Consider the following 57,671-nt stretch of genomic DNA (forward strand, 5'->3'; position numbering starts at 1 on the left):
TCTACATATGGAAAGTTTGAAGAGGGGTATGATGTATTTGATGATGGCTCATTATTTGCTGTTGACTTAACAGGACATGCAATTGGTCAATTTGGTATATTCGTCCATTTGCAGAGTAATAAAATTGTTTTTCTTTGTGCAGACGCAGTGTGGCTAAGTAAAACGTATCAAAACCTTGTATTTCCTAGTAAGATTGCCAACCTTTTAACGAGCGATCCAAAATCTTACCGAAAGAATATTGAGAAGTTACACCATTTATCACAAACATCACCTGAGATTGAAATTGTACCAACTCATTGTGAACATACATGGGATAAAATTAAAGCAGGGGTGTACTATGAATAAACTACGAATTCTCAAGCAATACTTGAAAACAAAATATGGCTCGAGATTTTCAAATCGTAAACAGTTGGAACAGTTTCATAAACAACAAATAGAAAAACATCTTTTGTTTACGATAGAGGCGTCTCCTTTTTATCGCCAATTATATACGCCGTTTTCAAATGAAATTCAAAAGGGGAATTTGGCTGCGCTTCCTATTATTGATAAAGAAGTAATGATGGAACATTTTGATATATTAAATACAGCCCATATTTCAAAGGAAGAAGCGTTTCATGTAGCATTTGAAGCAGAAAAGACCCGGAATTTCTCACCAACCATTCGTAATATAACTGTCGGTTTATCATCAGGTACTAGTGGAAATCGTGGGGTTTTTCTCGTTTCTGAGGAAGAACAAACGTTGTGGGCTGGCTCGATTATTGGAAAGGTGCTTCCTTCTAGCATTCTACATAAACACACGATTGCTTTTTTCTTACGTGCAAATAGCAATTTATACGAAGCGACAAAAAATAAGCGAATCTCATTTCATTTTTTTGATTTACTAGATTCGTTTCAGCAGCATATCACGCGATTAAATGAAATACAGCCCTCTATTTTAATTGCACCCCCGTCTATGTTACGGAACATTGCTGACTGGCAGCAAGAAGGACTCATTACGATTTGTCCTAAGAAAATTATCTCTGTAGCAGAAGTGCTTGAAGATATTGATAGAGAGTTTATTTGTGCAACTTTTAAGCAAACAGTACACCAAGTTTACCAATGTACAGAAGGTTTTCTTGCTACCACCTGCAAGCAGGGGACGTTACACATTAATGAAGATCTCGTTCATATTGAAAAAGAATACTTAGATCAAGAGAAAGGGATATTCGTTCCCATTATTACTGATTTCATGAGGAAAACACAGCCGATTATACGCTATCGTCTCAATGACATATTAATTGAGAAGAAAACGCCGTGCAGCTGTGGTTCACCTTTTTTAGCGCTAGAACGAATTGATGGTCGATGTGACGATATATTTATTGGAATAAGTGAATTGGATAATAAAGAAATATCTATTTTTCCAGATTTCATTAGAAGAGCAATTTTGTTTGCATCTAGTGACATTCAAGAATTTAAAGTAATACAGCATAGCGTAGACAAAATTGAAATTAAACTTAAAGCACTACCTGAAAATCTGGAATTATGTAAATCAAATGTAATGAAAGAGTTACATACACTATGGTCTACTAAAAAGTGTGCGATACCACATTTTTTCTTTTCCCATTACGATATTCAAGTATATGATAAAAAATTAAAAAGAATAGAAAGTCTTGTAAGGCGTGGTGAACATAAATGATTCAGTTACACGATGTTCATTCCTTGCATAGCATTGATTGGGAATCAAAAAAAGATGGGGCATATGTGCGAGATAGTTTCCTGCCTCTTTTTCAAAAGGGCGTTACAGCATGTATTGAAAATGTTAACACGGAGCTCTTTCTATTAGAAATCGATGATCTCATCTTGCCAGTTACCCTTAATAACGCAGAGTTCGAAAATTCATATGTATGTTCTCCTTATACACATTACGTATCTTATGCGTTAGAAGAGCTATGGGAGTTGAAAAAACCGTGGCTAGAGAAGCTATTAACCTATCCGATTCATCTTATGGGAAGTTGGCTACGACAAACGAATATTAATAAAGTAATTGTCGTAAATAATTGGATGCTTTCAACAAACCTTTATCACTCTATCAACGAACGACAAATCGAACAAATTACAAATCTATTTGTTGAGAAATTTCCAGAGCATACAATTTTATTTCGCTCTTTAAATAATGCATTATATCCTGTAACGACAGAAGCACTATCTACAGTAGGTTACAAGAAAATTATGTCTCGTTCTATATACTTATTTGATCCGAAACACTATAAAAAAATGAATCGAAAAAAACGAAAAGACTTATTAAACGATAAAAGCTTATTAGAGAAAAGCAATTATGAAATCATTACGAATGAAGAATTAACAAAGGAGGATATTTTACAAATTTCCCATTTATACAACCAACTATATATCGAAAAATATTCCGCCCATAACCCAATGTTTACACCCGCTTATTTATGGAATGCTCTTCAGCATCGTTTATTTGAGATAAAGGCCATAAAAAAAGGGGATACAATTGATGGTGTTATTGCTTATTTTATTCGGGATGGAGTTATGACAACGCCGATCCTTGGCTATAATACAAACTCTGACCAGCAACAAGGTTTATACCGTATACTTTCCCTCCTTATTACAATGGATTCTATCGAAAAAGATTTAATTTGCCATTGTAGTGCTGGGGCTGGAGAGTTCAAACGAAATCGTGGTGCAACACAGGAGATTGAATACAGTTATGTATATAACGATCATCTACCACCTAGCCAACAAAAGGTATGGAAAGTATTAATGTGGATATTAAATATATATATAGAACCGATGGCAAAAAAACATCGCTTTTAAACAAAAAGACTTTTAGGATTGCTTGTTACCTGGAACTCTTTATTTAAGTGTAGCTGCACTACCTATGTTATGGGGTTTATATAGTATATTTTTAATAATTTATTTTATATGTATCGTTTGGATGAAAGAGAGAAGTGCTTAAAAGAGTAGTTCTCTTTTTTCAGTTTTTGAAACGGAAATGAAAGGGTGAGAGGTGTAGTGAAGCAGAGATTATCGAAATTAGCAGATGTACTAGTCAATCATTCTACAAAAGTACAGCCTGGTGATCAAGTGTTGATCCAAAGTGTTACAGAAATAGATCCCGCAGTCGTTCGTGAAATTATTAAGTCCGTAGAAAAAGCAGGTGGATATGCGCATGTATCAATGCGCGATGTGTCTGTAACGAGGCAATTAATTTTGTCAGGATCTGAAGAACAATTTAAGTTGTTAGCAGATTGGGAGTGTTACCGATTAAGTAAGATGCAAGTGTATATTAATCTCCGAAGCCCTAGAAATGCATATGAATTAGCAGATGTACCAGCAGAAAAAATGAAGTTATATCAAAAGATATTTGGAAAAGCTCATAGTGAAGCTGTGTATAAAACGAGATGGGTGACAACTCGCATTCCAAATGCGGCTTCTGCGCAAGAAGCAAATCTGAGCACGGAGGCTTATGAAAAATTCTACTATGATGTATGTACGCTAGATTACAACAATATGTCAAAAGAAATGGAGCCATTAAAAGAATTAATGGAAAGGACAAAACGAGTGAGGATTATTGGAGAAGGAACAGATTTGGAGTTTTCCATTGAAGGAATAGGCGTTTTAAAGGGAGATGGTACGGATAATATCCCTGATGGCGAAATATATACAGCACCTGTCAAAGATTCTGTAAATGGAGTAATAACATGTAACACAGTATCCGTTCAACAAGGTTATGCGTTTCAAAATATAAAGTTACATGTGAAACAAGGGAAAATAATAGAGGCATATGCAAATGATACAGAGCGAATAAATCAAATTTTGGATACGGATGAGGGAGCAAGATATATAGGGGAATTTGCACTAGCGTTTAATCCCTACATATTACACCCGATGAATAATACGTTATTTGATGAAAAAATAAATGGTAGTTATCATATAGCAATTGGAGATTCGTTACAAGGCGCAGATAACGGGAATACATCAGCGATACATTGGGATTTAGTAAACATTCAAAGGCCAGAGTATGGCGGTGGTGAAATTTGGTTTGATGATGTATTGATAAGAAAAGATGGGCGTTTTATTTTACAAGAGTTATTTGGATTAAATGAAGAAAATTTGAAAAGGTAAAAACTACGTTTATGTAAGTAGGTTACATAAAATAATCAATCTTTTTCATGGGAATTTAAGGAAGACGAAAGAACCTCACACATTTTAATCAAAATGTGTGAGGTTCTTTTTTTATAAAATAAACATTTGTAGTGTGGAATATATCTAATTAACCAAACTAGTATTTTAGGGACATTAACTGAAACTATAAATATAACTGCATGTCTATCTTTTTTATGAATCTCATTGCCCGCGGATAAAGGACAATAATAGTAGAACTTTGATTTTCATTACAATTTTGTAAGGTTAAGTAATAAAAATCGATAGAATGCGATATTAGAATAGGATACTCTGATTGATGGGTAGAATATTCTGAAAAAGGGGTAGAGCAAATGAAGAATAGACAAAAAGCATCGATAATATGCAAAAGTATTTTATGTTTCATCATTTGTATATTTATTACGAATGAAGCATGGTTTACAAATGTGGTGAGGGCAGAATCGAGTACGTTGACTGATAGGAGTATAGAGGATTTCAAAAAAAAGCTGGATGAACATGTGCCAAAATGGCAGGGGAATTATGAGGTGCCAGGGGTTGCAATAGGGATTGTACATGAGGGGCGTATTACTTATACACTAAACTACGGTTATGTAGATAAAAAGACAAAAAAAGCGGTGAATGAGGATACATTATTTCAAGCTGGTTCCATATCTAAAAGCCTTACAGCGTGGGGAATCTTGCATCTTGTAGATGAAGGACGTTTATCACTAGATGATCCCGCTGAAAAATATCTGACCAAATGGAAATTATCTAATTCAGAGTTTCATAATAATGAAGTCACAATAAGAAGATTGTTAAGTCATACAGCAGGGGTGTCTGCACATAAAGGATACCTCGGGGTTGCACCAGGGAAACATCTTGACTCTATCGAGGAGTCTTTGTCTGGAAAAGGATGGCTTAATGAACCAGTGGAAGTTACCAATAAACCAGGTTCAGAAGCAATATACTCTGGTGTAGGATATACAATTTTACAACTTGTAATTGAAGAGGTTACCGGAATACCGTTTGATCATTATATGGAAGAACAAATTATGAAACCTTTAGGAATGAAATCTAGTTTATTCTTACAACGTCCTGAAAACCAAAACCTTTCGAAAGCTTATGGATATTTTGGAGAGGAGCTCCCTAGTTACCAATTTACCGAACAGGCTGCTGCAGGCCTCAAGACAAATGTTACGGATATGATGACATTGATACTTGCAAGCGTGGATGCACATAATAAAGGGAATGGTGTCATCAAAAGTGAACGTGTTGAAGAAATGCAAAAGCCGGTATTAGGGGAGAATGGTTTAGGTATATTTGAAAAAAAACTATCTAATCAATGGAAATTACTTTATCATTCTGGTGACAATCGAGGCTGGCATTCTTTTTATGGTTTCATTCCTAATACAAAGGATGGATTGGTAATCCTTACAAATGGTGAAGGTGGTATAGACTTACGACAGGATATTTACCATGCATGGATTGAACATGAAACTGGAAAATTACCCGAAAGTTACTTCTCTCTAGCTGAGCAGAGAAAAAACAACTCTATTACATCAATTGTTATTGGAGCCACACTTGGTTTATATTTGCTGCTATTTGTAATTAGATTGTACAAAGGTAGAAGAACTTTCATTTTTAAGCAAGAGAAGAGATCCTACATCGGATTAGTAGTTAGGACATTTTTACTTATTATTACTGCTATCCTCGTTTTTTGTGCTGCCTATTTGTGGAGAGTTTTCAGCTTAAATTCCGGTAATACAATAAATTTTATTCTAATAATGGTATGGATTATAACATTATTAATTAGTGGATTTTTCCCGAAAATTAGAAGTAATAAAAAACAATGTATGAAACGAAAAGATTTAACATCAAAATTTACATTTATGTAATGTTAAAAGCTAGAAAGCTAGATTGGCGTAAATCGCTAATTGTGGTTTGCAAAAAACGACAAAATCTCTTAAAAAACACTTAACTTTTAACGTCATCTATCTTTACAATCCCTCCCTATAATGTGAATTGGACAAGCACCTAAGAGCAAGTAGAACATGTCAGTTTATACATTCTATTATTAGGGGGAGAATTTGTATGAAAAAGGCAGTTGCTTCGTTAGCTGTTATGGCGGCATTATTACCGACATTTTCAGTACATGCGGAAGGGAAAGAGCAAACCCGAAAATCAGCTACAACTTTTAACGTTATTAGTGATATTCAAGGGGATTTAGGAGACTTTGATCATGTGTTAAAAGATATGAACAAAGTGACGCCACTTTCTAGAGCGCTTATTATGAATGGGGATATAACGCCAACGGGACAACAATCACAATACGATGATGTGAAGCGTGTGTTAAACAAAAATAAGCACCCAGAAAATGTATGGTCAACTGTTGGGAATCATGAGTTTTACGCTGGTAAATGGACAGCTGATGGAAAGCTCTCTCAAAATACATGGCCAAATGGTGTAACGGAAGAAACGCTATTTAACCGCTACTTACAATTTAGCGGGCAAGAAAAGGTATATCATAAAAAAGAATTAGACGGTTATCCGCTTTTATTTTTAGGAACTGAAAAATATATGAAATACCACGATTCAAAAATGTGGGATGAAGTATTTATGAGTGATGAGCAATTAGGTTGGTTAAAACAAAATTTAGAAGAGTACAGTCAAAAAGATAAAAATAAGCCAATCTTCATTTTCTCTCATCACGTTTTACCTGATACAGTATCTGGATCGAGACAATCACCGTATTTAAATGACTATTTAAACGTGGATAAATTGTACGATATATTAAAAGACTATCCGCAAGTTGTTTTCTTCACGAGTCATACGCATTGGGATTTAAACTTACCAGACTGGGCTGGTAAAAAGAAAATTGCAGGCGGAGATGAAAAAGGATTTACAGTTGTAAATACGGGTGGGATTGAAACAGGCTGGATGTCAGCTGGACCAAATGGCGGAGAGAAGACTGCTCCAGATGGATATTCATTTAAACAAGGATTACAAGTGAAAGCATATGGTAACGATGTAATGGTAACAGCTTACGATTATAAACGTGATAAGGATATAAAGAAGCTATTAATTAGTGATGCGAAAGTCGCACAAATGGCACCAAATGTAACAGCTGACGATAGTAAAAATGTAATTGTCGGTGCAACGGAATATATGGAGTACTCTGTAGAAGGAACGAGTGAGTGGAATACGTATAATCCAGGAAACCCACCAAAATTTGATGGGAACAAGACTGTATACGTACGCCATAAAGGTGAAATGAATTTAGAGCCAGGATTAACACAGCTTCTTCGGTTTTCGGCAAATAAGTGATTAGTAAGGGCCTACTTTTTAATAAGTGGGCTCTTTTGTGTTGTCGTTTTTTATCGGTAAGTCGATATATTTCAAGTTATGGACGATATATTTGAAAAAATCGTTCATATAAACTTCATGTACCGAAATAAAGTGAAAGTTATTAATGTAATTTCACGTACCGTATTGAGGTTAAAATTATTAATACAATTCCATTCACAAAAACCAAATCCCAACACATTTTTCACTCAGAAAGATGACTTCAACATTTTTACATGTAATAATAGTATCGTTACATACATTGTGAAAGAAGTACAAAAGGAGCGTTATTAATGAATTTAGCTAAATTTCCGAGGAAAAAATATACAGAGTCATATACTCCGATTGAAAAATTAAACAATTTTTCTGAAGCACTTGGTGGGCCGACTATTTATTTTAAACGAGATGATTTACTTGGTTTAACAGCTGGTGGTAATAAGACGAGAAAGTTAGAGTTTCTAGTTGCAGATGCACAGGCAAAAGGTGCAGATACGTTAATTACAGCTGGTGGTATTCAGTCAAATCATTGCCGTCTAACACTGGCAGCTGCGGTAAAAGAAAAAATGAAATGTATCCTTGTATTAGAAGAAGGGCTTGAGCCAGAAGAGAAGCCAGACTTTAACGGAAACTATTTCTTATATCATTTACTAGGTGCTGAAAATGTAATTGTTGTACCAAACGGAGCAGATCTTATGGAAGAGATGCATAAAGTAGCGAAAGAAGTAAGTGAAAAAGGTAATACACCATATGTCATACCAGTTGGTGGATCAAATCCTACTGGTGCAATGGGATACGTTGCTTGTGCGCAAGAAATTATGGCACAATCATTTGACCAAGGAATTGATTTCAGTACAGTTGTTTGTGTAAGTGGTAGTGCTGGTATGCACGCTGGTTTAATTACTGGTTTTGCTGGAACACAAAGTCACATTCCTGTAATCGGAATCAACGTAAGTAGAGGAAAAGCAGAACAAGAAGAGAAAGTAGCAAAACTTGTAGAGGAAACGTCAGCTCACGTTGGTATTCCGAACTTTATCCCGCGCGAAGCTGTTACATGCTTTGATGAATATGTAGGACCAGGTTACGCGTTACCAACACCAGAAATGGTGGAAGCAGTTCAATTACTTGCGAAAACTGAAGGTATTTTACTCGATCCAGTATATACAGGTAAAGCAGTAGCGGGACTAATCGACTTAATTAAAAAAGGTACATTTAATAAAGAAGACAACATTTTATTCGTACATTCAGGTGGTTCACCAGCGTTATATGCGAATACATCTTTATTTGCGTAAGTGTAAAAAAGCATTGGGTATCCAATGCTTTTTTGTTATATACTGGAATTATTATGAAATGAGAAGGGAGATTATATGAGTTCAAATGTAAAATGGATCATATATACGGTACTTAGCATTTCTATTCTGTTAATTTTATTTGTGGCTTATGGAATTTATTTATATTTCACTTAAGCGAAATGGTAACCAAACCAAAGGAAAAATAAAATAATTGTTGTGTTAAATAGAGTAAAACATAAACCGATAATGGCTAAAATTTTCTTCTCAGCTCGGCTACAAAAAGAGATGATTGCTAAAAGGATTGCTATAACAGCGGAAGCTAATATGAAGTAGGCGAAAGGCACGACATATTCTACTCCAACTCTGTCTAAAATAGGTGCGAAGAGAAAGAGATTAATAGTAACGAATATACTTACAATGAGAAACATATAACTTTTCCAAGTGTATGTTTGTAACTGCATAGAACGACACTCCTTTCTCTTTATTATTTATATTTTTAAGTTTAAATTAATTACCTTTATTTTACAAATCGAAATATTTTGTATTGAAAAGAGGGTATGAATATGAAAATTAGAAATTGGTCTCTAGTCTTTATTGCGATCTGTATACTCATAATAACCGGCTGTTCAAATATAGTAGGAAATGAAGATCAAAGAATTCAAGTGCAAAAACATATTGGTGATAATGAATATAAAGATTTTAAGATGGCGACAGATAATAACGAAGTATTGCAAGTAAAGAAAATATTAAATGATATTACTTTTGAAAATAAAAAAGTGGAAATGTCTCGTCCAGCTGATTATCACTTTATTTTTCAATTTAAAAATCCGAAAATAGAGGCGAAAGCTGTGTCGTATCAAATTTGGGTAAGCCCTAATAAGGATAAAATAGAAATCAAGACGGGGGATAATCGGTACGCTCAATTAGAAGGGAAACATGCAGCCGCTTTGTTTCAGATTGTTACAGGGGAGAAACTAGTTGAATAAACGTATATAGGGTTATAGGAACTCAGCTCGTATTTTTCATTTTGGAGATAATTAGTATTCAACAAAAATAGCTATCTTTTTATATTGGAATAAATATTGAGAATCGGATAAAATGGAAATTGGACATTGACTTGATGAGCATGAGGTTCTCCGCTTATAAGCAGGTTAATGAACATTAAGGTGTCCATTAATCCGCCATTGAATAATAATGCTAGGAAATATATTGTTTTTACAAAGATTCGATGTTATGTTTAATTTTCTCAATATAATATTTTCCTTATATAGGAGTGGCTATTTGAAGAAGTTAATATTATTAGTTTTATTAGCTACATGTTGTCTCACCATTGCAGGATGTTCTAATAATAGGATTACACCAAAGAATGATTCTAAAACTTCAACACCTGAAAAGGTTAATCGTATCAATAAAGCGTGGTACAAACATATATAATAGTTTTAAAGAAACTTGAAATTGTTGATGATAAAGGTCATAAGGTGAAATTCGTTAGGCCGATAGTAGGGGCTGTGAAACCGGGTAAAAAGCGGGAAGCATAGCTCGCATTTAAATTAATAAAATATTCGAAATTAAAATATTCACAAAAAAGAGTCTACATGTAGGCCATTTTTTGTGGATATTTTTCATAGATAAAAGACATTCTAATGTGCCTGCCTCTAACTTTAACCTTCTAAAAATTATTTTACTAGGTTAAAATGTTTATAGAGAGTATCGCCCTTCAAAATTCAGTGAATGTGAAGGGCTCATAATAACTCGATTGGTGTGGTCCTTTTTCACTTTATCTACCATCTTTATATATCTTTCTATTAAAAAATCTAACTTTAATCGATTAAATGAAATGAAATCTGTTAAAAATAATGAAATTTCAGGAAAAATAAGGTACACTATTCAATGGTTTTGGTTTAAAATCGATTGACGTTAATGTATACGGGGGAAAGATTGATGAACAACAATACAGTAAATGAATCTGTTGAAGAAGTTGGGAAAAAACGGGTAAGATCAAAAAAACGCTTTACAAATTGGAAGCTAATCGCAGCGGGTGGCGGTTTCATTGCACTTCTTATTGGAGGAATGAGCTATTATCAAGCAACTCACTTCAATTCGAATGTTACGATTAACGATACAAAAGTCGGTGGTTTGAGCGCTGATCAGGCAATACAGGAATTAAAAACATCTGGACTAGCAAACAAAGTCTATATTGATCAACAACAAATTTTAGATGAACAAGATACAAAAACGGAACTGACGGAAAAAGACTTGCCACAAGTTAAGAAGCTATTAAAAAGTCAGTGGACATTTTTCCCTTCCACAAAGGAAAAAGATTATTCATTGCTACCGAAAGAAGCGGATCAGTATCGTAGTGAAACGATGAAAAAACTTGTAGAAGAAAAGCTTGTCTCTATGAATGAAAAATTAAAAGCGCCTCAAGATGCTATGGCTAAGCTCGAACAAGGAAAAGTTGTTATTGCGAAGAGCGTTGATGGAAAACAGTATGACGTTACGAATCTACTAAAAGATTACGACAAGCAGAAGCATAAAAGCGAAATTCATCTAAAGTCTGCATACATACAGCCTATTAAAGAAGACGATCCGATTATTAAAAAAGAAGAGAAAGCATTACAAAATCTTCTTACGCAGTCTGTTGATTATAAAGTGCAGGATGAAGTGTATTCATTAAAAGCGAAAGATTTAATTCAAAATGCTACTATGTCAAAGGATATGAAAGTAACAATCGATGCGAGCGAAATTAAGAATAAGGTTGCTGAAATTAATAAGGCTAAATCTACATTACATAAAGACTTCGCTTTTAAAACACATTCTGGTTCGGTTATATCAGTAAAAGGACAAGGATACGGCTGGGCACTAGATGTGGAAAAAGAAACAAAACAAGTTCAACAAGCCTTTGAGAAAGGCGAGAAATCGCTTTCTGCTTCTAATATTCACGGGAATGGTTGGGAGAAGGAAGGGATCGGCTATAAAACAACATCGAATAATGGCATTGGAGACACATATGCAGAAGTTTCTATTGCAGATCAACAAATTTGGATTTATAAAGATGGGAAATTAGTTGTCACAACTAATGTAGTAACAGGTAAACATAGCACGAGTGAAGATACATCACCAGGTGTGTGGTACGTTCTATATAAACGAACACCATACACGCTTAAAGGAAGCGCAGTAGGTAAAGCTGATTATGCAGTGAAAGTAGATTACTGGGTTCCATTCACAAATAGCGGTCAAGGATTCCATGATGCAGGCTGGCGAAAAGACTGGGGAAATAATGCTTATTTAACAGGAGGATCAGGCGGGTGTGTAAACCTTCTTCCTAACGTTGCAAAAACTGTATATGATAGTTTGAACACGTATGATCCAGTTATTGTTTACTAATAGCTATGTATTAAGACCATAAACGAATAAACAAAGCAAGAAATCTTACTTGATGTATATGAAAAAAAACCTCTTGAATTCGCATGCAAATTCAAGAGGTTTTTTTGTTTGAAAACAAGAGTTCGTTGCTTATAAGAAACAAAGTAGAAAGAGATTGAGATGAAGAAACAGGTATTCAAATAGTCAATAAAATTGACATTGAATATCATTTTCACTTATTATAGAATCATTGCATTTAATTAGACATGACTTTTTTATTAATATAATAGATTTTTAATAAGGTGTGCCATTAAAGAATTTAAACGTAGGAAAGGGTAATATAAAAATGAACTGGAAAAAAGGCGGATTATGGATCATTATTTTTTTCATTGTAAAAGGTACGATTTCTACACTGTTAATCGTTACAGGTGCTAAATATTTTAATTTATCATTTATGCAACTTTTCGCACTAGTACTGATCTTATTACTGATTTCTCTCATAAGCCGAAAATTGCTGTATAAACATAAACAAAACAAAAAGCAAAAAGAGCTAAATATATAATGAAACCCCAGAGACCTTTGGATTTCTGGGGTTTTATTTCGATAGTTTTTTCTACATGTATATCAACTTAACAGAAAAGGTTGTCCAAAATGATAAAATCGATGTTGTTTAAAATGCGTCGGTTACTTTTATATAAGGATTGAAGAATCTTTATTCTGGGGCTACAAACATTTATAAATTATGCTCGTTTTTCAATTGGTAGTTTAAATGTAAACGTACTGCCTTCTCCTAATTTACTTTCAACCGTAATTTCTCCTCCGTGTAGTTCGACAATCCATTTTACCATCGACAATCCTAAACCTGTGTTTCCGGTGCTTGAAGATGTTCGTGCTGCGTCAACTCGATAGAAGCGGTCCCATATTTTCGTAATATGTTGCTCACTGATGCCTATGCCATTATCGGAGACTTTACCTATTATGTTGGTTCCATCGCGGAACAATTGCATATTCACGGTGCCGTTCGCTTTGCTATAAGCAATCGCATTCGTTAGTAAATTCATTAATAAACGCATCATCAATGTTTGATCTGCTTTCATAAACAGGTCTTCCTCTATATGAGTTATTATATCAATCGAAGATTCTTGAACCATTAATGAAAGCTCTTCTACAACGATTTCCGTTAATTCACTCATATTGATACATTCAAATTGGAAAGTGTTATGGTTTTCTTGGTCAGCTCTTGCTAATAATAAGAGTTGTGAGATTAGCGCGGACATTTTACGTGATTGCTTTAAAATTACTTCTAACGATTCTTCCATTTCTTTCGGATTATTCCTCAGCGATAAAGCGTATTCGCATTGTGAAATAATAACAGATGTTGGTGTTCTTAATTCATGAGATGCGTCAGATGTAAATTGTTTTTCACTTTCAAATGATGTTTCCAATCGCTCAAACATTTTGTCAAAGGTTTGTGCCAAATGATACATTTCGTCTTTCGGTGAACCTTGTAAATGAATTCTCTTGGAAAGGTCTTTACCATCACCAATTTTACTAGCTGAATCACTCATTTGTTGCACAGGTCGAAACGCTCTTTGCGTAATAAAATATCCTCCCACTGCGGCAATGAGAATAAGTAATGGAAATGAGATGAGTGTTACCACGATAAGCGTATTCATCGTTGATGATAATTGGTTCATGGTCATAATTCCGCGAACCCAGACTTGCTCATCGCCGCCTGCATTATGGAGAAAATCATATACAATCCATTCTTTATTACCGTCTTTAATGGTTTGTATTTCATCGGATTTAAGCGATATCTTTTTATTAAAGCTTGTTGGACTATTTCCTGCCAGCAGCTCACCTTGTTTATTATAAATAATGATATTTACTCCATCTTCTAAGGGTTCAAAATCATCGTCCATCTTTAATTGTCCATGCTTATATTCAATATCTTCCATGCTTTCTTTTACTGTGCTCTTCAATTGATCTTTCATATTAAAAAGCAAAACTTTATCTGAAGAAGTTAAAATAAAAGCTAACACGAGTGCCATAATAATTACAATTAGCCCTGTATACCACAGGGTTACTTTCATTTTGATTGATAGTCTTTTCATGATTCTACTCGCAATACGTAACCAGTTCCTCGTATTGTATGAATTAACTTCGTTTCAAACTGGCTATCAATTTTTTTACGAAGATAGCGGACGTAAACATCAATAATATTCGAGCCACCTTCATAGTCGTAATTCCACACATGTTGCTCAATTTTATCTCGTGTCAACACAACGTCTTTATTACGAATCATATATTCTAAAATAGCAAATTCTTTACTGGAAAGAGTGATAACTTGGCCTCCTCTTGTTACTTTATGCATATTGCAGTCTACCACTAGGTCAGCGATTTCAAACACATTAGATGTGCTTCCTGTTTTTCTTCGCATTAACACTCGAATTCTTGCTAGCAGTTCGTCAAAAGCAAACGGCTTTACTAAATAATCGTCCGCACCTAAGTCGAGTCCTGTTACGCGATCATCAATTGTATCTTTAGCTGTAAGAAGCAAGACAGGAGTTGTATTATTATCCGCGCGTAACCTTTGTAATACTTGTAAACCATCTATTACAGGAATCATAATGTCAAGCACAATCAAATCGTAGGTAGCCATGTTTATATAATCTAAGGCATCTTCGCCATTCCCACATGCATCGACACTATAATGTTCTGCATTTAATCGTTTTACTAATATATTTTGTAAGTCTTGTTCATCTTCGACAATAAGAACTCGCATTAACATTCTCCTTTTCTTCTTATTAATATGTATCACTATAATTCCAAAACATTAAAGAAAGATTAGAAACTATTTAATTATATCATTTTATTTTTTTGTACATTAATCTTCCTTTAATGTTTATTCAGTAATATAAAGGCAAGGATAAGGTGCACATGTAAAGGGAGGAAAACAGAATGAGAAAGTGGATGTTGATTGGAGCAATGTCTTGTTTATTCTTAACAGCTTGTTCTACTCAAGCTGATAACAATACAGAAGTACAACAACTGAAAGTGGAAAATGATAAATTGCAAAAAGAAAGTTCTCAACTACAACAAGAACTACACAAAACAGGGCCTGCTGTGAATGATACGAAGCAAATACAAGATTTTAAAAACGAAGTCACATCTATCGTTGAAAAGGCAAATAACACGAAACCAGTTGGAGCTAAAGAAGAAAACTTAAATACGTACTTAACAGCAAAAAAAGAAATTGATCAATTAGATGACAATATAGATCTATCTGATAATCAGCTTGAAGCAGATTATCGTGCTGGAACGATAACTGTTGAACAATATGAAACGCAAGAAAGAGAACACGATATACTAGAAGATCAATTAGAGCAAGCAGAAAATGCACTTGAAGCAAGATTCGGAATAGATGATTAATCATGAAGGAGTGGATGAAAATGTTAAAACATAAAAAGAAAATAATGATAAGTGTAATTGCTATTTTAGTAAGTGGTATTGCTATTGTTGGTGGATATTATGGCATGGGTTACAATTATGCCAAAAAGAACGAAAACTATACAGAGAAACAAGTTCGTGAAATTGCTTTAGCTCATACAAATGGAGAAATTATTAATGTGAAAAAAGAATTCGAATTAGAAGATGACAAATTAGCGCAATCTACATTTGAATATGAAGTGGAAATCAAAACACCTGATAATCTGTTAAATAGTTTAAAAGTTAGTGCTAGAACAGGTACAATAGAAATCGATAATGAGGATTAAAAAAATATCGCATATTTGAAAAAACTCCTAACAAAATTTGTTAGGAGTTTTTTCATGTTTATACACTACTATTTTAAAAGGGGGACCGCTACAACACAAGCTAATATTTTGATGTCCCCAAAAACAAAAATTTAATCTTTTCACAGTTAGTTGTCTATGAGAATTGAGTTCATTTTATTGTGTTTGGATATTCGCTTTTCTTAGCATGATGGCAATGTGGTTCTACCCCTTATAAATGTTACAAAAATCTTTTAAATAGCTCTAACTTGCACAATGCTTCCCGTTAATATAATACGCTGATTCTGTGAAAACCGTAAATACAACCTCTACTTCTGGAAGTCCAAAATCCATTACATATGTAGTAATGGCCTTGGCAAATCGATCACGAATTTCCTGTCCGCGCTCGAACCATTTCACTTCAATAAGAGGAAACGCTTCTATTTCTTCTCCATTGAATACAAACGTAGAACTTGGTAGTTCCAACGTAAAATTATCCGTACCACACTCACAAATCTCTGCGAGTTCTTCTACTAATGGCTTGCTTATGCGTTTTAATTGTTCAGTAGTAATTCCACGAAATACAACATGTGGCATATGAATCCCTCCGTTAAATAGCTTTATATTTGCTCACATCATAACACAATTTATTTTACTGCACTAACATCTATTGGTACATTTCAATGACATTCTTAAGAATGATCATATGTTATTGAAGCAATACATGTATTGTAACTATTTAAAACATTTGAGAGCTCAGTAATTGGGTAAATAAAAAAAGCCTTATCATTCTCTCTGTAAGGAAGCATGAGGGAAGGCCTCTGTTAGGAAAGGGATAAGTGCGCTTATATATTTTAAAAAGAAAAGACACCCTAAGGTGCCTTCCTCCGACTTGATAACCACTTTAATTTTAATAACATTGGATTCCCATCCGAATACTGTTTTACTATGTTAAGTAATGTTGGTCATTGAGAAAGTCAAATACGTAGTGTTCATATATAGTGACACCTAGGAGGATGCAAGATGTAATACAGTTTTTTATTTATCCAACAACAAAAAAGAATCCTAAAACCGTGCCGGGATAGGAATGTATAAAAAAATGCATAGATCGATAGAACAAAGAAAGGAGGTTCCCTTGTAAGGAGAAGATGCCTCCTTGTCCTTGCTACTGATAATGATGCGTTATGTTAACTGCATATGTATAGAGTATACAGTCAAAAAAGTACAATACATCGCTTCTTCTAAATGGTACAATTAGGGAAAAAGGGGTGGAAGAATATGTATGATTATAAATTTGTGAAAGTCGAAATTGATGGATGGAAAGGGCAACCCAAAGAAGATTATAAGCGTATTATTATAGAACATGCTGAGGATGGTTGGGAATTTGTTCAAGTCCTTACGCTAACACTCGCAGGATATACGACTTCTTTGGAGATTATCTTCAAACGAACCAAAGAACTTCTTTAAAAAACGAAAGAGGTTTGCCTTAACTAACATACAAAAATAACTGGAATATTTTGGGGTCTAATTGTTCTCGATTTAACTTATAAGACAAATAAGCTAATATTAATCAACTTCCGATATCGATAATTATGTAAAATCATCTGTCCACATGGACAGATGATTTTATTTTTCGGCATAGCATAGATTATTTTGAAAAATGCTGACGGTATCCTAGGGAGCATAAAAAGCAACAAAATATTAAACTTTAGAAGTTGAATAAAGGATTATTAAAAAAGTATATGGAGCCAGATACTTTATAATTGTGATACATATTTTAAGGTTGTTAGAACACTCAAAATTTATCGTAAGAATCGCTATTTTTTTATAGTCTATTTACGTAATTTATGTTATGGTTTCATATGTTAATTACTTACAATTTTTTAGGGGTGTAGGGGTTTGAAGGTAAAGAATCTAGTATTATTAGCATTTTCACTTATGTTTGTAGCAGGGGGGGCAGCAGGGTGTACTACAAAGGAAGACATTTATGCAGGTAACCTACTCCAATTAAATAAAGAGTTTAACACTATTATTGAAGATCTAGCTATAGCTGAGGAAAAGGGGTATAGTTCTGAATCATCCAAAGATGAGTTTGAAGAGAAATTTAAACAAGCAAAGTCAGTTACAGCACAAATGAGAAGATTAGCACCAAGCTCAAAATATAAAGATGTATATAAAAAGGTATCTCAAGCAACTACAATGTTAGATAAATCTTTTAATAAGCAATTAGACGCCATTAAAAAAGAAGATTCAACCAAACTTAAAGAAGCTACAGACGGTATGAACGAACCATTTGACAAGTATTTAGAGGGGATAAGTGATGTAAACGATATATATTTAAAAGAGATTGAAAACATTGCTGAAACAATAGGAAAATAGGTAAAATAAATGATATTCGTAGTGCCGAATAAAATGGAAACAAATAAAAAAGTGGGAAGAATAGAAAAAGCATTCTAAAACAAAGGGGTATATGTCAATGAAACGTAAGATTTTATCTTTTTTAGTAGTTCCAATGTTAATGTTAACCGGGGTTGGATGTGAGACTAAGGTTAAGAAAGATGAAGCAATGGAAGCTTCTGTTAAACAGAATAAAAAAGAAGACTTCAATAAGAACCTAGCATATTTAATGAAAGATTTCTCCGAACAATCTAAAGAAATAGACGGTATTGTAAAAAGTAGCAAGTCAATGAAGAAAAAGTCAGAAGAGTTAAAAGAAGTATCTAAACCTTATTTAGAGTTAGTGGAAAAAATAAGTAAGTTAGAGTATGAAGTAAAAGATCACCCAGTACAACATAATGTAGGTTTAGCGATGATTCATGTAAAAGATGGGGTGGAAATCATACAAGAAGGTTTAGATAAGGGGAAAGAATATGAAGTTGATGGTGGGGTTGAAAGATTAGAGACTGCTTCTAAGTTAATAGATAAAGCAAACAAAGAATTGAAAAAATCCTAACTATAGGGGAGTGTGTTAAATCTATAGGCTATCCTATAATTAATGGATCCTAAAGCTTAATACCATTTAAAATACCGGTTCTTATTAGAACCGGTATTTTAAATGGTATTATTTTGAAGTACACACTAAATGAAAATTCTCTTTCTCTACAATTAGTTATTTTGAGAATTCAACTCATTTTTTCTTTTTGGGTAGTTTTATTTTCTTAGCTTGATTGCGATGAGCGGTACCCCATAAAGGCCCCTGATACATAATTGATGTTCTGCCATTTGTAGAAAACAATCCACTTATACCATTTTAACAAGAAGAAATATCTCGTCCATGTTGTAATATTGGCTTACGTTAAGCTTGTGAAAAAAACATATTCATGTATAATACAATTGATGTATGATACATTAGTTGTAGGAGGGTGACCTTTTTGAAAAGAGAAGATGCCTTAAAACTAAGAACAGATATTAAGAAAATGATTATAATAACTGGGGTTTTTGAATCTCAAAATTTGCCCAATGGACCATTTGAAAAACCTTTACCAACTTCTCAAATGATGGCGTTAGAGGAACTAGAGGTGGAAAAATTAACTGTTTGGCAACTATCCAATAAACTTAGATTAGAGACTTCAACTGTAAGTAGATTGGTAGATAAGTTAGTAAAAAAGGGGCTTATTTATCGTGAAGTAAATGAAAAAAATAGAAGAGAACTTTTTCTGCACCTCACAGAAAAAGGTCACATAACTGTTAATTGCTTAAGAGAGCAATCCATTGCATTTTATCAAAGTATTCTCAATAATTTATCAGAATCAGAACAAAAAATAGTTGTGGATGGTTTTGAATTATTTATTGATTCTATTTCTAAGCCTTTTAATTAGAGTGAGGTAAGTCATAACATTTGGAGGATAAAATGAGTTTGCATTTTGAACGTCCTATTATTGAATTAAAAGAGAAATTTGATGAATTAAAGAAAATTATGAAAGAAAATAATGTAGATTTATCGTCAGAAATTCATGAATTAGAAAAACGTTTAAATAAAATGCAAGATAAAATTTATTCTAATATTACACCTTTTCAACGAGTTCAAATTGCAAGGCTACGTAACCGACCCACGACATTGGACTATATACCTTTATTGTTTACAAACTTTCTCGAACTTCATGGTGATCGAATCATCTCTAAAAAAATTGATACTATTATCCTCGGAAGAGCTTATACAACAGCGGTATGAAAAGTATAGACAAATAGAGAATTATAAATGAAAATATTTAAAGTCCGTATTACATTTCGGAGGATTCTCGCAAAAAAAATTTAAATATTTTGTAAGTAACCTCTTAAACTGGGATATGCTGATACTATTACTCTACAAAAGATGTGTGATCGGTATGGAAAAGGAAAATTTGTTCAAATGGAAGCATTATCACATACCCATCAACTTAAGAAATTGATTGTTCCCCAAAACGAAAAAATGAGCTGAATTCTCATAAATAACTGTAAAAAGGTGAAAATTTCGTTATGGGGGGTATCTCAAAAGCTTAGGTTGATGGCAATGGGGTGGGCCCCTTTTTAGCAAAACCGGAGTGGAAATGATGAGTATAAACAATTTTGTGAGATTGATAAAGGACGAATTATTAAAAGAGGTAAGCATTAGAAGTGAGGATGAATTCGAGCCTGTAGTAGTTAAAGATATTCCTAGACTTTGGAAGTGTTTAGGGATAGGTAATTATGCCGCAGTATTTATGCATAAAGGATACAAAAAATGGGTAGTGAAAGTTTATGCACGAGAAGGAGAAGGAATTGAAAAAGAGTCAGAAGTATACCGAAGAATCGGAAATCATCCTTCTTATTCGAAGCTTATATATAAAGGAGAAAATTTCATAGTATTGAAACGTTTAAAAGAAATTACCTTATACGATGCTGTTCATAAGGGGATTAAAATTCCTAAGCAGGTGATCCTTGATATCAATGAAGCTTTAGAGTATGCAAGAGAACAAGGATTAACTCCTTGTGATGTTCACGGGAAAAATGTGATGATGGAAAACGGAAGAGGGTATGTAGTCGATGTATCTGACTTCTTGAAAACAAAAGAAGATAGTAAGTGGAGAGACCTAGAAAAGGCATATTTTACATTTTATTTGCCTTTCATTTATAAATTTCCTTTCCCTATTAAAATACCGTATTTTATGTTAAACATTGTTAGACGTTCGTATAGAAAATATAAAAAGCTTAAAAAGAAATTCAAATTGTAAAAAGACCACATACTTATCTTTAAGTTAGATAAGTGAACCACTAGTAAACAAAAGGACCGTACATTTTAGTTATGTCTAATATGTACGGTCCTAATTTTATAACTTCATGAAGTAATCAGTAAGCTTTATATTTCCTTTTTCACACAATTACTTATTTTTTCTTCAAGCCCTCTATACTTTTTACTCTATCTTTTCAATTCTTCTTTCAAGAAAAGAAATGACGGCATTTTGATTGTTCTCGTTTTGTTTAAACCTAGAGCTTTTTCTTGTTTATTTCGCAAGAATTGATGCGTTCTTTGAGCTCTGTATGGTTATACAGTGTGGTTTTCTCCAGCTTCTTTCTGTCACACTTTTGAAGTTAATTATATTTTTCTACGTACGAAATAAAAAGATAAGGCCCCCATAATAACAGGTGCAACGAAATCAAAGAAATGAGAAAAATTAAAAGGAAAAAGAAAAAGAAATGGTATAAGTGTATAGATAACTGCTTGTCCTATAAATACAGGAATTCCGAATTGAAATTCTCTACATCGTTTGACTTTCCTGTATAACACTTCCCCAATTAGACAAGCTACAAGAGCCGGTATACTACCATAAGTGACGATCGTTTTAATGAATCCTAATACAACGTTCGGGTGAATAAAGCTAGGATGAGAAATATATGAAATCAAGAACCATCCAAAAATAAAAGCAAACAGACTTGCAGCATAACTAATTACAAATTTTATCAACGTAATCATCCTCACAGTTTTCTAATATGAACTCTATCGTATGACATGAAATCCTATTATTAGTAGTAAGAAAAAAGCGGATCCCTACTCTAAAAAGGCATCCACTCATCCTGCTATACTTGTTTTATTTTCTTTGCTCTAGCAAACTTCCAAAAAGCTGCAAGTAGTATGAGCAGCGGTATTCCCTGAATAAAGAGAAATCCTCCGAAAAAATAAAGTGCACGACTAACTAGAGGAGGAGCTGTTGCCGACTCACCCGCGAAATAAGCCCCATAATTAGCCGCTACACCTGCATAATCAGCTATCCCACCTATAAGAAAAGCCGCTGGAATTATGATTAAATTTATCCCTAAACAGATCATTATTGAAGATAGGTTTTTAGCCTTAATTTTTGGTGAAACAGACAAGAAAAATAAGAATATTGCAGTGCCGTTTATAAGAAGTAGTGTTATTACAAAAATCCCCATAATATCCCTCCATGATTTTAATTGTACCATCAGCAAGGACAACTTTGTGTAAATTTGGATGAATAGGGTCTTCATGTGAGGTTAACATAACGTCTCATTAACAGTAGTCAATGATGCATATAATTTTCGTTTTTGCTTTCTTTTCTGAGCTGGATGGCGGTGGGGTGAGTCATAGATTGTGGAACACATTCCTAAGTTATTATAATATGAAAAAATGAAATTCACCCTCTGCAATTCATTCAAATGGTTCAATCTTCGCATCTTATGAATTCCCTGATAGTGCTAAACATAAGCAAAATAATTAACTATCCTATGCAAGAAAGTTAGGCTAGTTAATCGCATATGTTTTATTGAAGGGATGTGATTGAAATATGGAACGACCGAATTGGGGAATTGGAGGATTAGTATTTGTTGGCTGCATGTTTCTTGGTGGAGGAGTGGGATCTATATTAGGCGATACGCATGCTGGATGGCTAATAGGGATGGGGGCTGGATTTATTGGGATGGCTTTAACGAGACTGATCAGAAAGTAATATAATGGGATTCTGCTCCCAGTAAATAAGGAAATATGTATGTAATTCATGGCATAATAGCTTTATAAATTATAGTTAGAACCTTCTCTTTTTTAAATTTCTCCATACATAGATATGATTCTCAAGTCGGAGGATGGCACCTTAGGGTGTTTTTTTTGTTCTCTAAAAATGCCTTACCATATAATAGACTTCGATAATATTTTTTGTAATAGAATAGATTCATTACCGTTTCAGACCTCAGTATTCATTCATAACCTAATAATAAAAGGGGATGATTCAAGGTATGGCGTTTAATGATGAATTAGTTTGTCAACAGTTTGCAAGAATTATCGGTGGCCAAGAAGGGTTCGCCGGTGGAAAATGCGTGGCTACAATAAATCGGGATGAAATACAAGCAACTATCTTAGGGAAACGTTTTAGAGTAACAACTTCCTTCTCATTCGAATCACGAGATAATAAAACTGGACGAGCATTATGTTTAGGACGGGTAGCGCTATTGCAAAGAGAAGTCAATGGGTTTGTTGCTACAATTATTAAACAAGGAATAATCGTTTCGTCTATACACAATGAGTGGTTATGTGATGAGCCGAATTTAATTTACGTTAATATCGAAGACGTTGATGATCCGCTAAGCTTTGCAAGGAAAGTTAGAAAAGCGTTATGTAATTAACCAATCTATTTAGTTAAATGAGCGATATAAAAGGATCTTTAATTGAAAGATCCTTTCATACATAAGATGAATGTTTTTCCTTGTATTTCATTAATTAAGTTCACTTGATTAACAAACGAACGTAATTCCTATGCACGAATCGATATAATAATTTCCGCTTTTATTGTAGAGTCAGTCTTTTAGTAGAAAATGAAATATACGACAAATTTTGACAAAGAAAGGCTTATATTTTTGTTATGCTATGAAAGTTATTGATTTGTAATGTATATATAGGAGGATTTTTTAATGTTAAAGAAATTGTTATTCTTTGTAATTTTGAGTTTGTGTGTAATGTCTTTAAGTGCTTGTAAAGGTGATGAAGAAAAATTAAAAGTGGCATCGGATGAGCAAAAAATAGATGAAGATAAAAAAGTAGCGGAGGAAGAAAAACGTAAGCAAGAAGAGCAACAAAGAGTAGAAGAAGAGAAGCGTAAACAAGAAGAGCAGCAAAGAGTAGAAGAAAAACGTAAACAAGAAGAGCAACAAAAAGCAGAGGAAGAAAAACGTAAACAAGAAGAACAACAAAGAGCAGAAGAAGAGAAGCGTAAACAAGGAGAGCAGCAAAGAGTAGAAGAAGAGAAGCGTAAACAAGAAGAGCAACAAAGAGTAGAAGAAAAACGTAAACAACAAGAGCAGAAGACTCAGCAACAACAGTCTATACAACAAGAGAGAACACAAAAACAAGAAAAAACAACACAAGCAACAGGTGGGAAACCAACAAGATCACAAATTTCAGTTGGTTCACATGTAGTTATTCAATTAGATAATGACTATAGTAAAACTGTAAGTGGTGTTGTGAAAGACATTTTAACACATAGTGAAACACATACATACGGCATTAAAGTTCGATTACAAGATGGACAAATTGGCCGTGTTCAAAGTGTTAATTAGTGAAAAAAGATTTGACTACTTTTTAAATAAATAAACGCTACAAAAAAACGGTTCTTTCGTAAAGGAACTGTTTTTTTTGTAGCGTTTTGCTTAGCGTACGAAATTTGCGTTTTGTTCATGTCACCACATCTCTATCAAGTTATCACATACAAGGTAATAGATGTTTTTTATGATTTGAAAGGAGAGGAAGCGAACTTGGAGGGAGTATGTTTGAGAAGATTAAAGGAAATGTTTTTTTGTTCTGGGTTATGGACTTATTCGCCTGTTCTAATTAACTAAAAGAAGAACTTTCCCATACCGATTAGACTACTAAGCATTCCAATTCCATTCATGGTGCCTTTTCCTACTGTCAGTAAGTTTCCAAGCATTCCTGGCTGACCGTTATTCCCCCATCCCATAGGACTTACCTGTCCTCCCCATCCTGGAGGGTTTCCAAAAATACCCCAGTTATTATTGGTATTAAAATTAAAAGCTTTAGCTGGTGGCGATAGTAAAGCGGCGAGATGACCTTGTGCGAACATCCCTGTATGATTGAATGGTTGAGCCCAGGGTAAGGGAGGTTTTTGGAAATTACCTGCATGGCCTGGTAATGGAGTCCAATTAGCAGGATGTCCTTGGGGCATCATCCCTGCATAATGGATTGGCTGATCTAAAGAGAAGGGAGGGGGCTCGGGATTGAAACCCGTATAGTTGGCTGGTGAATCCCAACCAAATGGATAGACTCGACAACTCCAATTCTCAGGAATCTTCAAATCATTCATTCCCTCAGCTTTAGCTATTTGGGGCTGTAAATATAATGATGACATTGCAATTTGGTTATTATATTGCTCTCCATTTCCCTCTGAATTCAAATACCAATATTGGTGCATAAGTTTATTCCCCTCACTTTAAAAATGTAATATTAGACTTAGCCTATGTAATATTCCTTTTTATGGATGGTTACATAACTAGATTTACAAGCCTGTATTTAAAGGAATAGGTGTATTGACTTGTTAATGTATCCCGCAATTTGTGGGCTATAAGACATCACCACCTCAAAATTCAGTGAAAGCGGCTGCCTGTAAAAGCACCACTGATTAAAGTTTCACTTTATTTTAGAAGGGTATTTTTAATTGCTCCTTTTGTTTAATTCAGCCTAATTTAATTTTGGTTAACAAACGTGTTTATAAAGGTTTAATCAGTAAAAAAATTTTAACATTTTATGTCGAGCAAGTAGAATTACTAAAAAGAGAATATCCATTCGAAGAGTTTGGCAAAATACTGAAAGGATCATGTATTGTTGTGCAGATATGCAAACGATTTGAACTAATTAATGGAATTTATAATGAAGGGGTAAATGAATATATGAGTGAAACATTACATAAAAGAAAGCCACCATATTTAATGCTTGTAATCCTTTTTATTGGGGCATTTGTTTCATTTCTAAATAACTCGCTTTTAAACGTAGCTTTGCCATCAATAATGAAGGATTTAGACATTCAAGATTATTCAACGATTCAGTGGCTTTCTACAGGGTATATGCTTGTAAGTGGTGTATTAATTCCGGCATCAGCATTTTTAATAACCCGCTTCTCCAATAGGAGTTTATTTATTACATCTATGTTGATTTTTATTCTTGGTACGGCTTTAGCGGCTTTAGCACCGAACTTTAGTTTATTACTTACTGGCCGGATGGTTCAAGCAGCAGGTTCTTCAGTCATGGGGCCTTTATTAATGAATATTATGCTAGTAAGCTTTCCAAGAGAAAAAAGGGGAACAGCGATGGGGATTTTTGGGTTAGTTATGATTACAGCTCCAGCAATTGGACCGACACTATCGGGTTATATTGTAGAATATTATGACTGGCGTTTGCTTTTTGAAATGATTTTACCGTTAGCAATCATTAGCTTACTGTTAGGGGTTTGGAAATCGGAGAATGTCATGAGACAAAACAAAAATGCAAAACTTGATTATCTCTCATTACTATTATCTTCTGTCGGTTTTGGCGGTTTGTTATATGGATTCAGTTCTGCAAGCTCCGACGGTTGGACGAATAAAGTTGTTTTAACAACCTTAATTATAGGCGCTATTGCCCTAATTACTTTCATTATCCGTCAATTAAAAATGAATGAACCGTTATTGGATTTACGTGTTTACAAGTACCCAATGTTTGCACTTGCGTCTGTAATTGCGATTGTTAACGCGGTGGCCATGTTTTCGGGTATGATTTTAACACCAGCTTATGTACAAAACGTCCGCGGTATTTCACCGCTGAGCTCTGGGCTGATGATGCTTCCAGGTGCGGTAATAATGGGGATTATGTCACCAATTACAGGTAAACTATTTGATAAATATGGCCCTCGTATTCTTGGTATAGTAGGACTTTCCATTACAGCCGTTTCAACTTATATGCTAGCAAATCTGCAACTCGACTCTAGTCACACGCATATTATTCTTATTTACACGCTGCGGATGTTTGGGATGGCGATGGTGATGATGCCGCTTATGACAAATGGCCTTAATCAATTGCCAACTCGCTTAAATCCGCACGGTACAGCTGTTAATAATACAGCTCAACAAGTATCCGGTTCAATTGGTACTGCTATTCTTGTTACGATTATGAATTCTGTAACAAAAACAAAAGCTGAAAGTTTAATGGCTGATGTAGATCCAACAACCTTCACAGAAGCTACGAAGGCAATGTTAACTCAGAAGGCTTTATTATCCGGAATTCAATATTCATTCTATGTAGCGCTTGGCATGAATATTGTTGCACTACTATTAGTTTTTTTCGTTAAACGTGTAGATACAAGCGCAGAAGCTGTCGAGAGGTTAAATCGGTAGAGTAAAATAAAACTTTAGATCATGACTCCTATAAGTTTTTACTGTTTAGTTAGACTATGAAGAAATGCGAACTTCTGCTGCTAAGGCGCAGGTATTTAAATTTGGAAAAGAATCAGTGAAATAATTATATATAGTAAAAAGGATCTGATATTCATATCAGATCCTTTTTCATTAGCAACACAGTATACTTACTTATCGTATTTGTTTGAATTGACATTAGAAACTACTGGTTTTCCTAATACTACAATCTTTAGCTCTCAATTTCTGATAAACATTATCATAATACACTTCATTTTAATTTAGTATTTTTTCTGCAAGTTATAAAGGTAATAGAGACAAACAACTTAGATTAACAACCTGATAAGCAGTATCATAATCGTGAATAGTTAGGGAAAAGATAAAATAAGGTAATCAATTACATATCTTTATCCCAGGCGATTCATTGCTATCTTCTTTTTATTGAATGGGATATTTTATTTTATGCTTTTTTGAAAGGGTGTTTTTAATGGATAAAAAAGTATCTGCCATTCCTCAACCGAAAACATATGGATTGCTGGGGAATCTCCCATTAATCGATAAAGATAAGCCGACCTTATCTTTTATCAAGATAGCGGAAGAGTATGGTCCCATTTTTCAAATTCAAACTTTAAGTGATACCATCATTGTCGTTTCTGGGCATGAACTGGTAGCAGAAGTCTGTGACGAAACAAGATTTGATAAAAGTATAGAGGGTGCTTTAGCGAAAGTTCGCGCCTTTGCTGGAGACGGATTATTTACAAGCGAGACTCATGAGCCTAACTGGAAAAAAGCTCATAATATTTTGATGCCTACATTCAGCCAACGAGCAATGAAAGATTATCATGCTATGATGGTCGATCTTGCCGTACAACTCGTTCAAAAATGGGCACGGCTTAATCCGAATGAAAGCGTAGATGTACCGGAGGATATGACTCGCCTTACATTGGATACAATTGGTCTATGTGGTTTTAATTATCGATTTAATAGCTTTTATCGTGAGACCCCTCATCCTTTTATTACTAGCATGAGCCGTGCTCTAGATGAGGCGATGCACCAATTACAGCGGCTGGATATAGAAGACAAACTTATGTGGAGAACGAAACGTCAATTTCAGCATGATATTCAATCTATGTTTTCCTTAGTGGATAATATTATTGCCGAACGTAAAAGTAGTGGAAATCAGGAAGAAAATGATTTGCTTTCCCGTATGTTAAATGTGCAGGATCCGGAAACTGGTGAAAAATTAGATGATGAAAATATTCGTTTCCAAATTATCACTTTTTTAATAGCTGGGCATGAAACAACAAGTGGATTATTATCTTTTGCAATCTATTTTTTATTAAAGAATCCGGATAAATTGAAAAAAGCCTATGAAGAAGTAGATCGGGTTTTGACAGATCCTACTCCAACATACCAACAAGTTATGAAACTTAAGTATATACGGATGATTTTAAATGAATCGCTACGTCTATGGCCTACTGCTCCAGCATTCAGTCTCTATGCAAAAGAAGATACAGTGATTGGTGGGAAGTATCCAATTAAGAAAGGAGAAGATCGTATTTCTGTTCTTATTCCACAGTTACATAGGGATAAAGACGCGTGGGGAGACAACGTGGAAGAATTCCAACCTGAACGATTTGAAGATCTGGATAAGGTTCCTCATCATGCTTATAAGCCATTTGGAAATGGTCAACGGGCATGTATCGGTATGCAGTTTGCACTTCATGAAGCTACACTCGTAATGGGAATGCTTCTTCAACATTTTGAATTCATTGATTATCAAGACTATCAGCTGGATGTAAAACAAACATTAACGTTAAAGCCTGGTGATTTTAAAATTAGGATTCTACCCCGAAATCAAACTATTAGCCATACTACTGTTCTTGCGCCTATAGAGGAGAAACTGAAAAACCATGAAACCAAGCAGCAAGTTCAGAAGACTCCTTCTATTACTGGGGCCGATAATCTTTCACTTCTTGTTCTATATGGATCGGATACAGGGGTAGCAGAAGGTATTGCAAGAGAACTGGCAGATACAGCTAGTTTAGAAGGTGTTCAAACGGAAGTGGTAGCTCTTAACGATCGAATTGGAAGTCTGCCAAAAGAAGGGGCGGTTCTTATTGTAACTTCTTCTTATAATGGAAAACCACCAAGTAATGCAGGGCAGTTTGTGCAATGGTTGGAAGAATTAAAACCGGATGAGCTAAAAGGTGTTCAATACGCAGTCTTTGGTTGTGGAGATCATAATTGGGCTAGTACTTATCAGCGAATTCCAAGATACATTGATGAGCAAATGGCTCAAAAAGGAGCAACAAGATTTTCTAAACGCGGGGAAGCGGATGCAAGTGGTGATTTCGAGGAACAGCTCGAGCAATGGAAACAAAGTATGTGGTCTGATGCGATGAAGGCATTTGGATTGGAACTTAACAAAAACATTGAGAGAGAACGCAGTACATTAAGTTTACAATTTGTTAGTCGTCTTGGAGGATCTCCTCTGGCGCGAACATATGAAGCGGTTTATGCAACTATACTAGAAAATCGAGAGCTTCAATCATCTAGCAGCGAAAGAAGCACACGACATATTGAGATATCTTTGCCAGAAGGTGCTACGTATCAAGAAGGAGACCACCTTGGGGTGCTGCCAATTAATAGTGAGAAAAATGTCAACCGAATTTTAAAACGCTTTGGATTAAACGGGAAAGATCAAGTCATATTGAGCGCAAGTGGGCGTAGTGTAAATCACATACCTTTAGACAGTCCTGTTAGTTTATTTGACCTTCTTAGTTATAGTGTAGAAGTGCAAGAAGCAGCCACTCGAGCACAAATACGAGAAATGGTGACATTCACAGCATGCCCTCCTCATAAAAAGGAATTGGAATCATTATTGGAAGAGGGAGTTTATCATGAACAAATATTAAAGAAACGTATGTCAATGTTGGATCTTCTTGAAAAGTATGAGGCTTGTGAAATCCGATTTGAACGCTTTTTAGAACTTCTTCCTGCGCTCAAACCGCGTTACTATTCTATTTCAAGCTCTCCACTCGTTGCACAGGATCGCCTGAGCATTACGGTTGGTGTTGTTAATGCACCTGCATGGAGTGGGGGAGGGACATATGAAGGAGTCGCTTCTAATTATTTAGCTCAGCGTCATAATAAAGATGAGATTATTTGTTTCATTCGAACGCCACAATCAAACTTTCAATTACCTGAAAATCCAGAAACACCAATTATCATGGTTGGACCAGGTACTGGAATTGCACCATTCCGTGGATTCTTGCAAGCGCGTCGTGTTCAAAAGCAAAAAGGTATGAACTTAGGACAAGCACATCTATATTTTGGTTGTCGTCATCCTGAAAAGGATTATCTTTATCGTACAGAACTAGAAAATGATGAAAGAGATGGATTAATTTCGTTACACACAGCTTTTTCTCGCCTAGAAGGATATCCTAAAACATATGTACAGCATTTAATAAAACAAGATAGAATCAATTTAATTTCGTTATTAGATAATGGAGCTCATCTTTATATATGTGGTGATGGAAGTAAAATGGCTCCTGACGTAGAAGACACCCTTTGTCAAGCATATCAAGAAATTCATGAAGTCAGTGAACAAGAAGCAAGGAATTGGTTGGATCGTGTGCAAGAAGAAGGGCGATATGGAAAAGATGTTTGGGCTGGAATATGAATTTTTCTTAATTAGATAAGTAATATGTAACGAATGAACTTCTTTCGAATAAGTGTTAATTAAAAATAAAAAAATCCCGTATTTTTATTGAATACGGGATTTTCTTATTTTTAATAAGCGGGACTGATACCGTAGAAAAAGAAAAAATCTCATATGAAATCAAAGCTATATAATCTTAGCTTGATGGGCAAGGTGTTAACCAATTTCTTGACGAAATTTGAAATTTAAAATAAACTTTTGCACACTGGCTGAACAGTTTTTAGCATAGTGTCAAATCGCTGGAGGAATGTATCAAATTAGGTATACCTTCTATGAAATTAAATAGGGTGATAATTATTACAAGTGGATTAGGTTTCTTGTGAATTTTAAATTAAAGGTCTTATCCAAAGTTGAGAAAAATCCACATACCCAAAATATTTCATCTTAATATTCGTTAAATCTGATGAAAAAGGAATTTGACGTGTATCATAGTATAAGGGAATCGTAATAGAGGATTCTATCAGTTCTTTTTCAAGATTCTTATTTATGGAACAAAATTGTTACTTAGGTTGTCTATTAAGTATACGTATAAAACAGGTGTTCATGATAGTTCGCTCATTTTATGAAAAGTGAGACGCAAGAAGAGTGATATCCGATACACGCTTTAATTGTATCGGTATGTAAACACCTAGAAAAACCATATATTCTTGAAAGAGGTTGAAAATGTATGATAGTCTTAAACAAGTTTTTTAACATGTTACATTACAAAAAGATAGTACCTGTAGTATTTCTTTCATGTGCAACGCTTATAGGCTGTTCTGATAGTAATACTCCATCTGAATCACCTAAACAAACGAAACAAACAAATCAAATCAAACAAGAAACTACTGGTAATGATTCTTTTGCTAAACTTGAAAAAGAATTTGATGCTAAACTCGGTATTTATGCATTGGACACTGATACGAATCAAACCGTTACTTATCAATCAGATGAACGGTTTGCATACGCATCTACCCACAAAGCTTTAGCTGTGGGAGTACTTTTACAAAAGAAATCAATAGAAGATCTAAATCAAAGAGTTTTGTATACTCGTGAAGATCTTGTTAATTACAATCCAATTACAGAAAAGTATGTTGATACAGGTATGACTCTGAAAGAGCTTGCAGATGCTTCCCTTCGATATAGTGATAATACTGCACAAAATCTTATTCTTAAACAATTAGGTGGACCTAGTGAATTCAAAAAATCACTGAGAGAAATAGGGGATACCGTTACAAATCCTGAACGTTTTGAACCAGAGTTAAACGAAGTGTATCCAGGAGACGCCCATGATACTAGTACCCCAAAGGCATTAGCTACTAGTCTTCAGGCTTTTACGCTAGGAGATGTACTTTCAACTGAGAAACGGGATTTATTAATAGATTGGATGAAAAGGAATACTACGGGAGACAACTTAATTCGTGCTGGAGTTCCAGGAGGATGGGAAGTAGCTGATAAGACTGGCTCGGGATCTTATGGAACCAGAAATGATATCGCAATTATTTGGCCACCAAATAAAAAGCCAATTGTTCTTGCGATACTTTCTAATCATGATAAAGAGGATGCTAAATACGATGATAAGCTTATTGCAGAAGCAACCAAAATAGCGTTAGATGCCTTAAAAGCTAAAAATAAATAATAATAGTAATTAGTTATTGAAATTTTCCTGTTTTTCCGTCACAATACTGTGACGGTCTTTTTGTGTATTTTACAAAGAATCGTCTTAAGTAAAGAAAAAAGATAGAAACAATCTCTATTAAGTTTATTAATTAATTAACAACAAATATATGCTTTATTGGATACTTATTGCATTTAATGTGGAGGAATAAAATGGAGTCAAAAATTCTTATTGTTGATGATGATAAAGAAATTAGAAATCTTATCTCTGTATACCTGGAAAATGAAGGCCTAAAAACTCAAAAGGCAGAAGATGCTATACAAGCTTTACAACTGTTAGAAGAAAAGGAATTTGATTTGATTATTTTAGATATTATGATGCCGAATATGGATGGCATTGAAGCATGTATGAAAATTAGGGAAGATCGTAATATGCCTATCATTATGCTATCTGCAAAATCTGAGGATATAGACAAAATTCAAGGTCTAGCCTCTGGCGCAGACGATTATTTATCAAAGCCGTTTAACCCATTAGAATTAATCGCTAGAGTGAAATCCCAATTAAGAAGATTTAAAAAATACAATACGCCAATAGAGCATAATAAAAGCATTCTAGAAATTGGTGACTTAACCGTAAATACAGATACATGTCAAGTATGGGTAAGAGGAAAAGAAACAAGGTTAACTCCAAAAGAGTTTGCTATTCTCGAATTACTTGCCCGCAACAAAGGGATTGTCCTGAGTGTTGCAAAAATATATGAAGCAGTTTGGAAAGAGGTTTTTTATAAATCAGATAATACCGTCATGGTGCATATTACAAAAATAAGAGACAAAATTGAAGAGGACTCTAAACATCCTATTTATATTAAAACTGTTTGGGGAATTGGATATAAAATATGAAGAATGTTAGTTTTAGAAATAAGATCATTATAAAACTTCTTGGTGCTGTTGCAGTTAGTTTTTTTATTTCATTTGGTTTAACAATCCTCATTTTGGCATACGTTATAGATCCATTATTTATAAAACACGAAGAATTTGGTATGTTTGAATTCAATTTGGTATTGTTGTTCTTATTCGCGTTCGCAATCTTTAACTTTATAATAATTTTTTTGATATTGGTTCGAAAGAAAATAGCATATTTGAAGCTCATTTCGGATAATGTAAATGATATTGCAAATGGAAAACTGGGTTTGACAATTGGGATTAAGGGGAAGGACGAATTGACCCAACTTGCTCAAAATATCAACTATATGTCCAAGGAATTGGAAAATACATTTGAACAAGAAAGACGATTGGAACGTACAAAAAATGAACTTATCACCAATGTATCTCATGACTTACGCACACCGTTAACATCTATTATTGGCTATATAGATTTATTAAAAAGAGGGCAATACAACAGTAAAACACAATTACAGGAATACCTTGAAACCACTTATTCAAAGTCACAGAGACTGAAATATTTAATTGATGAGCTGTTTGAATATACTCGTTTATCAGGCGTAGATGCTAAGTTAAATCTTAATGAAGTTGATTTATCAGGTTTGTTGGAGCAAATAGTTGGAGAATACATTCCTATATTTGAAAAGGAAAGCTTAATCGTTCAAAAATCAATTACACAAGAAACAATACCTATCTTCATAGATGTAGAAAAAATGGTACGTGTATATGAAAATCTGTTTATGAATGCGATAAAGTACAGCATGAAACCATCCGAATTATCCGTATGTCTTGAATTAATGGATAACAAAGCAATTTTGAAAGTGTCAAATAAAGTCGAGAAACCGCCAGTTAGTGATCCAAATAAATTGTTTGAAAGGTTTTTCAGGGGGGACAAGGCAAGAAAAGATGACCAGGGAAATGGTCTGGGGCTTGCTATCTCAAAAAGAATTGTTGAACTTCATCATGGTAATATACATGCAGAATTTAAAGACGGCTGGATGTCCTTTATTGTTGAACATCCAATTAAATAGAATGGCTTATGGAATTATAGATTCCATAAGCTTTTTTTATAAAAACTTAAGAAATCTTAAGGATTTTATGGGGTGTTTCCTAATTTTCATAGTTTATCATGGGTGTATTCAAAGTGATGGGGTGAGTGAAGAAGATAAGATGAAAGTTTTCATAGTAGTATAAGGGTGGATGCAACATGACTATTTTTTTAGTAGCAAATAAAAATAGTAGCTTATTGTAATGAAATAGAAAAAACAAACGTAGGAGGATATATATGATAAAACCAGTTGTAGATGTAAAAAACATTCAAAAATTGTACGGTAAAAAAGGTGAGAATCAATCACACGCGTTAAAAGGTGTATCATTCTCGATTCAAGAGGGAGAGTTTGTTGGTATTATGGGGCCTTCTGGTTCTGGTAAAACAACATTATTAAATGTAATTTCAACGTTAGATACAGCAACGGGCGGTATTGTTGAAATTGCAGGTACGGATATTACGAAAATGAAGCAAGGTGAGCTTTCTGATTTCCGTTCGCAAAAATTAGGATTCATTTTCCAGGACTTTAACTTATTAGAGAATTTATCTATATATGAAAATATTGCACTACCACTTTCCCTTCAAGGTGTTTCATCTCGTAATATTGGAAAGAAAGTAGAAAAAGTAGCTGATATGTTAGGCATTACAGCAATACTTCAAAAGTATCCTTCTGAAGTATCTGGTGGACAAAAGCAGCGTTCTGCAGCAGCACGTGCGTTAGTGCATGAACCTGCTATTATTTTAGGGGACGAGCCAACTGGAGCTCTAGATTCCAAAAATGCAACGAGTTTACTTGATGCCATGACAAGCCTAAATAAAGAGCAAGGTGTATCCATAATGATGGTTACGCATGATCCTTACAGCGCAAGTTACTGCCAGCGTATTTTATTCATTCAAGATGGTGAGTTATATAAAGAACTTCATCGCGGTGGTACCCGTGAAGAATTCTATAAAGAAATTTTAGACGTGCTTGCAAACTTGGGCACACAAAAAGCGTAAGGAAGGAAGTTCAATCATGTTATTTAAGCTTTCTATGTCAGGCCTAAAAAGTAAGTTGCAAGATTACATTGTTTTACTTGTTGGTCTTATTGTCTCTATTTCAACTTTTTATATGTTTCAAACGCTAGCATCCAATAAAACGTTCCTTGAATCTAACTCTTCTATTAGGGATATTGTGTCTGTATTTAAAATTGGTTCCTTTTTGTTAGCGGTTATCACATTTTTCTATATTTTATATGCAAACTCTTTCTTATCAGCTCTTCGTCAAAAAGAATTTGGTATGTATATGATGTTAGGAGCAAAAAAGCATAAAGTTACCTTACTTATGTTTATCGAAACAATTATATTAGGTGCCACATCTCTTTTGATTGGAATTACAATTGGTGTTGGACTTGCAGAAGGTATCGGTCAGCTATTAATGAAACAACTCGAGTTTGCTGGCGAAGGTTATAAAGCACTTTATCTGCCATCTATAGCTATTACTTGCGTCTTCTTCTTTGCACTATTTGTATTATCGGCAATTATGAATAGTATTAAATTATCTCGTATTTCTGTACTGCAACTTGTACATGCAGATGAACAAACAGAACGTGTTGCCATAAAAGGAAAAATGACCGTTGTAATTGCATTTCTTGGTATTCTTTTATTAGGTATTGGTTATGCATCACTGATTTATATGTCATATGCAAATTCGCTAATTGTTTTGGGATTAATGGCCGTTGGATTAATCTCAGCAACCGTTGGTACTTACCTAATATTTGGATCACTTCTCCCAGTTATGATTAACAAGCTAAAGAGTAATAAAAAACGTAGTGAAAAAGGCCTCAATGCTTTTACTTTTGCACAATTAAATTTCCGCATTAATGGTCTAACAAATGTGCTTGCAACAGTAGCAATCTTAGTGGCTCTTGGTGCTGGTGGAATTGCTTGTGGTATGGCATTTAAAAACAACATCCTAAAAATGACAGATCAAATAAGAATTTACGATTCAGTCATTCATAATCCAACAGCGGAAGAAAAGACAATTTTGGGTGGTATCTTATTTCAAGAAAAACTTGAATATCATTACAAAGTGGATGATAAGTATGTTTATTATCTAAAAGAAGATTTAGAGAAAAATCGCCCTTTTATACAAGGTTTGAAAAAAGAGAAAGTTTCAGAGGGATTACCAATTGGTGCCTTTTCAATAAAATGGGTTAAAGGAGAGACGGACACAAAACAATGGATCCAGGCTTTCAGAACGATTCAGCCAGAATATGTGAATCCTGATTATGAAATAAAAATTGTAGACCAAAAAATATACGATGGTATGAAGGGTAAAGAAAGTACTGTGTTCATTGGGAAAACAGATGATTTTGGAGCATACATAAAAGAATGGAAAAAACTTGATGAATTACAGATAGCGAAATATAAAAATGTGAACGCAGAAGAATTGCATAGTAAGTATCAAACATATAATATGAGTCATGGTTTTGCCAGCGGAATAATGTTTATGGGTTTCTTCGTTGGAATTGCATTCTTAGCAATGATGGCAAGTTGTTTAATGTTTAAAGTTCTGTCGGGAGCATCAAAAGATGTAACACGTTATCAAATGCTTCATAAAATTGGTGTCCGCCGAGAATTATTAACAAAATCAATTTATAAAGAATTATTCTTCATATTCTTATTCCCAGCAATTGTGGGGATTACTCATATATTAGTTGGTATGAACATGTTTAGCCCTCTTTTAATCGATCCGTACTCTCGCATTTGGTTACCACTTGTTATTTTTGTAGTGATTTACTCGATTTACTACTTGATTACAGTTCAATTATATAAAAGAATTGTACTTCCGAAAGAGAAGTAATAAGTATATAATTTTTAACTATAGATCGTTCAATATTTTCGACTTAATAATTTAAGAATTGGATCAGAAATACTTAAAAAGACCTAAAACTAATTGTTATTGTTTTGGGTCTTTTATATTTAAAAACGCTGATTTTATTTTAGAATTTCTAGTCTAAATAGTTTGGAGTTTCATGTCCTTGTACAACAAAAAAGGGGAGTAAAAAGACATGAAAGTAGGAACTTATTTTATAGTGTAAAATGCTGAATTATCTACAGATACATTGCATTTAGTACCCATTTTCTTGTCTCGATATATGGACAAGAAAATGGGTACTTTTTAAAAACGGAATATACTAATTAAGTGTGAAATTAAAATTCAATTTTATATTAGTAACAAAAAATATTTATGAAGCATCTACTTTTTTGTCTCATTAGGAGGACATGAAGTTCTATACTTATGTTAATTTTTTTCGTCCTTATGTTGATGGGCATAGGAAAGGATTTCAAAATATAAAATAAGATTGACAATGCAAGATTACAAGTGTAATATTCAGTTACGGATTACAAATGTAATCCGACGGAGGTGTAATTTAAACTAATGAAAGAATTACCTAAAATTTCAGAAGCTGAGTTAGAAGTAATGAAAGTACTGTGGTCAAAATCTCCACAAACCGCAAATGAAGTGATTGAAGAGTTAGAGAAGAAAATGGATTGGAAACCCAAAACGATTCGAACACTAATTAATCGATTAGTTCACAAAGAAGCAGTTGCTTACCATCAAGATAAAGGGCGTATGTACGCTTATTATCCTTTGGTATCGCAAGATAGTTATTTACAAGTAGAAACAAAATCTTTGCTTAAACGTTTCTATGGTGCAGCATTTAAACCTTTACTTGTAAATTTCTTAAAAGAAGAAAAGCTGTCTTCAGAAGATATTAACGAACTTAAACGTATTCTGGATGAGAAAACTGAGGAAAATCAGAGGAAGGATAGATTATAGTGATAGAAAAATTTGTAAATATCTATCTACCTGCTTTTTTTGATTGGATGATTGAGACTTCCATTATGGCTAGTATATTAGTGGGCCTAATCTTGTGTATCAAGGTCTTGTTTAGAAATAAGTTAACGCCACGTTGGCAATATATGCTATGGATCATATTAATTATAAGACTTGTATTACCTTGGTCGCCAGATAGTTCCTATAGTATCTATTCTGTTCTTACTTACAAGAATGATGATGCATTCATTTCTAGGGGAAATCCTGTAGCTAAGTTTCTTACAAAAGAGAGTACGCAAGAATTAAAAGGTATAGACGATACAAAGGTTCTCACAAAAGAAGATACTTATACCTCAAGTTCAACAAAAACTGTTCAGACAAATAAGACACAAACAGGCATGAATAAAAAGCAGGATGGTGAGCCAATTCCGTTCTATACAATTTGTATATACATTTGGCTTACTGGTGTTATCCTTTTAAGTGTTGCTACTTTTATAATGAACAGGCGTTTATTACTTTACATAAAAAAACAACCTGTTATTACAGACGAGAAGATTGTCCAGCTTTTTGAAAAGTGTAAGCAATCTATGTCTATTCAACGGAATATCCCTCTATTTGTATCTGGAAAGGTTTCCAGTCCAACAGTGTTTGGATTTATTCGTCCCAAGTTGCTATTGTCAACTGTACATATGAAAATATTAGATGAGCAACAGTTACGATATATTTTTCATCATGAATTAGCTCACATCAAGCGAAGAGATGTTGGTGTGAACTGGCTTATGCATGGCTTACTAATTTTAAATTGGTTTAATCCCATTCTATGGTATGCCTACTCATGTATGCGGGAAGATCAAGAACTAGCATGCGATGCATTAGCTCTTACATGTATAGATGCAGAGGAGCGAATTGCGTATGGACATACTATTATTAGTCTATTGGAACACTACTCAAGTTATTATCAAGTACCAAGTATAGCAAATTTTAGTGAAAACAAGAGAGCGTTAAAAAGGAGAATTCTAATGATTAAAAAATTCCCAAAAAAATCATATCGTTGGTCTGCGATAGGGGCTGTGGCAGTTATTGCAGTTTCATCTGTATCCTTATTAAACGCCCGTGCTGATAAGCCGACTAACCCTGAGAAACAACAAATAGAAGTGAAAAATAATATGAAAGAATTAAAAACACAAACCGATATTCCTATACAGAAAATTGTAGAAAAAATGATTGGTACAAAAGAACGGGCAGATGCAGAATTTTTTGTTTCAGAGGGAGAGTATAATACTTTACTTAAAGAAGTTGGTTTGGCACGAAATCTGTTTACAAAAGAAGAATTTGAACGATTTATTGATTTAGAAACAGAAGCATATACTTTGGGTAAAAAAGTAAAGTTAGTAGGAAGTCCTGAAAAGTTAGATTCAGAAGAACAAAAAAAATATCAGAAAAACAGTGAAGAAATTGGACCATTTAGACAGAAAATTACTTCGGAATTTAGATTAACTAAAAAGGAAGCACAGAAATATGTTGATTTTCCAATTAATGCCCCAAGTTATGTGGTAAAAGGGTTTAAATTAACTGGAGAAGGTGTTACAACACCGAAGACTACTGGAAAAATGAATCCCGATTTTATTTATGAATATCAAAATCAAAGTAAAGATAATGTATATATTGTGCACCAATCTGCAGTTACTGATGAGGGAAAAGAATTCTCGAATAAAAGAGCGGAGTATAATGAAAAGGTAACAAATTATGAATTAGAAGGTACAAAAATAACCTTAGTTGAAAGTCTTGATACAGAGGAAACCTATAAAGTAATGCAAATGATTGTTCCTGCAAAAGGAAAGAATAGCGCTTATCAAGTCTTAATTCTTGCAGGTGATTTAAGTAAAGAAGAAACAGAGAAAATCATGCTATCCTTTTTAAAATAAAAATAGAGTCTCAGGATTTCGTCCCTGAGGCTCTATTTTTTTAACATAAACGAAACCATTAAGTGAGAAGAGAAATTGGTATAGTCTATATAATGAGAAAGTAAGATGAAATGTACTTTTGTTAGCTTGATCGAGGTGGAGAAAGATTATATGAAAAATAACAATTTAAAACATAAATTGAATCAAGGTAGATATATTATATGGAGAACAGGAGGGAATTAAGCTGGAAAAGCAGGGAAAATTCTACGGCAGTCTCTTTTCTGCTTTGAGGTTGAAAATGATTTTGGGAAATATGACCTCAAAATAATTCATCTCCTTTTTTGAAACTTAATATAATTATTCGTATTCGAATTTAATAGTGTGGCTTATTTATCTGCCCATGTTTATCCAATAAAATTGATAAAGTTCTATTATATCTGTCTATACATGTTGCAAAATATGAAAGAAAATATAATTTTGTAACATGTATAGCGAATTTTGTTTGACTTATGTTGTTTTTACAGGAGTGTAACAGAAAAAGCAAGAAAAGACCTGATAACAGGTCCGTTTTTGTCTTTGTTTTGGCATATAATCAATTATGTTGTTTCCCACGCATTAATATGAGCCAAGATGAAAGAAATAGGGAAACACCCTAATTTTTTTATTTCTATAATAAAATAAGATTATTAAGTCGAATGTGACAATAATAATTAGAAGTAATAAGTGTATAAGTGTATAAGTGCATCAGTTTTACCGTGTAATAAAGAATTTATAAAGACATCCCATTCTGTTCCATAGGGAGGCTCTGCCCAATTTCGTTGCAGTCCTAACACAATTCCATTTATGAAAAAGATAATACTTAATAGAATTCTTCCAACAAATAAGGCAGCTACTTTTAAATTCCAATGCTTTATCTTGATTACGTAAAGGATTGGAAAGAGCATAAGTATCCAAAAAACGATAATAAAAACTGTATTCATCAGTTTCTACTCCTTATGTTGATAATAAATTTATTATCCCGCTAATTGTAGGCTGACTAAAGTCTCACTTTATCTCTCCGTTTCAAAAAACTCAATCCATTCTCCGTCAGGACCAGCGAAGAATATGTAACGTGTTCCATCTGGTAATGTTTCAATTTCTTCTCCTAGTAGAAAGGTTACTTTTTGTTTCTTTAGTCTTTCGATTTCATCCTCTAATGAATCCACTTTAAAGCAAATGTGATGTACTTTTCCTTCTGCCGGAAGAGAAGAGTTGTAGCCTTCAATTAATTCAAGTATCGTTTCCTTCGATTCTTCCACACCTAAAAAAGCGAGTTTTAAGTCGGGATTCGGGTGACCCATACGTTTAATGAGCTGTAAGCCAACTACTACTTCATAAAATGAAATAGATGTTTCTAAGTTTGCGACCATAAGACCGACGTGTTCAATTCTTCTAACTGGCATGTAGATCCCTTCTTTCTGAAAATTATATACAATATGTTATTGAAAATTAAGAAAATAAGCAAGATAAAAACCTTACAAATTTTAGCGTGTTTTATGGTATAGTGAGAAAGTATGTTTGGGGAGAAGGAAGGAGATTATACGATGAATACACCTACTCAAACTCCTTCATTATCGGCAACGATGAAAGAGTGGCATTATGCATTAGCGTATGAAATTAAACATTGGAAAACGATAGGTGGTAGTAAAATTTCTATTATGAACGGTCGTTTTTTATATACAGATTATGAAAGTACAGTATACGTATTTCAGCTTATTTCGGAAGTAAGCTTACCTGAAGGTTCACCAATTCGAATTGAGTTTGATGGTGAGGAAGCGACAGGAGAAGTATTATCTGTACATGGATTAGAAATAGAACTGAAATTAAATGATTATATACAAGGTGAAATACGAGAAGCTGTTTTATACAGTGAACCGTGGCAATTGTTAGAGCAACTACAAGAGCGATTGAAAGAGGCACATAAAGATAAGTTAAAACGTAATCGTATAAAGCGTCTTGTTGATGGGACGAGCAGTCCGAAACATATTGAGAAGATGAAAAATCCGAAAAATGAATTGGCGTATCGTTCGTTTTACAATCCGACAACGTACGTGTGGGGACCGCCTGGAACAGGGAAGTCTTACAATTTATCACGTATTATTTCGGCTCATTATCAAAAAGGAAAATCGGTACTTGTATTAGCTCATAGTAATGCGGCAGTAGACGTATTAATGAGCGAAGTAACGAAGCAAATTGAGAAGAAAAAGAAATGGACACCTGGCGAAATTGTTCGTTACGGTTATAGTCAACATGAACATATACGAAATCATGAAACATTACTTACGTCGAAGCTAGTTGAAACGACGAACGGATCTTGGGGAGAAGAAAGACTCTATTTAGAAGAGACACGACAAGATCTTCGTGAAAAGATTTTATCATATAAAGCGACTTCTGCTGATAAGAAGCGTATACAAGAGATTGAAAATGATCTTCGAAAGCAAAAAGCGAAAATTAAAGAAGTAGAAAAAGAATACATTGAAAACGCGAAAGTAATCGGCGCAACTTTATCGAAATGTGCCATTGATTCCCTTATTTATGAGCGTACATTTGATTTAGTTGTCGTAGATGAAGTGAGTATGGCATATGTTCCGCAAATTGCATTAGCTGCTTCACTTGGAAAACGTATTGTCGTTTGTGGTGACTTTTTACAGTTACCTCCAATCGCGATGGCGAACCATGAACTCGTTCGAAAATGGCTCGGGGAAGATATGTTTTACCATGCCGGGATTGTTGAGTCTGTCAATAAATCAGAAGCACATCCGAACCTCTTTATGCTGCAGGAACAAAGACGTATGCATGCGGATATATCGAAGTTTACAAATTCATTTATTTATAAAAATAGAGTATATGATCATCCGTCTGTTTCAGAGCGTAAAGAACTTGCGCGATTGCAACCGTTCGCAAATGAGGCAAGTGTTTTATTTGATACGAGCTTAATGGGAGCCTTTTCGTTAAAAGACGCTGCTTCAGGTTCTCGTTTTAACATTATGTCTGGTTTAGTAGCGATGCAAATGATGTTAATTGGACTGTTAGATGGTGTTCAATCGATCGGTGTTGTTACACCTTACAGGGCACAATCCCGCTTTTTATCAACGTTTATTAGAGAAATGTTGCAGAGAACGAAATATCAAAACATACCAGTTTTAGCAGCAACGGTTCATAAGTTTCAAGGTTCTGAAAGAGATATGATGATATTTGATACGGTGGATAGTTATCCGCAAGAACGACCTGGTGTGTTATTCTTTGACCATAAAAACCATCGCCTCGTCAATGTAGCCGTAACGAGAGCGAGAGGGAAGTTCATTCAATTATCAGATTGCCATTATATGCGTAAAAACCTTTCGAGAAAACAAGCGTTATCACAATTAACGGCTCATATAGAACGTCACGGAGATGTGTATGATCGTACGACATCAAGACAATTGTGGGAACGAAAAATTTCGAAACGTTTACGCTGGTTTATGGAAATGAATCTTGAAGAACCGAAAGGGCTATTGAAAGATATTTTAGCTGCAAAACGAAAAATTATTATTTCACTTCCAAGCACAAAACAAGTGGATAAGCGAGTATGGCAAGCGTTAATGCGTACAAATGCGCAAATAACGGTGTATAGTGATGGACCAGTTCCATTGAAAAATGTAAAGTTACAAAGGCAAAACAAAGCATTCCCGTTTATCGTAATCGATGATGAAATCTTTTGGGCAGGGGCACCGCTCACATCTCAAATGATGTTTGAAGGTAGTACGGAATTTCCGTACGTATGTGCAAGACTGCAAGCACCAGAAACAATTGGTGTGTTAAAAGGGTTTTTAGATATTCGGTAAATTCGGATAGGAATTCCTTGACTTTTGCCTGGAATGAACTTAGAATGAAAATAATTTAATACAATTTTATGAAAATTCTTATCACGAGAGGTTGAGGGACTGGCCCTATGACACCTCGGCAGCGGATTCTTTATGAATACTGTGCCAATTCCAGCAAGGTAACTTGAAAGATAAGAAAGAAGCTCATTTTGACTGTATATACAGAAGCCTCTTTCTATCTTTTAGAAAGAGGCTTTTTTACGTGAAAATAAAAGGAGGAAGAAAAATGGGAGCGACAGGAGTAACGTCACAAAGAAAAACAATTGAAGAGAGTATAGAAAGAAATAAGGAAAAGTACATAGAAACAAGTCATAATATTCATGCGAATCCGGAGATTGGTAACCAAGAATTTTACGCATCAAGAACGTTAAGTTTGTTGTTAGGAAGCGCAGGATTTCAGTTGCAGCACAATATAGCTGGGCATGAAACAGGATTTATCGCGCGAAAAAGTTCAGGGAAACAAGGACCAGTCATTGCATTTTTAGCTGAGTATGACGCTTTACCAGGACTCGGTCATGCATGTGGTCACAATTTAATTGGCACAATTAGCGTTGCAGCAGCGATCGCGTTATCAGAAACGCTTGAGGAAATCGGCGGAGAAGTTGTCGTGTTCGGAACACCAGCAGAAGAGGGTGGGCCAAATGGTAGCGCAAAATCGAGTTATGTGAAAGCTGGCTTATTTAAAAACATTGATGCGGCGCTTATGATTCATCCGAGCGGAAAAACAGCTCCAACGAGTCCATCACTTGCGGTCGATCCACTTGATTTTCATTTTTACGGAAAAACAGCTCATGCAGCAGCCTCACCAGAAGAAGGAATTAACGCATTAGATGCGATTATCCAGCTGTATAACAGTATTAATGCACTTCGCCAACAACTCCCATCAGATGTGAGAATTCATGGTGTTATTACTGAGGGCGGAAAAGCACCTAATATTATTCCTGACTACGCCGCAGCAAGGTTCTTCATCCGCGCAGCAACGAGAAAAAGATGTGCGGAAGTAACAGAGAAAGTAAGAAACGTCGCACAAGGTGCAGCATTAGCAACAGGTACGAAAGTGAAAATTCATCAATTCCAAAATGAAATCGATGAACTACTCGTAACAAAAACATTTAATGACGTCGTAGCCGAAGAATTAGAATTACAAGGTGAAGACGTAAATCGTAAAGAAAGATTTGGCATCGGCTCAACAGACGCAGGAAACGTAAGCCAAGTCGTACCGACCATTCATCCGTACATTAAAATCGGTCCAGACGATTTAATTGCGCATACGAATGAATTTAGAGAAGCAGCACGTTCAGAATTAGGAGATAAAGCATTAATTACATCCGCAAAAGCACTAGCACATACAGCGTATCGATTAATTACGGAAGAAGGGCTGTTAGAGAAGGTGAAGGAAGAGTTTAGAGAGGTGCAGAGGAATCAAGGATAGATGGTTAAAGGGAGTGGGGGAATCCACTCCTTTTCTTTTTTGCGTAACGCTGATGCTAAGATTTTTTTGCAGTAAAATCAATGTTAGTGGAACTTTTTTAATCAAACTTTTTTCTAAATTAACATAAATACTTGCAACATTTAAATTAGTACTGTATAGTTCTAGTTATGACAAAGGTAAAATTAATGAATCAAAAACGTGTGATTGAAGTAGCTGCAACATTATTTTTAGAAAAAGGGTTTGCTTATACAAGTATGGATGAATTAGTACGTGTAAGCAAAGTTTCAAAGTCTAATGTGTATTATCACTTTTCTAATAAGGAAGTATTATTAGAAGGGGTCGTTGATTATTGGATTGAAATGTATCAATCTGCAATTGATGACGTACTTTCTCAGACTCAATTTTTAGTTGAAGATCGTATCCAACTGTTTTTAAAGCAATTATCACAAGGAGTTCAGTCGAGAGAGTATAAGGGGAGCTGTCCATTTATTACTCTTTATATTCAAAGTCCTAAACAGGCCACGCAAATAAAAGAAAAAATAGGTCTTTTTTTTACAGGATTACAAAAGAAAGTTTCTCTATTACTTAAACAAGGGGTAGAGAATGGAGAATTCAGAAATACGATTAATATTGATGAGGTTGCATCACTTTTTATTACAAATCTTGAAGGAGCGTTATTTATTTCAGAAACATTGAAGGATGCAACTGTAATTACGAAAACAGCAGATCATTTTTTAAAATTGCTTCGATAAAAGAAGCTTTTTTTTTACATCAAATTAGTACTGAATAGTACTAAAAAGGAGATTTTATATGAGAACAGTATTTTTAATTGGTGGAACAGGCTTTATTGGAAAACAATTAGTGAAAGAATTAGCCAAAGAGGATGTTAAAATTCTTCTTTTAGTGAGGTCGAAAAGTAAAGCAACACGCCTTTTTCAAGAAAGAGGCATCTTAAAAAAGGAAGTTATGCACTTTATTGAAGGTGATTTGACGAAAATAGATTTAGGTCTAAGTGCTGAAGATAAGGAGAGCGTATTGAAAACGGATGTGATTATTCACGCAGGAGGCCCCATGGATATTCAAGCGACAAGTAAAGAGGCAGCTTCCGTATTTTTAAATGGCGCCAAACATATTAGTGAATTAGCTAAAAGCATTCATCAATTGAAGGGCTTGCAACAATTTATTCATGTTGTAGGTTATATGAGTCCCTTTGATGATAAAAATAGCAAGATTGCAATTGATGTGTTTAAAGAAGGAAACAATTATTTGAAAATAAAAAATCCATATGAGAGAACAAAATTTTTAGCAGATCTTTATATCCGTCACCAGGCATCAGCAGTAGGTTATCCGCTTTCTGTAATTAATCCGCCAACTGTAGTCGGTAGTAGTAAAACAGGGAGTACAGAGCAGATAGCAGGATTAGGTTTGCTTGTGATGAGTATGAGAAGAGGGCTCATGCCAGTGATTCCTGGAGGTAAGGGATATAGGTTACCACTTATTTCAAACGATGAGCTTGCGAAGTTTATTGTGCAGGTTTTCAGATTGGAGCAACCGACTATACAAACATATACACTTGTTGAAGACAAACAGCACGATCAGAACATTGCTGAATTATTAAGTATTATGTCGGAAAGTATGAATATGAGGGCACCAAAAATCTCTGTCCCAATGCCACTTATGAAAGCAATTATGAATAGTGGAGTAAGTAAAATAACAAAAATTCCTTCTGATGGACTGAATTTTATTACAAAACGAAAATTTTCAAATGTTTCAGCGAAAAAAATTATGGGAGGAGATTGGTTTAAGGAGACGAGTGTAATGAAATTTTTCCCTGCCGTAGTAGCTGATTTGGATTATCGAATGATGCATCAAAATGGCCAGCATAATCATTTATTTAAACGAACATTATGTGATAACATTACCCTTTACCAATTACAAGGAGAGGATAAACCGTTTATTTTATTACATGGTTTATTGAGTGATGGAGAGGATTTATTTCCTTTAGCACAAGAGCTTCATGAAAAAACTGGTCAACCTGTATGGATCTTGGATCTTCCAGGTTTGGGACGTTCTCCTTTTAAACGAGAGAAAAATCTTCTAGATATCTATTTGAATGTAGTGAAAAAGTTATTAGAGAAAGCTACTAATGGTGCACATCTAATTGGTCATTCATTCGGTGCGTTTATTCTTCTGGAAGCATTGGTACAAGAGTACATAGATAAGAAGTATTCAATCACTTTACTTCAGCCGCCTATTGCTAAAAAAAATCCTAAATCGCTAAATGTTCCCCAATTTATGAACAAATGGACATTAAAATTGGCAACTACTAATTTGATAGGGCGTTATTTATTAAGTAATGGTTTGTTTGAAAGTATGGAGAGCATCCCTGAACATTATATCGAAAAAATAAGTAACAGTTTTACTTCTCCTAGAATATTAAATACTACAGTTCAGCTTAACAGTTTACTACTGAAAAACGATCAAGGTGATTTCAATGAAGTAACAAAGTATAATCTTCACATTATTTGGGGGGATTATGACAGAGGTTATTCTGCTCCATCGCATCTTGGTAAGGTTGATTTTGTTCCATATGGCCATCATTTTCCTCTTAGCCATCCGAGTGAAACGGCAACATTAGTAATAAAAAATAGTAATACTATCGGATGAGAGTGTGAGATAAATAAAAAGTTTGTAGTAAGATCGTTGTGTCTTTGAAATAAAATCGTACTGTGTGGGAGCCCGCCCCATCACCATCAAGCTAAGGTTTTGAAGTACCCCCTAAATGAAAATTTTCTTTCTCTATAGTTATTTATTTTGAGAAGTCAGCTCATTTTTTAATTTTAGGGGGTATTTTGTTTTATTAGGTTGATAGCGATGGGACTGTACCCCGTTAATAACAATTAGTAAAATTTAATTAAAAAATTGTGAATTTTTTATAGTTTTTTCTGTATTGTTTTACATGTTTCGTGATTTGAGATAGTTTCTGCAACATATAAGGTTCTTTAATTATTTTATCGTTTTTAGACAGAAGACTTTTATTTTAAAGATCTGAAGGTATAAAAGATAAATTTTGTTAGGCGTAAGTATGAGTAAATTGGTATAATGTAGTAATATAAGTAGAAGGTGGAAAATCCGGTATTAGTAAATCGGGCATCCAAATAAGTATTAATAACATTTCCCTCTCTGAACATAAAACTATACACATACTATGATAGATAATATAGGCGTTATTCTTATTATATTGCCCTAAAATAATCAAACCAGGTTATTCGAAGAAAGGAGTGGAAATATGAATATTGGTGAACGTATTCGACAAATCCGTATACATAAAGAATTTACGCAAGGGGAATTAGTATCAGAAATATGCTCTATAACGTATTTAAGCAGAATTGAAAATGGACAAATTAAACCTTCTGTTTCTTTTTTAGAAAAGGTCGCTAAAAAGATGGAAGTTGATTACAATTTTCTTGTAGATGAAGATTATGGGGATATAGAACCTATGCTCCTTGGAATATGTAATAAGTATAAAAATGATAAAATTATAAGTGAAAAAGATTTATCTTCTTTAGAACTGTATGTTCGTGATATAGACTCTATTCTTTTATTATTAAAGGCTTATGGTGTTTTAATATACTATCATTCCCGAAATAATAACTTAGTATATGTAGAAGCAATTGTAAATCAGGCTGTGCAAGTTATTCCAAATCAAATAGACCTCCAGTATACCGAAGATTATATATATTATTTAATGGCTCGAGGTTATTATTTTTATAATAAACAAGATTATATGGCTGCACATGAAATCTACGTGAAGATAGAGAGTTTACTTGATCTAGAAGAAACTACTCAACACGCCAGTGTATATTATAATCTGTGTCTTGTAAATAAAGCGCTGTATAAAGATAAAAGCATTAGTCGTTTGTATGCGCAGAAAGCTTACAAAATATTTTTGAGATTTAATATAAAGAATAAAGTAATAGATACTTTGTTAATGCTCGCAATACTGTATGATTTAGATGGATTATATGACAGGGCTCTTGAATGCTTACAGCAGGCAGAAAGTAGGTTGGAAGATAAAGGAGATTCTATGTATTCACCTATAATCTCGTATAATTATGGGAAAATTTATCAAGGTTTAAAAGACTATACTAATGCTATTAAGTACTATGAAGAATGTTTGCAATTAAGTGAGTTTCTCGAACAAAAACATCAAAAGGTATACGCATTACGAAGCTTAATAGAGATTCATATAGAATTTAAAGATTGGAAAACTGTTAATAAATTTATGGATGAAGCGTTTGATTTATTATCAATTTTTGATGTACCTTACGCTAATGTTCAACTATATGGATTGAAGGGGAAGATATCTAGATTAAGAGGAGATGATTATGGATATGAAAAACAGATGCAAAAAGCAATTGAAATTGGTTTAGAAAAGAAACAATATCCTTTAGTAAGTGAACTGGCTCATGAACTAGGAGACTATTTTTTTGATAATCGCGCTTATAAAATGTCAGCAAAATATCTAAAAATATCAATTGAAAATTCGACGAATTAAAACAAACTAAAAATACATAGATAGAGGGAGATTAATCAAGGATCTTGGTAATGATATCCGCAATATCCCCTCTATGTGATTCTGCAGTAATAGTAGGTATTGGATTAATATAATTTAACATAAGATAAATCACAAATAAAATTGGTTAAATAGGTAACTTGTTTTTATAAAAAAAGGAATTATAAATCAAAATTTTTTACTAATTCCGTGTAACAAAGGACATCCATTAGTATTTAAATTAACAAAGCAACTACTACTGGAGGTTGGAATTATGAAAATCAAAAAAATTTATGTCATTCTTACTACAGCTATTATGTTATCCGGTATTTCTTTATTTGAAAATATAACTAGTACAGATACTACACAAAATGTAGCTGCACAAACTAGTATAGAAGACATCTCAATCAACCAGGTGCTGATTAATTAATCCCCCCATATTCAAGATTTCCTTCAAATACATACCCTTATTAAATAATCCATAGATAAAAAACAGGCGGAAAGTAAGTTCCACCTGTTTTTTTTATTATATTAACTTTGCTTTAAACGAAACTAAGTAGTTAATTTTATTTTCAACAATAGCAATATTTTTATTTGTACAAGGTTAAATCCTATAGAAACTTTCCTGAATTACAAAACATGTAAAATAATATAGAAAAAAACAACAATAATTTTAAATATTTTTAACTGAATTTTACTTATTGTTATTAACATAAATTAACACGTATATTTTAGATACAGAAAGTCAAACAGCAAGGAGGTGGTTAATCTGATGCTAGAGACAAAAAGTTCTATAGATATGATAAACAATATAAATTATCATTTGGATCTTGGTAGGAAAAATAATCAACGTTTAAAAAACTTTTCAAATGAACAAGACGTATTGCCATATCATGTTTACAAACAGCAATTGAATAAACAAGCATCCCAAAAAGAATCGATTAGTCTAGCTCAACCGTTTATTCATATTAATACTTTAGCACAAATTCTATATGAAGCATTTCACAATCAAATATTTACAGCTTTGGCACCTATTCTATTTGTTTTTCAACCGAATATTGTAACTGGTATATCTACCCCAGGTGCTTATGCAATAGATTTTTATAATGATTATTTTATTCATTTAAAAGGCATCAATGTTCAAGAATTTAAGGCTGGAATAGGTGAAGAAAAAGGACCTATAGCTATTGGATATATAATAAACCAAAGCGAAAGCATTCAGCATTCAAAAGAATTTATGTATCCAAAGTTACAGGACCAAACTACAGAGTGTATGTTAGCCTTACAAAAGCAATTGCACATACATGGAGAGTTAGAAGAGCAAATTCAGCTATCAGTTGATTTCAAGAAAATAATGATGCCTTTAATCGTCTTACAATGGATTAAACAGACAGCTTTATATTAAAGGAATAAAAAAGGTTTAGATGTTATAGAAGGCAACATAAATTACCTTCTATAACATCTAAACCTGTCACCAATCTTTGTTAATGAAATTTGAAGTACTCTAATATTTGTTTCCTGAACATTCTAAAAAGATGGTTACTATGTCTAAAAATGAAAAATTAGCTAAATTACGTAATCAAGAATTTGATACAAAAAAATTAATTGGTGCAATCGATGAAGATGAATTGAAAAAAATAGCGGGTGCCGGAGATGTGTCTCCAGAGTCGTGTAATTGATTTAAAATTCTAACGTCAGGTGGTTGATATGATGAATAATCAAGTTTTAAACATTAAAGGTTTGCATAAAAAATATAAAGACAAACATGTTTTAAAAGGGATTGATTTAACTATAAAAAAGGGTGAAATATTTGGATTATTAGGCCCGAATGGCGCTGGTAAATCTACATTTTTTAAAATCATTTTAGGATTGATAGAGGCTGATGAGGGAACTGTAGAAGTATTGGGAATGGATATACAAAAGAATAGAATAGAAATCTTATCTAAAACAGGTTCATTAATTGAAGCTCCAACCTTTTACGAGCATTTATCCGGATACGAAAACTTGTTAATTGCTTCTAAAATGAAAAATGTTCATGATAAAGAACATATAAAAGAACTTTTGAATTTATTTAAACTATATGAGGATCGAAATCGTGCTTTTAAAAAATATTCTCTTGGTATGAAACAACGTTTAGGATTAGCTGCTGCTTTCATAAATAACCCTGAATTATTAATATTAGATGAACCTACTAATGGCTTAGATCCACAGGGAGTTTATGAAGTGAAAGAATTAATAAAAAAAGCTCCAAAAATGTTTAATTCTACCATAATCCTTTCAAGTCATATTTTAAGTGAAGTGGAACAAATGGCTGATCATATCGGGATTATTCATCATGGAGAAATAAAGTACCAAGGTTTATTATCTTCTTTACAAAATAAACAATCATTAAATATTGTTGAAATTAGTGTTAATAATATGACTCTTACTGATAAATTACTTGAACAATCCAATTATACATTCAATGTAAATAATAACATCTTTAGTATTGAATATAACGATGAAAAATCACTGAATGATATTCAACAACTATTAGTAACGAATCAGATTTTTATTCAATCTTTCCAAACCAAAAAGCAAAATTTAGAGGAAGCATATTTAGATATTGTTGAACAAGGTGCTGTAAGTGTATGAGAAATGTATTAGCCACTGAGTATATAAAATATAGAAAAAGTCATTTTTGGTTTTTGGTTATCTTAGGACCTATTATACTTGCATTAGGTGAATTTGCTGGACTAAATTACTATAGTAATTCTCATACTATTAAATTAGAAACTATATTCGGTATAAATTTGCAACTTTTAAAATACATCTTAAACTTTTTTATTGTGTTTATTATAGCTAGTGTAAACAATGTCGAATATAAAAATTCTACGTGGAAAAGAACATTTACGTATCCAGTACAGAAATTTAGTGTGTATGTAAATAAATTCCTTGTTGTTATGGTTGCTCTTATTATTACAACCGTAATACATATGATTTGTACAGTATTGTTACTTCCATGTTTAGGTATTTCTTTAGATATGGTTTCCATGCAGCATGTGTTTGTTTTTACGTTATATCCATTTCTTATTAGCATCCCATTTTGCGCTTTGGCGTTCATTATATCCATTAATGTATCGAATCAATCAGTGATCGTTGCACTAGCTCTAGCTTCGTATCTTTTCGGCGATATATTAAGCTCAACTAAGCTTTGGTGGTTTCCTATTTCATATCAAATCTTATATTTTCCAATCAATTATGTGAATAATCTAGATGTTTTTAATACGTTATGGTCATACGATAAATGGTACATGCTAGCAGGAATTCCTATTACTATTCTTATTTTAGGAATTGGATACATCTTATTTATTAAAATAGATAATAAAAACTAACAAAGGAGATCTCAAATGATAAATTTAATTTATTCCGATTGGATAAAAATAAGAAAACACCCACAACAAATTACATTTTTCATCTTAGCACTTTGTCCGATTATATATTCAATGATTATGTATACTAAATTCGTGGTAGGAGAGTATAATCACGGTTTGGATAATTCATGGATGGGCGTATGGATGTTTATATCTTTTTTCTATGTTGGTTTTTTTCTCCCTGTCATTTCAGGGATGGTAACAGCCTTCTTGTGTCAGTTTGAAAACAAAACCAATTGGAAAATAATGCATCTATCTCCAAATACTAATTTTAAAATTGTTTTATCTAAATTTGTATCTAGTGTGTTATTATTTTCTGCAATACACTTAATAGTTTTAATGAGCTTGTATGTATCAGGAATGTATTTTGATTTTACAGATCCATTTCCTTTAGAATTTATGATTAAAGTATTTTTAATTTCTGTTGTTGCGACATTTCCTCTTATAATAGTGCAACTCCTATTATTCTTATTTATAAAAACATCTATCACTTTTACATTTGTTAATATAATCCTATCTTTAATCGGTTTATTTCTTTTTTCAGAAGCAAAGTGGGGATTTGGATATTTATGGTCTTTACCATTCAAGTCTACAGAATTAGTTGATCAAGATATATTATCTATTACTATATTATTGGTATCAATAGTTGCATTTACCATAGGTATGATTTTAATTACAGTACGTTATGTAAAATTATTGAGAAAGACAGTATAGAAAGAGAAATCGCCCTTAGAGGGACCTGATAGTATCACAGTTAGGTAAACAACAAAAAAAGAGTCCATCTGGTATGATGGACTCTTTTTTTGTTATTTACCTGGAGATTTTTTATGGTGAAAAAAGGCCAATCTTTTCAAATATATACAGAAGAATTGACACTCCTACCTCTAAAGGGGCAAGCTGGCTAACGCCAGTGGACTTCTTGCCACCAAAGGCGACGCTCGTGCTGACATGTAAGATTGCCATCACTCTCACAAAAGACCATATAGGGGTAGAGTCACATACCCATCAAGCTAAGATTTTAAAGTACCCCCTAAATGGAAATTTTGTATTTTTATAGCATCGAAGCTTATTTTTCTCTTTTTGGGTAGTTTTATTTTCTTAGCTTGATTGCGATGAGCGGTACCTCATAAAGGCCCCTGATACATAATTGATGTTCTGCCATTTGTAGAAAACAATCCACTTATACCATTTTAACAAGAAGAAATATCTCGTCCATGTTGTAATATTGGCTTACGTTAAGCTTGTGAAAAAAACATATCCATGTATAATACAATTGATGTATGATACATTAGTTGTAGGAGGGTGGCCTTTTTGAAAAGAGAAGATGCCTTAAAACTAAGAACAGATATTAAGAAAATGATTATAATAACTGGGGTTTTTGAATCTCAAAATTTGCCCAATGGACCATTTGAAAAACCTTTACCAACTTCTCAAATGATGGCGTTAGAGGAACTAGAGGTGGAAAAATTAACTGTTTGGCAACTATCCAATAAACTTAGATTAGAGACTTCAACTGTAAGTAGATTGGTAGATAAGTTAGTAAAAAAGGGGCTTATTTATCGTGAAGTAAATGAAAAAAATAGAAGAGAACTTTTTCTGCACCTCACAGAAAAAGGTCACATAACTGTTAATTGCTTAAGAGAGCAATCCATTGCATTTTATCAAAGTATTCTCAATAATTTATCAGAATCAGAACAAAAAATAGTTGTGGATGGTTTTGAATTATTTATTGATTCTATTTCTAAGCCTTTTGATTAGAGTGAGGTAAGTCATAACATTTGGAGGATAAAATGAGTTTGCATTTTGAACGTCCTATTATTGAATTAAAAGAGAAATTTGATGAATTAAAGAAAATTATGAAAGAAAATAATGTAGATTTATCGTCAGAAATTCATGAATTAGAAAAACGTTTAAATAAAATGCAAGATAAAATTTATTCTAATATTACACCTTTTCAACGAGTTCAAATTGCAAGGCTACGTAACCGACCCACGACATTGGACTATATACCTTTATTGTTTACAAACTTTCTCGAACTTCATGGTGATCGATTATATGGTGATGATAAAGCAATGATAGGTGGTATTGCAAAATTTAAAGGAATGCCCGTTACGGTTATTGGTCATCAAAGAGGTAGAAATACAAAGGAAAGTATAGAAAGAAATTTTGGAATGGCACATCCAGAAGGTTATAGAAAAGCGCTAAGGCTTATGAAACAAGCTGATAAATTTAATCGTCCTATTATTACATTTATTGATACAATAGGCGCCTATCCAGGGATAGGGTCTGAAGAACGTGGAATTTCTGAAGCGATAGCTCGAAATCTATTTGAAATGACTACACTTAAAGTGCCAATTGTTTGTATTGTAATTGGAGAGGCATCAAGTGGTGGAGCTCTTGGCATTAGTGTCGGTAACCATATCCATATGTTAGAGTATTCATGGTACTCGGTAATTTCGCCAGAAGGAGCAGCATCTATCCTATGGAAGGACGCTAAGTATGCTCCAGAAGCTGCTGAACATATGAAAATTTCAGCAAAAGATTTAAAACATTTAGGAATTATTGATGAAATCATTCCTGAAATTAAAGGTGGAGCACAAAATGATATAAAATCACAGGCAAAAATGATTGAATCTGTAATCGAATCATCTCTAAAAAAATTGATACTATTATCCTCGGAAGAGCTTATACAACAGCGGTATGAAAAGTATAGACAAATAGAGAATTATAAATGAAAATATTTAAAGTCCGTATTACATTTCGGAGGATTCTCGCAAAAAAAATTTAAATATTTTGTAAGTAACCTCTTAAACTGGGATATGCTGATACTATTACTCTACAAAAGATGTGTGATCGGTATGGAAAAGGAAAATTTGTTCAAATGGAAGCATTATCACATACCCATCAACTTAAGAAATTGATTGTTCCCCAAAACGAAAAAATGAGCTGAATTCTCATAAATAACTGTAAAGATGCGGGAATTTTGTTATGGGGAGTATCTCAAAAGCTTAGGTTGATGGCAATGGGGTACCGCCAACAAGACGCGAATTTTGCACTCTAAGCAAAAAAGCAATAAGCTGTCCACATGGACAGCTTATTTACATAATTCTCGTTATTGGAAGTAAAGTAAACCCCTCTTATTGGGGTACGAACACTGTTCTTGTTATAATTAATTTTTTTCAGAACGTCTATAATCCTCTTTTAAAAAATATATGTAAATATAATAAAAAACGAATGATTAATAGAAATATTCTACGCCACTCGTTTTTTATTGGACTTCTTTTTACTGTACTTTTATTTTCTTTATGGGTTATTAGAAAAATAATTGTCTATATAAGTCTTTATTTTTTCAAAATCCTTTTCCATAAATAAGATTGCTGGTACTTCAATTATTGGAAGATTATTTTCATTATCAAAAGGTGGACACGGTTTGGGGACTACCAAATAGTCAACTGAGTTTTTATCCCTAATATAATTAATTGAAACATCATAATACTTAGAAAAATATTCCTTCAAATCATCCTGATTCCTTAAAAATGGTAGAGAAAATATTGAACCATAATTTATACCAGCGTCGACAATTAATACAAAGCATATTTTTTTCATGATACACTCTCCTCGTATAATAAGTTTTAAGTTAATAACTGTTCCTTGAAAATTAAATAGTTTTTATCTTCAAGAGCTAGATCCAAAAAATGATGTATGGGTAAAATTTAGTCTTGGATACTGGGGGATTTCCCTACCTTATTCAAAGAAAGGCATTACATGCTATTCCGAATGCAATAAAACAAATAAAATACTAAGACAACAACAGTAATAATACTCGATGCTGTTTTGAAAGTTTTGTTTTCATACGTTTTATTTAACAAGAAGAAGAACAAAACGACCCAGACCCCGTTGGAAAAGAATGATGTTAGTGCATTGAAAACAACTCGAAACGCAAACATAGAGTCGTCCATTAGTTTTTCACCTCTCTTTTTCCTTATTATACCATTTATAAAAAGTGATGTATCGTGTTTTTCTTGTATATTCTATACATGTGAGGTTAACATAAC

52 protein-coding genes, 3 pseudogenes and 1 riboswitch (1 of these 56 only partly in view) are annotated in these 57,671 nt (G+C 33.6%); of the genes and pseudogenes, 43 read left to right on the plus strand and 12 right to left on the minus strand.

Going from position 1 to position 57,671, the window contains the following annotated elements; translation table 11 throughout:
* The 7 genes from AC1Q8N_RS00330 to cuyA all read left to right on the plus strand — a co-directional run.
* Positions 1–345, plus strand: the end of a protein-coding gene (locus tag AC1Q8N_RS00330) for an MBL fold metallo-hydrolase (protein ID WP_098079600.1). 507 nt of this gene lie to the left of the window's left edge; the window shows 345 of its 852 coding nt (coding positions 508–852); the start codon falls outside the window, past its left edge; its stop codon occupies positions 343–345.
* A complete protein-coding gene (locus AC1Q8N_RS00335; protein WP_098079602.1) occupies positions 338–1,675 on the plus strand; it encodes a F390 synthetase-related protein in 1,338 nt (445 codons plus the stop codon). The genes AC1Q8N_RS00330 and AC1Q8N_RS00335 overlap by 8 nt, the downstream gene beginning before the upstream one ends.
* On the plus strand, positions 1,672–2,817 hold the full coding sequence (locus AC1Q8N_RS00340) for a hypothetical protein (protein ID WP_098079603.1): 1,146 nt from the start codon (positions 1,672–1,674) through the stop codon (positions 2,815–2,817). Before AC1Q8N_RS00335 ends, AC1Q8N_RS00340 begins: the two co-directional genes overlap by 4 nt.
* Positions 2,818–3,015: 198 nt before the next feature.
* A complete protein-coding gene (locus AC1Q8N_RS00345; RefSeq protein ID WP_098077675.1) occupies positions 3,016–4,128 on the plus strand; it encodes an aminopeptidase in 1,113 nt (370 codons plus the stop codon).
* A 371-nt stretch (positions 4,129–4,499) separates the two neighbouring features.
* A complete protein-coding gene (locus AC1Q8N_RS00350; protein WP_404519689.1) occupies positions 4,500–6,041 on the plus strand; it encodes a serine hydrolase domain-containing protein in 1,542 nt (513 codons plus the stop codon).
* Positions 6,042–6,237: 196 nt separating this feature from the next.
* Positions 6,238–7,470 carry a DUF4073 domain-containing protein gene (locus AC1Q8N_RS00355; RefSeq protein WP_098048353.1) on the plus strand — a complete coding sequence of 411 codons (1,233 nt, stop codon included), beginning with the start codon at positions 6,238–6,240 and terminating at the stop codon, positions 7,468–7,470.
* 311 nt (positions 7,471–7,781) lie between these two features.
* A complete protein-coding gene (gene cuyA, locus AC1Q8N_RS00360) occupies positions 7,782–8,777 on the plus strand; it encodes a D-cysteate sulfo-lyase (RefSeq protein WP_001046585.1) in 996 nt (331 codons plus the stop codon).
* 170 nt (positions 8,778–8,947) lie between these two features.
* Here the strand turns inward: cuyA and AC1Q8N_RS00365 are convergent, their stop codons facing one another.
* On the minus strand, positions 8,948–9,238 hold the full coding sequence (locus AC1Q8N_RS00365) for a hypothetical protein (RefSeq protein WP_098048354.1): 291 nt from the start codon (positions 9,236–9,238) through the stop codon (positions 8,948–8,950).
* A gap of 102 nt (positions 9,239–9,340) precedes the next feature.
* Between AC1Q8N_RS00365 and AC1Q8N_RS00370 the strand changes: the two genes are divergently transcribed.
* Positions 9,341–9,763: a YhfM domain-containing protein gene (locus AC1Q8N_RS00370; protein ID WP_493520985.1), complete on the plus strand. Its 423-nt coding sequence runs from the start codon at positions 9,341–9,343 to the stop codon at positions 9,761–9,763.
* 291 nt (positions 9,764–10,054) lie between these two features.
* Here the strand turns inward: AC1Q8N_RS00370 and AC1Q8N_RS00375 are convergent, their stop codons facing one another.
* On the minus strand, positions 10,055–10,186 hold the full coding sequence (locus AC1Q8N_RS00375; RefSeq protein WP_493520986.1) for a hypothetical protein: 132 nt from the start codon (positions 10,184–10,186) through the stop codon (positions 10,055–10,057).
* Between the two features lie 532 nt (positions 10,187–10,718).
* Here AC1Q8N_RS00375 and AC1Q8N_RS00380 point away from each other — a divergent pair.
* Both AC1Q8N_RS00380 and AC1Q8N_RS00385 read left to right on the plus strand, forming a co-directional pair.
* Positions 10,719–12,164 (plus strand): L,D-transpeptidase family protein, encoded by a 1,446-nt coding sequence (locus tag AC1Q8N_RS00380; RefSeq protein WP_088092942.1) that lies wholly within the window; start codon positions 10,719–10,721, stop codon positions 12,162–12,164.
* Between the two features lie 325 nt (positions 12,165–12,489).
* Positions 12,490–12,705 carry a hypothetical protein gene (locus AC1Q8N_RS00385; RefSeq protein WP_001104093.1) on the plus strand — a complete coding sequence of 72 codons (216 nt, stop codon included), beginning with the start codon at positions 12,490–12,492 and terminating at the stop codon, positions 12,703–12,705.
* 178 nt (positions 12,706–12,883) lie between these two features.
* On the opposite strand, the gene AC1Q8N_RS00390 is transcribed toward AC1Q8N_RS00385, so the two are convergent.
* Positions 12,884–14,257: a sensor histidine kinase gene (locus AC1Q8N_RS00390; protein WP_493520987.1), complete on the minus strand. Its 1,374-nt coding sequence runs from the start codon at positions 14,255–14,257 to the stop codon at positions 12,884–12,886.
* Positions 14,254–14,928, minus strand: coding sequence for a response regulator transcription factor (locus tag AC1Q8N_RS00395; RefSeq protein WP_098079613.1), 675 nt, complete (start codon positions 14,926–14,928; stop codon positions 14,254–14,256). The genes AC1Q8N_RS00390 and AC1Q8N_RS00395 overlap by 4 nt, the downstream gene beginning before the upstream one ends.
* Positions 14,929–15,104: 176 nt before the next feature.
* On the opposite strand from AC1Q8N_RS00395, the gene AC1Q8N_RS00400 reads away from it, so the two are divergent.
* On the plus strand, positions 15,105–15,575 hold the full coding sequence (locus AC1Q8N_RS00400) for a lipoprotein (protein WP_048544827.1): 471 nt from the start codon (positions 15,105–15,107) through the stop codon (positions 15,573–15,575).
* Between the two features lie 20 nt (positions 15,576–15,595).
* The gene (locus tag AC1Q8N_RS00405) at positions 15,596–15,919 is read left to right on the plus strand and encodes a PepSY domain-containing protein (RefSeq protein ID WP_098706667.1); all 324 of its coding nucleotides are present in this window, start codon (positions 15,596–15,598) and stop codon (positions 15,917–15,919) included.
* Positions 15,920–16,180: 261 nt separating this feature from the next.
* Here the strand turns inward: AC1Q8N_RS00405 and AC1Q8N_RS00410 are convergent, their stop codons facing one another.
* On the minus strand, positions 16,181–16,513 hold the full coding sequence (locus tag AC1Q8N_RS00410) for a DUF1904 family protein (RefSeq protein ID WP_001120967.1): 333 nt from the start codon (positions 16,511–16,513) through the stop codon (positions 16,181–16,183).
* Between the two features lie 681 nt (positions 16,514–17,194).
* Here AC1Q8N_RS00410 and AC1Q8N_RS00415 point away from each other — a divergent pair.
* The 6 genes and pseudogenes from AC1Q8N_RS00415 (at position 17,195) to AC1Q8N_RS00440 (ending at position 21,105) form a co-directional block, all read left to right on the plus strand.
* Entirely contained in the window at positions 17,195–17,383 is a 189-nt protein-coding gene (locus tag AC1Q8N_RS00415) for a DUF4177 domain-containing protein (RefSeq protein ID WP_000272493.1), read from the plus strand.
* Between the two features lie 471 nt (positions 17,384–17,854).
* Positions 17,855–18,295 (plus strand): DUF7018 domain-containing (lipo)protein, encoded by a 441-nt coding sequence (locus tag AC1Q8N_RS00420; protein WP_098706572.1) that lies wholly within the window; start codon positions 17,855–17,857, stop codon positions 18,293–18,295.
* Between the two features lie 91 nt (positions 18,296–18,386).
* Positions 18,387–18,869, plus strand: coding sequence for a hypothetical protein (locus AC1Q8N_RS00425; RefSeq protein WP_048543670.1), 483 nt, complete (start codon positions 18,387–18,389; stop codon positions 18,867–18,869).
* A 418-nt stretch (positions 18,870–19,287) separates the two neighbouring features.
* On the plus strand, positions 19,288–19,734 hold the full coding sequence (locus AC1Q8N_RS00430; protein WP_098643241.1) for a MarR family winged helix-turn-helix transcriptional regulator: 447 nt from the start codon (positions 19,288–19,290) through the stop codon (positions 19,732–19,734).
* A gap of 32 nt (positions 19,735–19,766) precedes the next feature.
* A pseudogene (locus AC1Q8N_RS00435) lies at positions 19,767–20,030 on the plus strand (acetyl-CoA carboxylase carboxyl transferase subunit alpha); the annotation flags it as partial.
* Between the two features lie 415 nt (positions 20,031–20,445).
* Positions 20,446–21,105, plus strand: a complete 660-nt coding sequence (locus AC1Q8N_RS00440; RefSeq protein WP_048543632.1) for a protein kinase family protein — start codon at positions 20,446–20,448, stop codon at positions 21,103–21,105.
* Positions 21,106–21,467: 362 nt separating this feature from the next.
* Here AC1Q8N_RS00440 and AC1Q8N_RS00445 read toward each other — a convergent pair whose 3' ends face one another.
* Together AC1Q8N_RS00445 and AC1Q8N_RS00450 are read right to left on the minus strand one after the other, a co-directional pair.
* Positions 21,468–21,845, minus strand: coding sequence for a hypothetical protein (locus AC1Q8N_RS00445; RefSeq protein ID WP_048543633.1), 378 nt, complete (start codon positions 21,843–21,845; stop codon positions 21,468–21,470).
* A gap of 104 nt (positions 21,846–21,949) precedes the next feature.
* Positions 21,950–22,303 (minus strand): hypothetical protein, encoded by a 354-nt coding sequence (locus AC1Q8N_RS00450; RefSeq protein WP_098048359.1) that lies wholly within the window; start codon positions 22,301–22,303, stop codon positions 21,950–21,952.
* 371 nt (positions 22,304–22,674) lie between these two features.
* Between AC1Q8N_RS00450 and AC1Q8N_RS00455 the strand changes: the two genes are divergently transcribed.
* The 3 genes from AC1Q8N_RS00455 to AC1Q8N_RS00465 all read left to right on the plus strand — a co-directional run bounded on the left by AC1Q8N_RS00455 (position 22,675) and on the right by AC1Q8N_RS00465 (position 24,436).
* The gene (locus AC1Q8N_RS00455) at positions 22,675–22,836 is read left to right on the plus strand and encodes a hypothetical protein (protein ID WP_000441003.1); all 162 of its coding nucleotides are present in this window, start codon (positions 22,675–22,677) and stop codon (positions 22,834–22,836) included.
* 283 nt (positions 22,837–23,119) lie between these two features.
* Complete coding sequence (locus AC1Q8N_RS00460; RefSeq protein WP_116443090.1) at positions 23,120–23,506, plus strand: DUF1259 domain-containing protein; 387 nt, start codon at positions 23,120–23,122, stop codon at positions 23,504–23,506.
* Between the two features lie 285 nt (positions 23,507–23,791).
* Positions 23,792–24,436 carry a YwbE family protein gene (locus AC1Q8N_RS00465; RefSeq protein WP_098080028.1) on the plus strand — a complete coding sequence of 215 codons (645 nt, stop codon included), beginning with the start codon at positions 23,792–23,794 and terminating at the stop codon, positions 24,434–24,436.
* Between the two features lie 275 nt (positions 24,437–24,711).
* Here the strand turns inward: AC1Q8N_RS00465 and AC1Q8N_RS00470 are convergent, their stop codons facing one another.
* A complete protein-coding gene (locus tag AC1Q8N_RS00470) occupies positions 24,712–25,305 on the minus strand; it encodes a hypothetical protein (RefSeq protein ID WP_098080026.1) in 594 nt (197 codons plus the stop codon).
* Between the two features lie 475 nt (positions 25,306–25,780).
* Between AC1Q8N_RS00470 and AC1Q8N_RS00475 the strand changes: the two genes are divergently transcribed.
* The 9 genes from AC1Q8N_RS00475 (at position 25,781) to AC1Q8N_RS00515 (ending at position 40,335) form a co-directional block, all read left to right on the plus strand.
* A complete protein-coding gene (locus AC1Q8N_RS00475) occupies positions 25,781–27,259 on the plus strand; it encodes a DHA2 family efflux MFS transporter permease subunit (protein WP_098080024.1) in 1,479 nt (492 codons plus the stop codon).
* Positions 27,260–27,764: 505 nt separating this feature from the next.
* Entirely contained in the window at positions 27,765–30,962 is a 3,198-nt protein-coding gene (gene cypD / locus AC1Q8N_RS00480) for a bifunctional P-450/NADPH--P450 reductase (RefSeq protein ID WP_493520988.1), read from the plus strand.
* Positions 30,963–31,668: 706 nt separating this feature from the next.
* On the plus strand, positions 31,669–32,619 hold the full coding sequence (bla, locus tag AC1Q8N_RS00485; protein WP_064475781.1) for a class A beta-lactamase: 951 nt from the start codon (positions 31,669–31,671) through the stop codon (positions 32,617–32,619).
* Between the two features lie 191 nt (positions 32,620–32,810).
* On the plus strand, positions 32,811–33,497 hold the full coding sequence (locus tag AC1Q8N_RS00490) for a response regulator transcription factor (protein ID WP_048559889.1): 687 nt from the start codon (positions 32,811–32,813) through the stop codon (positions 33,495–33,497).
* Positions 33,494–34,570, plus strand: a complete 1,077-nt coding sequence (locus AC1Q8N_RS00495) for a HAMP domain-containing sensor histidine kinase (protein WP_064475780.1) — start codon at positions 33,494–33,496, stop codon at positions 34,568–34,570. Before AC1Q8N_RS00490 ends, AC1Q8N_RS00495 begins: the two co-directional genes overlap by 4 nt.
* A 254-nt stretch (positions 34,571–34,824) precedes the next feature.
* Positions 34,825–35,586 (plus strand): ABC transporter ATP-binding protein, encoded by a 762-nt coding sequence (locus tag AC1Q8N_RS00500; protein WP_000595171.1) that lies wholly within the window; start codon positions 34,825–34,827, stop codon positions 35,584–35,586.
* A gap of 16 nt (positions 35,587–35,602) precedes the next feature.
* Positions 35,603–37,432 (plus strand): FtsX-like permease family protein, encoded by a 1,830-nt coding sequence (locus AC1Q8N_RS00505; protein ID WP_000897827.1) that lies wholly within the window; start codon positions 35,603–35,605, stop codon positions 37,430–37,432.
* 579 nt (positions 37,433–38,011) lie between these two features.
* Positions 38,012–38,413 (plus strand): BlaI/MecI/CopY family transcriptional regulator, encoded by a 402-nt coding sequence (locus AC1Q8N_RS00510; RefSeq protein WP_000661426.1) that lies wholly within the window; start codon positions 38,012–38,014, stop codon positions 38,411–38,413.
* On the plus strand, positions 38,413–40,335 hold the full coding sequence (locus AC1Q8N_RS00515) for a M56 family metallopeptidase (protein ID WP_493520989.1): 1,923 nt from the start codon (positions 38,413–38,415) through the stop codon (positions 40,333–40,335). Before AC1Q8N_RS00510 ends, AC1Q8N_RS00515 begins: the two co-directional genes overlap by 1 nt.
* 594 nt (positions 40,336–40,929) lie before the next feature.
* Here AC1Q8N_RS00515 and AC1Q8N_RS00520 read toward each other — a convergent pair.
* Together AC1Q8N_RS00520 and AC1Q8N_RS00525 are read right to left on the minus strand one after the other, a co-directional pair.
* A pseudogene (locus AC1Q8N_RS00520) lies at positions 40,930–41,294 on the minus strand (hypothetical protein).
* Between the two features lie 69 nt (positions 41,295–41,363).
* The gene (locus tag AC1Q8N_RS00525) at positions 41,364–41,756 is read right to left on the minus strand and encodes a VOC family protein (protein ID WP_048543654.1); all 393 of its coding nucleotides are present in this window, start codon (positions 41,754–41,756) and stop codon (positions 41,364–41,366) included.
* Positions 41,757–41,867: 111 nt separating this feature from the next.
* Between AC1Q8N_RS00525 and AC1Q8N_RS00530 the strand changes: the two genes are divergently transcribed.
* The 13 genes and pseudogenes from AC1Q8N_RS00530 (at position 41,868) to AC1Q8N_RS00590 (ending at position 56,351) form a co-directional block, all read left to right on the plus strand.
* Entirely contained in the window at positions 41,868–44,177 is a 2,310-nt protein-coding gene (locus AC1Q8N_RS00530) for an AAA domain-containing protein (RefSeq protein ID WP_493520990.1), read from the plus strand.
* 75 nt (positions 44,178–44,252) lie between these two features.
* Positions 44,253–44,354, plus strand: a riboswitch (SAM riboswitch).
* Between the two features lie 88 nt (positions 44,355–44,442).
* Positions 44,443–45,648: a M20 family metallopeptidase gene (locus AC1Q8N_RS00535; protein ID WP_098080014.1), complete on the plus strand. Its 1,206-nt coding sequence runs from the start codon at positions 44,443–44,445 to the stop codon at positions 45,646–45,648.
* Between the two features lie 185 nt (positions 45,649–45,833).
* Positions 45,834–46,400 carry a TetR/AcrR family transcriptional regulator gene (locus AC1Q8N_RS00540; RefSeq protein WP_063259541.1) on the plus strand — a complete coding sequence of 189 codons (567 nt, stop codon included), beginning with the start codon at positions 45,834–45,836 and terminating at the stop codon, positions 46,398–46,400.
* Positions 46,401–46,458: 58 nt separating this feature from the next.
* Positions 46,459–48,315: an alpha/beta fold hydrolase gene (locus AC1Q8N_RS00545; RefSeq protein WP_493520991.1), complete on the plus strand. Its 1,857-nt coding sequence runs from the start codon at positions 46,459–46,461 to the stop codon at positions 48,313–48,315.
* A 622-nt stretch (positions 48,316–48,937) separates the two neighbouring features.
* Positions 48,938–50,206 carry a helix-turn-helix domain-containing protein gene (locus tag AC1Q8N_RS00550; RefSeq protein WP_001020458.1) on the plus strand — a complete coding sequence of 423 codons (1,269 nt, stop codon included), beginning with the start codon at positions 48,938–48,940 and terminating at the stop codon, positions 50,204–50,206.
* A 271-nt stretch (positions 50,207–50,477) separates the two neighbouring features.
* A complete protein-coding gene (locus tag AC1Q8N_RS00555; RefSeq protein WP_000694268.1) occupies positions 50,478–50,633 on the plus strand; it encodes a hypothetical protein in 156 nt (51 codons plus the stop codon).
* Between the two features lie 342 nt (positions 50,634–50,975).
* Positions 50,976–51,608, plus strand: a complete 633-nt coding sequence (locus tag AC1Q8N_RS00560; protein WP_098847499.1) for a hypothetical protein — start codon at positions 50,976–50,978, stop codon at positions 51,606–51,608.
* A gap of 139 nt (positions 51,609–51,747) precedes the next feature.
* A pseudogene (locus AC1Q8N_RS00565) lies at positions 51,748–51,873 on the plus strand (class II lanthipeptide, LchA2/BrtA2 family); the annotation flags it as partial.
* Between the two features lie 37 nt (positions 51,874–51,910).
* Positions 51,911–52,837: an ABC transporter ATP-binding protein gene (locus AC1Q8N_RS00570; protein WP_002160127.1), complete on the plus strand. Its 927-nt coding sequence runs from the start codon at positions 51,911–51,913 to the stop codon at positions 52,835–52,837.
* Complete coding sequence (locus AC1Q8N_RS00575) at positions 52,834–53,577, plus strand: ABC transporter permease (RefSeq protein WP_098080010.1); 744 nt, start codon at positions 52,834–52,836, stop codon at positions 53,575–53,577. Before AC1Q8N_RS00570 ends, AC1Q8N_RS00575 begins: the two co-directional genes overlap by 4 nt.
* Before the next feature lie 15 nt (positions 53,578–53,592).
* Positions 53,593–54,330, plus strand: coding sequence for an ABC transporter permease (locus AC1Q8N_RS00580; protein ID WP_000609080.1), 738 nt, complete (start codon positions 53,593–53,595; stop codon positions 54,328–54,330).
* 597 nt (positions 54,331–54,927) lie between these two features.
* Positions 54,928–55,374, plus strand: a complete 447-nt coding sequence (locus AC1Q8N_RS00585; protein ID WP_000817661.1) for a MarR family winged helix-turn-helix transcriptional regulator — start codon at positions 54,928–54,930, stop codon at positions 55,372–55,374.
* 32 nt (positions 55,375–55,406) lie between these two features.
* Positions 55,407–56,351: an acetyl-CoA carboxylase carboxyltransferase subunit alpha gene (locus AC1Q8N_RS00590; protein ID WP_000052085.1), complete on the plus strand. Its 945-nt coding sequence runs from the start codon at positions 55,407–55,409 to the stop codon at positions 56,349–56,351.
* 568 nt (positions 56,352–56,919) lie between these two features.
* Here the strand turns inward: AC1Q8N_RS00590 and AC1Q8N_RS00595 are convergent.
* Positions 56,920–57,222 (minus strand): hypothetical protein, encoded by a 303-nt coding sequence (locus tag AC1Q8N_RS00595; RefSeq protein WP_000717613.1) that lies wholly within the window; start codon positions 57,220–57,222, stop codon positions 56,920–56,922.
* A 155-nt stretch (positions 57,223–57,377) separates the two neighbouring features.
* Complete coding sequence (locus AC1Q8N_RS00600) at positions 57,378–57,575, minus strand: hypothetical protein (protein ID WP_002096482.1); 198 nt, start codon at positions 57,573–57,575, stop codon at positions 57,378–57,380.
* Positions 57,576–57,671: the final 96 nt, after the last annotated feature.

Source organism: Bacillus sp. GW823-FHT06B01, from assembly GCF_058952315.1.

Coding starts and splice junctions, on each gene's coding strand:
- AC1Q8N_RS00335 (WP_098079602.1), top strand. CDS start 338: ATGAATAAACTACGAATTCTCAAGCAATACTTGAAAACAAAATATGGC.
- AC1Q8N_RS00340 (WP_098079603.1), top strand. CDS start 1,672: ATGATTCAGTTACACGATGTTCATTCCTTGCATAGCATTGATTGGGAA.
- AC1Q8N_RS00350 (WP_404519689.1), top strand. CDS start 4,500: ATGAAGAATAGACAAAAAGCATCGATAATATGCAAAAGTATTTTATGT.
- AC1Q8N_RS00355 (WP_098048353.1), top strand. CDS start 6,238: ATGAAAAAGGCAGTTGCTTCGTTAGCTGTTATGGCGGCATTATTACCG.
- cuyA (WP_001046585.1), top strand. CDS start 7,782: ATGAATTTAGCTAAATTTCCGAGGAAAAAATATACAGAGTCATATACT.
- AC1Q8N_RS00365 (WP_098048354.1), bottom strand. CDS start 9,238: ATGCAGTTACAAACATACACTTGGAAAAGTTATATGTTTCTCATTGTA.
- AC1Q8N_RS00370 (WP_493520985.1), top strand. CDS start 9,341: ATGAAAATTAGAAATTGGTCTCTAGTCTTTATTGCGATCTGTATACTC.
- AC1Q8N_RS00380 (WP_088092942.1), top strand. CDS start 10,719: ATGAACAACAATACAGTAAATGAATCTGTTGAAGAAGTTGGGAAAAAA.
- AC1Q8N_RS00385 (WP_001104093.1), top strand. CDS start 12,490: ATGAACTGGAAAAAAGGCGGATTATGGATCATTATTTTTTTCATTGTA.
- AC1Q8N_RS00390 (WP_493520987.1), bottom strand. CDS start 14,257: ATGAAAAGACTATCAATCAAAATGAAAGTAACCCTGTGGTATACAGGG.
- AC1Q8N_RS00395 (WP_098079613.1), bottom strand. CDS start 14,928: ATGCGAGTTCTTATTGTCGAAGATGAACAAGACTTACAAAATATATTA.
- AC1Q8N_RS00400 (WP_048544827.1), top strand. CDS start 15,105: ATGAGAAAGTGGATGTTGATTGGAGCAATGTCTTGTTTATTCTTAACA.
- AC1Q8N_RS00405 (WP_098706667.1), top strand. CDS start 15,596: ATGTTAAAACATAAAAAGAAAATAATGATAAGTGTAATTGCTATTTTA.
- AC1Q8N_RS00410 (WP_001120967.1), bottom strand. CDS start 16,513: ATGCCACATGTTGTATTTCGTGGAATTACTACTGAACAATTAAAACGC.
- AC1Q8N_RS00415 (WP_000272493.1), top strand. CDS start 17,195: ATGTATGATTATAAATTTGTGAAAGTCGAAATTGATGGATGGAAAGGG.
- AC1Q8N_RS00420 (WP_098706572.1), top strand. CDS start 17,855: ATGTTTGTAGCAGGGGGGGCAGCAGGGTGTACTACAAAGGAAGACATT.
- AC1Q8N_RS00425 (WP_048543670.1), top strand. CDS start 18,387: ATGTCAATGAAACGTAAGATTTTATCTTTTTTAGTAGTTCCAATGTTA.
- AC1Q8N_RS00440 (WP_048543632.1), top strand. CDS start 20,446: ATGAGTATAAACAATTTTGTGAGATTGATAAAGGACGAATTATTAAAA.
- AC1Q8N_RS00445 (WP_048543633.1), bottom strand. CDS start 21,845: ATGATTACGTTGATAAAATTTGTAATTAGTTATGCTGCAAGTCTGTTT.
- AC1Q8N_RS00450 (WP_098048359.1), bottom strand. CDS start 22,303: ATGGGGATTTTTGTAATAACACTACTTCTTATAAACGGCACTGCAATA.
- AC1Q8N_RS00455 (WP_000441003.1), top strand. CDS start 22,675: ATGGAACGACCGAATTGGGGAATTGGAGGATTAGTATTTGTTGGCTGC.
- AC1Q8N_RS00460 (WP_116443090.1), top strand. CDS start 23,120: ATGGCGTTTAATGATGAATTAGTTTGTCAACAGTTTGCAAGAATTATC.
- AC1Q8N_RS00465 (WP_098080028.1), top strand. CDS start 23,792: ATGTTAAAGAAATTGTTATTCTTTGTAATTTTGAGTTTGTGTGTAATG.
- AC1Q8N_RS00470 (WP_098080026.1), bottom strand. CDS start 25,305: ATGCACCAATATTGGTATTTGAATTCAGAGGGAAATGGAGAGCAATAT.
- AC1Q8N_RS00475 (WP_098080024.1), top strand. CDS start 25,781: ATGAGTGAAACATTACATAAAAGAAAGCCACCATATTTAATGCTTGTA.
- cypD (WP_493520988.1), top strand. CDS start 27,765: ATGGATAAAAAAGTATCTGCCATTCCTCAACCGAAAACATATGGATTG.
- bla (WP_064475781.1), top strand. CDS start 31,669: ATGATAGTCTTAAACAAGTTTTTTAACATGTTACATTACAAAAAGATA.
- AC1Q8N_RS00490 (WP_048559889.1), top strand. CDS start 32,811: ATGGAGTCAAAAATTCTTATTGTTGATGATGATAAAGAAATTAGAAAT.
- AC1Q8N_RS00495 (WP_064475780.1), top strand. CDS start 33,494: ATGAAGAATGTTAGTTTTAGAAATAAGATCATTATAAAACTTCTTGGT.
- AC1Q8N_RS00500 (WP_000595171.1), top strand. CDS start 34,825: ATGATAAAACCAGTTGTAGATGTAAAAAACATTCAAAAATTGTACGGT.
- AC1Q8N_RS00505 (WP_000897827.1), top strand. CDS start 35,603: ATGTTATTTAAGCTTTCTATGTCAGGCCTAAAAAGTAAGTTGCAAGAT.
- AC1Q8N_RS00510 (WP_000661426.1), top strand. CDS start 38,012: ATGAAAGAATTACCTAAAATTTCAGAAGCTGAGTTAGAAGTAATGAAA.
- AC1Q8N_RS00525 (WP_048543654.1), bottom strand. CDS start 41,756: ATGCCAGTTAGAAGAATTGAACACGTCGGTCTTATGGTCGCAAACTTA.
- AC1Q8N_RS00530 (WP_493520990.1), top strand. CDS start 41,868: ATGTTTGGGGAGAAGGAAGGAGATTATACGATGAATACACCTACTCAA.
- AC1Q8N_RS00535 (WP_098080014.1), top strand. CDS start 44,443: ATGGGAGCGACAGGAGTAACGTCACAAAGAAAAACAATTGAAGAGAGT.
- AC1Q8N_RS00540 (WP_063259541.1), top strand. CDS start 45,834: ATGAATCAAAAACGTGTGATTGAAGTAGCTGCAACATTATTTTTAGAA.
- AC1Q8N_RS00545 (WP_493520991.1), top strand. CDS start 46,459: ATGAGAACAGTATTTTTAATTGGTGGAACAGGCTTTATTGGAAAACAA.
- AC1Q8N_RS00550 (WP_001020458.1), top strand. CDS start 48,938: ATGAATATTGGTGAACGTATTCGACAAATCCGTATACATAAAGAATTT.
- AC1Q8N_RS00555 (WP_000694268.1), top strand. CDS start 50,478: ATGAAAATCAAAAAAATTTATGTCATTCTTACTACAGCTATTATGTTA.
- AC1Q8N_RS00560 (WP_098847499.1), top strand. CDS start 50,976: ATGCTAGAGACAAAAAGTTCTATAGATATGATAAACAATATAAATTAT.
- AC1Q8N_RS00570 (WP_002160127.1), top strand. CDS start 51,911: ATGATGAATAATCAAGTTTTAAACATTAAAGGTTTGCATAAAAAATAT.
- AC1Q8N_RS00575 (WP_098080010.1), top strand. CDS start 52,834: ATGAGAAATGTATTAGCCACTGAGTATATAAAATATAGAAAAAGTCAT.
- AC1Q8N_RS00580 (WP_000609080.1), top strand. CDS start 53,593: ATGATAAATTTAATTTATTCCGATTGGATAAAAATAAGAAAACACCCA.
- AC1Q8N_RS00590 (WP_000052085.1), top strand. CDS start 55,407: ATGAGTTTGCATTTTGAACGTCCTATTATTGAATTAAAAGAGAAATTT.
- AC1Q8N_RS00595 (WP_000717613.1), bottom strand. CDS start 57,222: ATGAAAAAAATATGCTTTGTATTAATTGTCGACGCTGGTATAAATTAT.
- AC1Q8N_RS00600 (WP_002096482.1), bottom strand. CDS start 57,575: ATGGACGACTCTATGTTTGCGTTTCGAGTTGTTTTCAATGCACTAACA.